We start from the raw sequence: 57671 nt of genomic DNA on the forward strand, positions 1-57671 counted from the left end.
ACCGACAGCGCCGTCGGGTCCAGCTGGGCCTGACACAACCCGTTCGAAACGGGGCCGCACACCGATCGGTGTGCGGCCCCGTTGTTTTGCCCGGCCGCGCTAGCCGGCCACCGGCGAACGCGGAAACATCGTGGGGCGGAACCCAATTCGTTGGACCGCACCCTCGGACTCGCGCCCGACCATACCGCCCAGCGGCAGTTTGGAAACGCCCGCGGTGGGTGCCGACGCGGGCGCCGCGCCCCAGCCGCCCGGCATCGCGTTGGCGTCCAGGGCGGGCAGCGGCGTGACCGACGAGACCGCGTCGGCCCACGCCGGGGGCACCGACAGGGTGCCGAGCGAGGGCGCCTGACCCACGCTCGCAGCGGCACCTTCGCCTAGCCCACCGGCAGGGAAGAGGCCTCCGAGACCGCCCAACTCCCCCAGGCCCGCGCCGTTCTCGGCCCCGATGATCGAACCCGCGCCCTGGAAGTCCAGCGACAGGCCGTACCCGTCGAAGCCAAGGCCCGCGCCGTCGGTGCCCAACCCAGCACCGTCGCCCCCAAGTCCGGCCAGATCGGAGCCCAGGCCAAGCACATCGGTCAGGGCAGCGCCGTTCCCGCCGAGCGCGGACGTCAGGCTCGAGGTCAATCCGGAGAGCGCGCTCGCGCCGGTGCTGGCGCCCTTGGTGGCGGTTTTGCTCGCGCCGGTCAGACTCGACAGCGCGCTGAGCGGTGCGGAGGCCCCCGACGATCCCAGCGACACCGCGGTGCCCGCCGCCGGCGACAGCCCAGTGGCGGACGCGGCGCCCGGCGTCGCCAGGGTCTGCAGAGTCTGGGGCACCGAGGACATCAACTGCGCCGTCGTCGTCTGGGCGTCGCTGCCGACCTGGGCGCCGGCCTGCCCGGCGACGCCGCCCGGGTTAGTCGTCTGGGGCGGCGCGGTGAACGTCGAAAACGCCGACGCCGCGGCCGAATTGGCGGCGTAGCTGTACATCGCCGTCGCGTCTTGCGCCCACATCTCGCTGTACTCGGCTTCCGTGGCCATGATCGCCGGCGTGTTCTGCCCGAAGATGTTGGTCGCGATCAGCGCCATGAGCTGGGCGCGGTTGGCCGCAATCAGCGGCGGCGGCACCGTCATCGCGTAGGCCGTCTCGAAGGCCGCCGCGGCGGCCGTGGCCTGGGTGGCCGACTGCTCGCATTGCGCGGCGGTGGCCGTCATCCACGATATGTAGGGCGTCACCGCCGCCGCCATCGACACCGATGTCGGTCCCAGCCAGGACTCGTCGGTGAGACTTCCGATTACCGACTGGTACCCGCCTGCGGCGTCGGTCAGCTCGGCGGCCAGCGATTCCCAGGCCGCCGAGGCGGTCAACAGGGTTCCGGGCCCGGGCCCCAGATACATCCGACCGGAGTTGATCTCCGGTGGCAGCGCGCCAAAGTCCATCGCCCGTTCCTATCCTTTGCTCGAGTTTGCTGGTCCAGTTATGCCGAACTTGCGTCCGAGGCGCCGATGCCGCGAACTGCCGTTGTGGGCGCGGGGTCGTCTCGAACGCGAGCGCTGCCCCGCCACCCGGGGCCGGCGATCGCGACGGAGCGCACCGGCGGACGCGCGGACACCGCCGTCGATGCCCGTCGGCATTACCCGCTCGCCCGAAGCGGGACCGGTTGGTACTCCAGCCCAAGTTAGGGAGCCGGCAAGGCCGAACGCCGTGCAATAAGCAACCGTCCGTGAAGCCGCTCTTGACGGAGAGCACGGTACTCGCGCCGCGAAAATCATTTGGAAATACCAGTATTCGTAACATTATGTAACGTTGCGTTAACGAGATTCAGGACGACTTTGTCCTCGACCGTCGTGCGCACCCGTCCGGCCGCGCCGGCATCTGCCGAAGTGCAGCGCCTAATGATCAATGAATTCCATTCGTATGGCTGCGATTCGGGGCCTACCGCCCGAAGCACCTCGGCTCTGTCAAACCAACGTCCATGCATACCAGTATTTTTGGGTAATCATCTCACCTCAAGCACACTGATGCGACACATATAAAACACATATTTGAGCGGGCCGTAATGTGAGCCACGGAACAGCGTTTTATTTGAGAACTCTATGAGCTAGGTGACAATGACATGTGTGCTTGGGAGAATGTAGGAACATGACCGTAATGACGGGACACGCAGGCGGCCAACGGCCACGCCAGGCCATCCTGGGGCAGCTGCCCCGTATCTACCGTGCCGACGGCTCACCGATTCGGGTTTTGCTGGTCGACGACGAGCCGGCGTTGACCAACTTGGTGAAGATGGCGCTGCACTACGAGGGCTGGGTCGTCGACATCGCCCACAACGGGCGCGAGGCCCTCGCGAAGTTCGAGGGCGTCAACCCCGACGTGCTCGTGCTCGACATCATGCTTCCCGATGTGGACGGGCTGCGGATCCTGCAGCGGATCCGCGAATCCGACGCCTACACCCCGACGCTGTTCCTCACGGCGCGCGACTCGGTCATGGACCGCGTCACGGGCCTCACCTCGGGCGCGGACGACTACATGACGAAGCCGTTCAGCCTCGAGGAACTCGTCGCGCGCCTCCGGGGGTTGTTGCGCCGCTCCACGCAGCTGACCCCACCGGCGGCCGAATCCCTGAAGATCGGCGACCTGCACGTCGACACCGCCAGCCGCGAAGTCACCCGTGACGGCACACCGATTTCGCTGTCGTCAACGGAGTTCGAGTTGCTTCGCTTCCTGATGCGCAATCCCCGCCGCGCGCTGAGCCGCACCGAAATCCTGGACCGCGTCTGGAATTACGACTTCGCCGGCCGCACCAGCATCGTGGACTTGTACATCTCGTACCTGAGAAAGAAGATCGACTCCGGCCGCGAGCCGATGATCCACACCGTCCGTGGCGTGGGATACATGCTGCGACCGCCGGAATGACCGTCGAGGGGCGCACGGCATCCAGGGACCGTCCCCGGTGGCTTCCCCACTCGCTGCGCCGCCAGTTGCTCCTGGGCGTGTTGGCCGTCGTCAGCGTGGTGCTGGTGACGGTCGGCATCGTCTCGGTGCTGAGCCTGCGCGGCTACGTCACCGCGATGAGCGACGCCGACGTCGACCAATCCCTTGACGCGCTGAGCAACTCGTACTCCAGATACCGCGATGGCGAACACCCCGCGGCGCAGCGGGGTACCCAGCCCATTGCGCAGGCGATGCTCGAGTTCACGGATCAGACGCCGGGAAACCTCATCGCCGTGCTGCACGACGGCGTGGTGATCGGCTCGGCGGTCTTTTCCGAAGCCGAAGCCCGGCCCGCGCCGCCCGACGTCGTCCGTACCCTGGAGGCGCAATCCTGGCCCGACGCGCCGCCACGAACCGAGAAGCTGGGCAGGCTCGGTTCGTATCGCGTCGACAGCCGCGTTCACGGGACCGACCTTTTGGTCGTCGGCGTATCGCTGGCCCGGGCCGACCAGATCGTCGTGCGCAAACAACTCACCACCACCGTGCTCGTCGCGGCGGCCCTGGCGGTCACCGCCGCGCTGACCGTTTGGGTGGTCGGGTACACGCTCCGCCCGCTGCGCCGGCTCGCCGCGACCGCCGCCGAGGTCGCCGCGATGCCGCTGACCGACGGCGACCAGAGGATCAGCGCCAGGGTGCGACCACAAGACACCGACCCGGACAATGAAGTCGGGATTGTCGGACACACGCTGAATCGGTTGCTGGACAACGTGGATAGCGCGTTGGCGCATCGCGCCGAATCCGATTTGCGGATGCGGCAATTCATCACCGACGCCAGCCACGAGCTGCGCACTCCGCTGGCGGCGATCCAGGGCTACGCCGAACTGACGCGCCAGGACAGCTCGGCGCTGCCGCCGACCACCGAATACGCGCTGGCGCGCATCGAATCCGAAGCGCGGCGGATGGCGGTGCTCGTCGACGAGCTGCTGCTGCTCTCGCGCCTGGGCGAGGGCCAGGATCTGCAGACCCAAGACGTCGACCTGGCGGACCTCGCCGTCAACGCGGTCAACGACGCCGCCGTCGCGGCGCCGACACACCATTGGGTCAACGACCTGCCCGACGAGCCGGTGTGGGTCCGGGGCGACCACGCCCGGCTACACCAACTGGTCAGCAACCTGCTCAGCAACGCCCGGGTGCACACGCCGCCGGGCGTCACGGTGACGACCGGAATCACCCGCCACCGCTTTGGCTCCGAAGCGCCCTGGGCGGAGCTGACCGTGGCCGACGACGGGCCCGGCATCGATGCGGACCTTCTGCCCCGGCTGTTCGAGCGGTTCGCCCGCGCGGACACGTCCCGGTCCAACGGCTCTGGCATCGGGCTGGGCCTGGCCATCGTGAGTTCGATCGTCAAGGCGCATCACGGTTCGGTGACCGCCGAATCCGCCGATGGCCGAACGGTATTCCGGGTGCGCCTCCCGCTGATCGAGGATCCAACCACGGATGCCGGCGAGCCGCCGGGGCCCTAGCGGCGGCTCGTCGCGAGTTTCGTTACACGTAGCGGTTTTCCAGAGTTCGGACGCTTTCCGTGGTTCGCGTTCTGTTCCGCCGGGCGCGCTTCTCGTCCGCGCGTTTGGACACCGCGTTGCATCCCTTCTCCTCAGCGCAGCGCCGACTCGACGAGGTGGACGCTGAGCTTCTCCAACCGGCTGCGAGCGCGCGGATTCTCCACGAGCGCAGCGGCCTTCGCGAGGCTCAGGCCGTCGTAGTAACCACCGTCGACCACTGGATACGTGGGCGACCCCAGCGTGGTGATGATCGGTGCGGCCTCCTCGGGCGGCCGGCCGACGCGGCCATACATGCGCAGCAGCCGGGTCTGGAACACGCCGGGATGAACGCTGAGCGCGATGAACGAGTCACCGCCGGCCTCGGCCAGCGACTTCGTGTACATCGTCAGGGCGAGCTTGGATTGCGCATAAGCCGCCAGCGGCCAGTACTGGTCGCCGGCCGGATTCTTCCAGTTGATGTTTCCCCCGGAGTGCCGGAGCGACGATACGTTGACGACTCGTCCACCGACACCGGCAAGCCTGGGAACCAGTTTCGTGGTGAGCAGGTAGGGCGCCAGGTAGTTCACCTGGAACGTCAGCTCATGCCCGTCCGCCGTGTACGTGCGTCCCTCGGGGGCGGCGACCGCGGCGTTGTTCACCAGGACATCCAGCGTCGGCAAGGTCGCGGCGAGGGTGTCGGCCAGGCGGGCGACCTCGTCCAGGCGGGTGAAGTCGGCGACGACCAGGTTCAGGCGCAGCGGCTCCGCTCCGTCTTTCACCAGGAGCGTCATCGCCTTCTCACCGCTGTCCGGGTCCTGAGCGTGCAGATACACCGCCGCGCCTTCATCGACGAACCGGCGGGCCGTTGCATAACCGATGCCGTCGGTAGCGCCTGTGACGAGAACTGTTGGGGAGTGGGAAATACTTTGGGCCATAACAACTTTCGATAGGTTTGGGGTACGACAGCAGAAATCACGTGATACCACGCGACGGCGACTCCAAATCGAAGTCGAATAGAATGAAACGAAGGTCTGATACCGCGCGCTAAAAAGCCCGGTTCAGAAGCTGATTCCGGTACGCGACGGGGGTTCGTCGTCCCAGCCCACACCGTAACGCTCCAGCGCCGAAGGCAATGCGACGGCGACTACCGTAGTGCGGGCCATGGCATCCATCGCATCAGGCCGCGATGCGCGCGCGCAACGCAGATTACGGCTTCTTGACGCTATCGGCGCTTCCCTTGATGCTTTCTTGACACCGTGAAGTGCACCGCGGTGTTCGAATCGATCGCGTCGGAATCGAAGCAACACACTCTGCTGTGCCAGTGTTGTTCTACGCCTTACGATTTCGTCGACCCGGCCAACATTCGGCACGGCTCCGCCCATGCCCTCGCCGCGCCGAGTAGTAGACGCTCAGCAGGGTCGCTGCCGCGGCGGCGGCCTCGGGAATCTGCGACAGTGTGTCAGACATGCGCAATCGCCTCGAGACGGTCATAAGCTTCCCACCAGATGGCCTCATGCTCGACCAGGGAGATCGCACCGTTCGCCAGCATACGGTCAGCCTCGGTCAGCATGCCGGTCAGCGTTCGCCACTCGGTGTGCCGGCGCCGCTCAGCCACGTCGGCGCCATTGGGCAAAAGGATGACTAACATCGACCTGACTCGCACGCGGACGGGTCCGGCTCGCAGGAATAGCAGCGCGCCGATACCCAGATACGCGGCCACGAAGATCGTCAACACGGTGTCGGGCGAGGCCGCCGCGTCGCCCAGCAGCGTGATCGCAAGCAATCCGAGCACGGCGCCGGTTATCGGCCACCCCCGCCACAGTCGCGCCAGCCGACGGTCGGCGGTCGTGCTTCCGGGCGGGTAGACGGTCAGCCGGCAGCGCTGTACGCCATATCTGCCAACCGTGGCATCGAACGATCCCCACTGGCGGGCGCCATCGAACAGCCGCGACCACCACGGCGGTCGCGCCGGTGCGCTCTGGGAAAGCTGGAGGATGCCCGGCTCGGGGCGTCGGTGCACGGTTCTTCGCATGAGCTCGGGTCTACGCCCAATTCGCGACGCCCACTATCAATCCAAACGACATTTATACGCTGCACGGCCCCACCTTTACGCGACCTTATCGACGCGGCAAGAGCATGAGCGGCGAGCCTGTACCGAAGCGGTCAGCAGAAACGGCTTGCGCTTATCGGGGCCGGTCAGTTAGATATCCGCCGTAGTGGTGAACGTAAGGATCTTCAATCGACAGGAGCTGCACTGATGTGATGCCACGCCTCCGTATGGTGTGGCCAGAGTGGCAGCGAGAAGAGCTGCGCACCAATCTGTGGTTGGTTCCTACGTTCCTGGTAGTCGGCGCACTCGGGCTTTTCGTGCTGACCCAGCGGCTTGACAGAGCCGCTTACGGGGGGCGATTCCGGCCCCCATCCTGGGTGATCAGCGGCTCCGCCGACGCGGCGCGTCAACTCCTGACTTCGATCGCGGCATCGGTGATCACCGTCGTCGGCATCGTCTTTTCCATCACGATCGTCACGCTGACGCTGGCGTCGACGCAGTTCGGTCCGCGGATGCTGCGCAACTTCATCCGCGACCGCGGCACCCAGCTCACGCTGGGAACGTTCGTCGCGACGTTCGTGTATTGCGTCGTGGTGCTGGTGTCGATCGGACCCGGCGATCGGGGAGAGTTCGTCCCTCATATATCCATCACAACCGCTTTCGGCCTGGTGCTCATCGATCTGGCGGTGCTGATCTATTTCATTCACCACATCGCCACCCAGATCCAGCTACCACAGGTGATCGCCGGCATCGCGAAAGATCTGACCCATGCCGTCGCGCTGCAGAGCAGCGACCAGCCCGGGTCGGCACGAAAGCCTGCGGAGGGCCCGTCGCTCGACGAGCTGCTCGCCACGATCGAAACCTCCGGCAGCGTCATTCGCACTCCCAAAAGCGGTTACCTGCAATTCATTCGACATCAGACGCTGGTCCGCGTCGCCACCGAGGCGGACGCGGTGATCCGACTGCCCTACCGCCCGGGCCACTTCCTCGTTGCAGGGCGTGAACTGGCCAGCGTGTGGCCTGCCACCGCCGCCGAGCAGGTGGCCGACTACCTGGCCCGCGCCCAGGCAACGGGACCGCACCGCACCCTGACACAGGACGTCGCCTTCGGCGTGGATCAGCTCGTCGAGATCGCCATCCGAGCGCTATCACCGGCCGTCAACGACACCTTCACAGCACTAACGTGCATCGACTGGCTCGGCGACTGCCTGTGCAAAATCGCGCCGGTATGGACGCCCACCCAAGTCCATCGCGACCATCGCGGCATCATCCGCGTCATCTCCGATCAAGTCAGCTATGAGCGGCTGGTGCAGCGAGCCTTTGAAAAGATCCGCCAAGCCAGCCGGGGGATGCCCGCGGTGATGATCCGCCAGCTCGACGCGTTAACGACGATCATGGAACAAGCGACCGACCGGCAACGCGCACGAGTCCTGATGGACCAGGCGGCCATGATCCAGCGCGCGAACGCCGAATCGGTTCCCGAGGAATCCGATCGCACCGACGTCGATCGTCGATATGTCGCATTGCGCGCCCTCTATGAACGGCTCAACGGGTAGGGCCCGGACATGTTCGAGTGCGCGTAAAGAAACCGTAAAGGCGCACTGCGGCGCCGTTAGGAAAGTGTCAACCAAAGGCCCTATCCGACAAACGCTGTCTAGTTTCAATCTGGTCTTGCCTCCGAGTCCTGCGCTGCGGCTGACTCGATGAGGCCGTTAAGTGTGCGCAGGATTATCTCGGAATGGAGACAAGATGGGCGTGTCGATCTACGTCTTGGTGACGATCGCGGTGTTCGCCGTGCTCGGGCTGGCGCAGAAGTTGGTCGAGCGGCTGTGAGTTACGAAAACATCGTCGGCTTGGCACTTTCGATCGTCCTTGCAATGTATCTCGCAGGCGCCCTGCTGTTTCCGGAGAGGTTCTAGTGAGCACAACAACAGCGGGGATCATCTTCCTCGTCGTCCTCGTCGTGGCGCTGGTGGTGGTGCATGTGCCGTTCGGCGACTACATGTACCGGGTGTACACGTCGGAGAAGGACTCCTCCGTCGAGCGGGCGATCTACCGGCTGATCGGCGTCGACTCGCGCTCGGAACAGACCTGGGGGGCCTACGCCCGCAGCGTCTTGGCGTTCTCGTCGGTCAGCATCCTGTTCCTGTTCGCATTTCAGCTCGTGCAGGGCAAATTGCCGTTGCACCTGCACGATCCGGCCACCCAAATGACGCCGGGGCTGGCGTGGAACACCGCCGTCAGCTTCACTACCAACACCAACTGGCAGGCCTACTCCGGCGAGTCGACGCAGGGGCACCTGGTCCAGATGGCCGGGCTGGCGGTGCAGAACTTCGTCTCGGCAGCCGTCGGCATGGCGGTGGCGATCGCACTGGTGCGCGGGTTTGCCCGCAAGCGCACCGGCGACCTGGGCAACTTCTGGGTCGACCTCGTCCGCACAGTGCTGCGCATCCTGCTGCCGATCTCCGTCGTCGGCGCGATCGTGCTCATTGCGGGCGGAGCGATCCAGAACTTCCACCTCAACGACCAGGTCGTCAACACCCTTGGCGGCGCCCAGCAGACGATCACCGGCGGCCCGGTGGCCAGCCAGGAGGTCATCAAGGAGCTCGGCACCAACGGTGGCGGCTTCTACAACGCGAACTCCTCGCATCCGTTCGAGAACCCGACGAACTGGACCAACTGGCTGGAGATCTTCCTGCTGCTGGTGATCAGCTTCTCCCTGCCGCGCACCTTCGGGCGCATGGTGGGCAGCACGAAGCAGGGCTACGCGATCGCCTCGGTCATGGCGACCCTGTACGCGATCAGCGTGTCCCTCATGATGTTCTTCCAGCTGCGGCACCACGGCACGGTGCCGACCGCGGTCGGCGCCGCCATGGAAGGCGTCGAGCAGCGGTTCGGCATCGCCAACTCCGCGGTGTTCGCGGACTCCACGACGCTCACCTCCACCGGCGCCGTCGACTCGTTCCACGACTCCTACACCAGCCTCGGCGGGATGATGGCCTTGTTCAACATGCAGCTCGGCGAGGTAGCGCCCGGCGGCACCGGGTCGGGCCTGTACGGCATGTTGGTATTGGCGGTGATCACGGTGTTCGTCGCCGGGCTGATGGTCGGTCGCACCCCGGAATACCTCGGCAAGAAGATCAACCCGCGCGAAATCAAGCTCGCGGGAAGTTATTTCCTGGTCACCCCGCTGATCGTGCTGACCGGCACCGCGATTGCGATGGCGCTGCCCGGCGAACGCGCCGGGATGCTCAACACCGGCCCGCACGGGCTGTCGGAGGTCCTTTACGCGTTCACCTCCGCCGCGAACAACAACGGCTCCGCCTTTGCCGGGATCAGCGTCAACACCAACTGGTACAACACCGCCCTCGGGTTGGCCATGGTCTTCGGCCGATTCCTCCCGATTGTGCTCGTGTTGGCGCTGGCCGGATCGCTCGCCAAGCAGGGCCACACGCCGGAATCCGCGGGTACCCTGCCCACACACCGGCCGCAGTTCGTCGGAATGGTCGCCGGCGTCACGGTGATCCTCGTTGCCCTTACTTTCCTGCCCATGCTCGCGCTCGGGCCTCTCGCTGAAGGAATCCACTGATGACCGCGACCGCCGTCGACTCGTCCGAAGCTCACCCGGCGACCGCCACGAGCACGAAACGGGTGCATGGCGGGTTGCTCGACCCGAAGATGCTGTGGCGCTCGATGCCGGACGCGCTGCGCAAGCTCGACCCGCGCACCCTGTGGCGCAACCCGGTGATGTTCATCGTCGAAATCGGGGCAGCGTGGAGCACCGTGCTGGCGGTCATCAACGAAACCTGGTTCGCCTGGCTGATCGTGGTCTGGCTGTGGCTGACCGTGCTCTTCGCCAATGTCGCGGAGGCGGTGGCCGAAGGCCGCGGCAAAGCCCAGGCCGAAACGCTGCGCAAAGCCAAGACCCAGACCTTGGCCCGGCGGCTCAGGAATTGGCAGCCGGGTGCCCCCTCAATCGAGGAAGAGGTCGCGGCGCCGTTGCTGCAGCAGGGCGACATCGTCGTGGTCGAGGCCGGACAGGTGATACCGGGCGACGGTGACGTGGTGGAAGGCATTGCGTCGGTGGACGAATCGGCGATCACCGGCGAATCGGCGCCGGTGATCCGCGAATCCGGCGGCGACCGTTCGGCGGTCACCGGCGGCACCACCGTGCTGAGCGACCGGATCGTCGTGCAAATCACCCAAAAGCCGGGCGAGAGCTTCATCGACCGGATGATCGCGCTTGTCGAGGGCGCCAACCGGCAGAAGACCCCCAACGAGATCGCGCTGAACATCCTCTTGGCCGCGTTGACGATCATTTTCGTCTTCGCCGTCGCGACCCTGCAGCCGCTCGCGATCTACTCCAAGGCGAACAGCCCGGGCGTCCCGGACACCCAGGCGCTCAACGCAAGTGGCGTCACCGGGATCGTGATGGTGTCGCTGCTGGTGTGCCTGATCCCGACCACGATCGGCGCGCTGCTGTCGGCGATCGGCATCGCGGGGATGGACCGGCTGGTGCAGCGCAACGTGCTCGCGATGTCCGGGCGCGCGGTGGAAGCCGCCGGCGACGTGAACACGCTGCTGCTCGACAAGACCGGCACCATCACCCTGGGCAACCGGCAGGCCGGCGCGTTCCTACCGCTCGACGGCGTCACCCCGGAGCAGCTGGCGGACGCCGCGCAATTGTCGAGCCTGGCCGACGAGACGCCGGAGGGACGCTCGATCGTCGTGTTCGCCAAGCAGCATTTCGGGCTGCGCGCCCGCACGCCCGGCGAACTCGCGCACGCCCATTGGGTGGAGTTCTCCGCCTCCACCCGGATGTCGGGCGTCGACCTCGACGGGCATCTGCTGCGCAAGGGGGCGGCCAGCTCGGTCGCGGAATGGGTTCGCGAACAAGGCGGCAAGGTTCCATTGCAGCTCGGCGAGATCGTCGACGGCATTTCGGCGAGCGGTGGCACCCCGCTGGTCGTCGGCGAATGCCTCAATGGCGAGGCGGCGGTGCTGGGGGTCATTCACCTCAAGGACGTCGTCAAGCAAGGCATGCGGGAACGCTTCGACGAGATGCGGAAAATGGGCATCAGAACGGTGATGATCACCGGCGATAACCCGTTGACCGCCAAGGCGATTGCCGACGAGGCCGGCGTCGACGACTTCCTCGCCGAGGCGACGCCCGAGGACAAGCTGGCGCTGATCAAGCGCGAGCAGGAGGGCGGCAAGCTGGTCGCGATGACCGGCGACGGCACCAACGATGCGCCGGCGCTGGCCCAGGCCGACGTCGGCGTCGCGATGAACACCGGAACCTCGGCGGCCAAAGAGGCCGGAAACATGGTCGATCTCGACTCCGACCCCACCAAGCTCATCGAGATCGTCGAGATCGGCAAGCAGCTGCTGATCACCCGCGGGGCGCTGACCACCTTCTCCATCGCCAACGACATCGCCAAGTACTTCGCGATCATCCCGGCGATGTTCGTCGCGCTGTTCCCCGGGCTGGACATGATCAACATCATGCGGTTGCACAGCCCGCAGTCGGCGATCCTGTCGGCGGTGATCTTCAACGCCATCATCATCGTCATGCTGATCCCGTTGTCGCTGCGTGGTGTGCGCTACACGCCGAGCAGCGCGTCAAAGCTGTTGAGCCGCAACCTCTACGTCTACGGGCTCGGCGGCATCGTCGCCCCGTTCATCGGAATCAAGGCAATCGACCTCATCATCCAATTCGTCCCCGGGATGTCCTGACATGAAGTTCTCCAATTTCATCCGCATGCACTGGGCGGCCTTTCGCGCGCTGCTGGTACTGACGGTGCTCACCGGTCTCGCCTACCCCCTGTTCATCTGGCTCGTCGCGCAGATCCCGGGATTGCACGACAAGGCCGAAGGGTCGATCCTCACCGCCAACGGCAAGCCGGTCGGCAGCCGGCTGATCGGCCAGCTCTTCACCGACAAGGACGGCAACGCGCTGCCGCAATACTTCCAGAGCCGCCCCTCGGCGGCCGGCACCGGATACGACCCGCTCAACTCGAGCGCGAGCAACCTCGGCCCGGAAAGTATCGTCGACACCCCCGCGGATCCGGCGCAGATGGCGGCCGGCAAGTCCGCTTCCGATGCGGGCTTCAAGCCGAGCCTGCTGACGCAGGTGTGCACGCGCAGTTCCGCCGTCGGGCAGCTGGAGGGCGTGGACGGGTCGCGGCCGTTCTGCACGGGCGGCGGCGTGGGCGCGGTGCTCTCGGTGATCGGCCCGCGCGACGCCCGCGGAAACGTCGTTCACCCCACCCGGGTGGTCAGCGTCAACGAGCCGTGCCAGTCGACGCAGGCGCCGTTCCTGACGATCTACGAGGGCGTGCGGGTCGACTGCGCCAAGTACGGCGAGGACTACACGATCGGCCAGATCGTGCCCGTCCGCGGCGCCGCACCCGCCAACCCGGCCGTGCCGGCCGATGCGGTCACCGCCAGCGGCAGCGGCCTGGACCCGAACATCTCCCCGGCCTACGCCGACATCCAGGTCACCCGGGTGTCCAAGGCCCGCCACGTCAGCCCCGATCAGATCCGGGCTGTCCTCGCGCACTACCGCAGCGGGCGCGGCCTCGGGGTCTTGGGTGAGCCGACCGTGAACGTGCTGCAGCTCAACCTGCAACTCGATCGCCAGTATCCGGTCTCGGGCTAGCCCAGCCTGGCGACGGCGAGCGCCGGAACGGCGCGAGTTGGGAGCCGGGCCATCGAACTTAGGGGATGATGGTTGACGTGAGCGTGACCGACCACCGTCCCAAGCGCGGGGAACTACGCATCTACCTCGGTGCCGCTCCCGGTGTCGGCAAGACCTACGCGATGCTCGGCGAGGCGCACCGACGGCTGGAGCGCGGCACCGACGTGGTGGCGGCGGTGGTCGAGACCCACGGTCGCGCGAAAACCGCTGAGCTGATTGAGGGCATCGAGGTCATCCCGCCGCGCCGCGTCGAATACCGGGGCGGCACCTTCCCGGAACTCGATGTGCCGGCCGTGCTGGCGCGGCATCCGCAGGTGGTCCTGGTGGACGAACTCGCCCACACCAACACACCCGGTAGCAAGAACGAAAAGCGCTGGCAGGACGTCGAAGAGCTGCTCGACGCGGGGATCACGGTGATCTCCACCGTCAACATCCAGCACCTGGAAAGCCTCAACGACGTCGTCGCCCAGATCACCGGCATCGAACAGCAGGAAACCATACCGGATTCGATCGTGCGCCAGGCCTCGCAGGTCGAGCTCATCGACATCACTCCGGAGGCCTTGCGCCGCAGGCTATCCCACGGCAACGTCTATGCGCCGGAGCGGATCGACGCGGCGCTGTCGAATTACTTCCGCCGCGGAAACCTCACCGCGCTTCGGGAATTGGCGCTGCTGTGGCTGGCCGACCAGGTGGACACCGCGCTGGCCAAGTACCGTGCCGAGAACAAGATCACCGACATGTGGGAGGCGCGGGAACGCGTCGTGGTGGCCGTCACCGGTGGCCCGGAATCGGAGACGTTGGTACGGCGGGCATCCCGCATCGCGTCAAAGTCCAGCGCCGAGCTGATGGTGGTGCACGTCATCCGCGGTGACGGGCTGGCCGGCGTCTCGGAACGCAGAATGACCAAGATTCGTGAGCTGGCCAACAGCCTGGACGCGTCCCTGCACACCGTGGTCGGCGACGACGTTCCCACGGCCCTGCTCGATTTCGCCCGCGAAAACAATGCGACCCAGCTGGTGATCGGCACCTCCCGGCGGCCCCGCTGGGCCCGCATCTTCGAGGAGGGGATCGGCCCCACGATCGTGGAGCGGTCCGGGAAGATCGACGTGCACATCGTCACGCACGAGGAATCCAAACGCGTCCTTCATCTCGGGTCGCTCGTGCCCCGCGAGCGCCGGGTCGCCTCGTGGCTGGCCGCCGTCATTGTGCCGTCGGCCATCTGCGCCGTTACGGTGGCGCTGTTGGACCCGTATCTGGGGACCAGCGGTGACAGCGCGCTGTTCTTTGTCGGGGTCTTGGTGGTAGCCCTGCTCGGAGGCGTTGCCCCGGCGGTCCTTTCGGCGGTGTTGTCCAGCCTGTTGTTGAACTACTATCTGACGGCTCCGCGGCACACCTTTACGATCGCGGAACCGGCCGCCGCCGTCACAGAGCTCGTCCTGCTGTTGGTGGCGGTCGCCGTCGCGATCCTCGTCGACGGTGCGACCAAACGCACCCGCGAAGCCCGTCGCGCATCCCAAGAGGCCGAGCTGCTCACGCTGTTCGCCGGGTCGGTGCTGCGCGGCGCCGACCTCGAGACCCTGCTGGAGCGCGTGCGCGAGACCTACTCCCAGCGCGCCGTCAGCATGCTGCGCGAACCCAGCGAGGAAGAGCGCGCCACCGGAAGGAAGGGCTACATCGTCGCCTGCGTGGGCAAAGACCCTTGTGTGAGCGTCGATTCGGCCGACACCGCGATCGAGGTCGGCGACGAAGAGTTCTGGATGCTGATGGCCGGCAGGAAGCTCTCCACGCGCGACCGCCGGGTGCTCAGCGCGGTGGCCAAGCAGGCGGCGGGCCTGATCAGGCAGCGCGAATTGGCCGAGGAGGCGAGCCGGGCCGAGGCGATCGTGCGGGCCGACGAGCTGCGGCGCTCCCTGCTTTCGGCGGTCAGCCACGACCTGCGCACGCCGCTGGCGGCGGCCAAGGTGGCCGTGTCCAGCCTGCGCGCCGAGGATGTCGCCTTTTCCGCCCAGGACACCGCCGAACTGCTCGCCACCATCGAGGAGTCGATCGACCAGCTGACCGCGCTGGTCGGGAACCTGCTCGATTCCTCGCGCCTGGCCGCCGGGGTGATCCACCCGGACCTGCGCCGCGTGTATCTGGAGGAAACGGTGCAGCGCGCCCTGGTCAGTATCGGCAAGGGCGCCACCGGGTTCTACCGATCGGCCATCGATCGCGTCAAGGTCGACGTGGGCGACGCGGTGGTGATGGCCGACGCCGGGCTGCTGGAACGGGTCTTTGCCAACCTGATCGACAACGCGCTGCGCTACGCGCCCAACTGCGTGGTTCGCGTCAACGCCGGGCGCGTGGGCGATCGCGTCCTGGTCAACGTCATCGACGAGGGCCCGGGAATACCGAAGGGCACCGAGGACCAGATCTTCGAGGCCTTCCAGCGGCTGGGCGATCACGACAACACCACCGGCGTGGGCCTGGGCATGTCGGTGGCGCGCGGCTTCGTCGAGGCGATGGGCGGCACCATCGCGGCCGGCGACACCCCGGGCGGCGGGCTGACCGTCGTGGTGGATCTGGCCGCGCCGCAGGCGTTTGGTGCGCTATGACCCGGGTGTTGGTGATCGACGACGAGCCGCACATCCTGCGCGCGCTGCGGATCAACCTGTCGGTCCGTGGCTACGAGGTCATCACCGCCTCGACCGGTGCGGGAGCGCTGCGCGCGGCCGCCGAGCACAAGCCCGACGTGGTGATCCTGGACCTCGGCCTGCCCGACATATCCGGCATCGAGGTGCTGGCCGGTCTGCGCGGCTGGCTCTCGGCGCCGGTGATCGTGCTGTCCGCGCGCACGGATTCGTCGGACAAGGTCGAGGCCCTCGACGCCGGCGCCGATGACTACGTGACGAAACCCTTTGGGATGGACGAGTTCTTGGCCCGGCTGCGCGCCGCGGCGCGCCGCAACGCGGCGGCGTCCGAAGTGGATGAGCCGGTGATCGAAACAGACGCGTTCACCGTCGATCTGGCCGCCAAGAAGGTCACCAAGGACGGCGTGGAGGTGCACCTGACGCCGACCGAGTGGGGCATGCTCGAGGTGCTGGTGCGCAACCGCGGCAAGCTGGTGGGCCGCGAGGAGTTGCTGAAAGAGGTGTGGGGGCCGGCGTACGCCACCGAAACCCATTACCTGCGTGTGTATCTGGCGCAGTTGCGGCGCAAACTCGAAGATGACCCGTCGCATCCCAAGCATCTGCTGACCGAATCGGGCATGGGCTACCGGTTCGAGGCCTGACACTCCCTGCGCCCAACGTCGACTTGTTGTGCCCATTTTGGCAACCAACGCAACAAGTCGACGTTCGCGATCAGTCGGCGATCGACAGCACGATGCCGTCCAAAATGTCGTGTTCACTGACGATCAGCTCGTCGATGCCGGCGCGGGCCCGCAGCTCGCGCGCCAATTCCTCCACCACGATCGCGCCGCCGCCGATCACGTCGGCCCGGCCCGCGTGCATCGGCGGCAGCGCCGCCCGCTCGGATCGCGTCATGCCGATCAGCCGCTCGCACACCGCTAGCAGGTCGCCGCCCGCGACGCGCGAAAGATGAATGGCCGCAGAGTCATACGTTGTCATGTTGTGCGCCAGCGCGGACAGCGTCGTCATCGTCCCGGCGAGCCCGACCCAGGTCCGTGCCCCTTCGACGGGCACCACGCCCAGCGCGACGTCGAGCCGCTCGCGCACCACCCCGCGGGCCGCCTCCACTTCCCGCGGCGTCGGCGGATCCGAGTGCAGGCACCGCTCGGTGAGCCGGACACAGCCGATGTCGGCCGAGTAGCTGGCCACCACCGCATCCCCACCGACCACGATCTCGGTGGAGCCGCCGCCGAGGTCGACGACAACGAAAGGAGCCTCAGCGCTGTCTAATTCGCCGACGGCGCCGAGGAAGGACAGCTCGGCCTCCTCGGAGCCGGTGATCACCTCGGCAACCGCGCCCGGCAACACGGCGCCCAGCACCTCGGCCGTCATCGCAAAGAAGACATCGCGATTCGCGACGTCGCGAGCCGCCGAGGTGGCCACCATTCGCACTCGCTCGACGCCATGCTCCTTCAGCTGCGCAGCGTAATCGGCCAGCGCGGCCCGGGTTCGGGCGATCGCGTCCGGCGCGAACTCACCCGTCGCGTCGACGCCCTGGCCCAACCGCACGATCCGCGTCTCGCGGTGCACGTCGCTCAACCGGCCGTCGCCGGCGTCGGCGATCAGCAACCGGATCGAGTTGGTACCGCAATCGATTGCGGCGAGCCGACTCACCACTGCCCCGCCACCAGCACCGTGCCCATCTCGGGGTCGTCGGCCAACAGCGATAACGCCTCGTCACCAAGAGGATTCACGCCCGGACCCTTGGCCAGCGAGTGCGCGATCAGTACGTGCAGGCACTTGACCCGGTCCGGCATCCCCCCGGCGGAGAATGTCGTCCCCAGCGGCTCGATGGCATCGCGTTCGGCCAAATACGACTCGTGGGCTCGGCGGTACGCGGCCGCCAGTTCGGGGTCCTGCCGCAACCGCTCGGTCATCTCGCGCATCAATCCGGTCGTCTCGAGCCTGCTGGCGGCCGCGGTCAGCGCCGGATGCGTCAGGTAGTACAACGTCGGAAAGGGCGTGCCGTCAGGAAGTTTCGGCGCCGTCTTCACCACGCCCGGCTCGCCGTTGGGACAGCGGTAGGCGATCTCCAGCACCCCGCGCGGCTCACGCCCGAGCTGACGCGCCACCGCATCCAAGTCGGCACGATCAACCACCGGGGGCGGTCGGGTTGGGTGCCTCCGGCGGTGCCGGCGGCAGGTGCGGGGCATCGGCGATGGTATGCCACAGCGAGGTGTACCACGGGTCGTGGCTGGCCGGCTTCGTCGTGTCCGCTCCGGGCTGCGTGGCTACCGCCGCCGTCGGCGGAAGTTGAACCTGGAATGGGATGTCCCCGGGCATCACGAAACCCAGGCGCTCGCGGGCCTGCGCCGCGATGTAGGCCGGGTCACCCAGTTTCACCTTCTTCTGTTCGAGGTCGGCGATCTGAGCGCGCAGCGCGGCCTCGCTGGCGGCCAACTGGTTCATCTCGGTGCGCTGCGCGAAGTAGGTGCGCACCGGGCCGGCGATGGTCAGGGTGAGCACGCAGATCACCGCGGCCAGCACCGCCGCCCGCCGCGCGGTGAACCCCAGCCGCTGGTCGGACCGCTGTTCGACGGATTCGGCGACCTGCCGCTTGATGGGTTCGACGACACGCTCCTGCAGCGACCGCGTCGTATGGTTGGCCGTTTGCGACGGCTTGACGGTCCGACGGCGCCGAACCGAATCGCCGGCCTTCCCCGGGCGCGATGCCGGGGAGCGCCGCTTCGGATCGGGCTTGGGCGTCAAAGGTGTTTCAACCTATTTCTGATCCAGCGCGTACCGGGGGAACGCCAGATCGCCTGCGTAGCGTGCCGCGTCACCGAGGGCTTCCTCGATCCGCAACAGCTGATTGTATTTGGCCACGCGCTCGCTGCGGGCGGGCGCGCCGGTCTTGATCTGGCCGCACCCGACGGCCACCGCCAGGTCGGCGATCGTGGTGTCTTCCGTCTCGCCGCTGCGGTGGCTCATCATCGTGCGATAGCCGCTGTGATGGGCCAGCGCGACGGCGTCGAGCGTCTCGGTCAGCGTGCCGATCTGGTTCACCTTGACCAGCAAGGCGTTTGCGACGCCCTTTTCGATACCGTCTTCGAGCCGTTCGGGATTGGTGACGAAGATGTCGTCGCCCACGATTTGCACCCGTTCGCCTATCGCGGCGGTCAGGGCCACCCAACCGTCCCAATCGTCTTCGGACAGCGGGTCTTCCAGGGACACCAGCGGATAGGAGCCGAGCAGGCCGGCGTAGAACTCCGCCATCTGCTCGGCGGTGCGCGTGGAGCCCTCGAAGTTGTAGCCGGTGCCGTCGGCGTAGAACTCGGTGGCGGCCGCGTCGATGGCCAGCGCCACGTCGGTGCCGAGTTTGAAGCCCGCCGATTCGATGGCCCGGCCGATCAGGTCCAGCGCCGCGGTGGTGCCGGCCACGTCGGGGGCGAACCCGCCCTCGTCGCCCAGGCCGGTGGAGAGGCCCTCCTTCTTCAACACGGATTTGAGCGCGTGGTACACCTCGGCGCCCCACCGCAACGCCTCGGCGAAGCTGGGCGCGCCGATGGGCGCCACCATGAACTCCTGAATGTCGACGGCGGTGTCGGCGTGGGCACCGCCGTTGAGGATGTTCATCATCGGCACCGGCAGGATGTGGGCGTTGGGGCCGCCGAGGTAGCGGAACAGCGGCAACTCGGCGGAATCGGCGGCCGCTTTGGCGACGGCCAGCGAGACGCCCAGGATGGCGTTGCCGCCCAGCCGGGACTTGTCGGGGGTTCCGTCGAGGTCGACCAGCGCCTGGTCCACCAGCCGCTGGTCGTCGGCGGCCAGGCCGATGACCGCGGGACCGATCTCGTCGAGGACGGCCTGCACTGCCTTCTGCACGCCTTTGCCGCCGTATCGTTCTCCGCCGTCGCGCAGCTCGACGGCCTCGTGCTCCCCCGTCGACGCGCCGGAGGGCACCGCGGCGCGGGCAAACGTCCCGTCCATCAGAGCGATCTCGACCTCGACGGTCGGGTTACCGCGGGAGTCGAGGATCTCGCGGGCCCCGACCTGCTCGATAAGCGGCACTGGGTTCTCCTTGCGTCGTAAAGCTGGGTCAGCGATACATCCTGCTACAGCGGGTGACCCGCCGCGTAGGCGGTTGCCCAGTCCCGCACCGCCCGCGCGTAGACGCCGGAGTTGTTGTAGGCCCGCAGCGCGGTGATCCACCCCCGGGGAGTCCCGAGGTCCTTTCCGCGCCAGCACAGGTAACCGGCCGCCGCCAGCGCCGCATCGTCGATGTTGTCCGGGCTGACGCGGCCGTCGTTGTGGGCGTCCACCCCGTACAACCGCCACGTCTCGGGAATGAACTGCATCGGGCCCATCGCGCGCACCACGCTGGGCTCGCCGTCGGCCCCTTCCTCGGCGTCGACGATGCGCAAGGTCCCCCCACTGCCGTCCAGACGAACGCCACGAATGGGCGGACTCACGTCCCCATTCGGTGACAGGGTCGCGCCCCGGTAGGTGCCGTGGTGGCTCTCGACCTGCCCGATGCCCGCCAGCGTGGTCCAGGCGATATGGCACTTCGGGTTCTCGACCTCGGCGACGCGGGCGGCGTATGCGTAGGCCTCCAGCGCGACGACGGGAATCTCCAATGCCGCCGACCGTTGCTGGGCCCACTGGCGCAACTGATCCGCGGGCCGACCGCTGACGTGGGTGTCCACCGGCGGCACCGGATCCCCGGCCGGCGGCGGGACGCCCGCGGGGATGAACAGGCTGAGCTGCCAGGTGCAGCTGGACGCGAGAAGCATGGCGGTCGCGCCGATCACGGCGGCCGCACGCAACCAACGCCTCGGCGAAACCATGCCCGTTTAAGCTCCCCTACTACTCCCCTGCACCAACTCCTGCCAGACCATCGTCCCACGGGTTTCGCGGCTAACCCGTCGATTGCTGCCCGAAGCGCACCGCGGCAGCGCCAAAGTGCACTATTTCCGCCCTTTGCGCCGCTTGGAGCCCCCGCCGGACGCCTTGGAGCCGGCGTCGTCGGCGGCCGGCTCGCCGACGACCGTCTCTTCGAGGGCCGATTCGGCGAGCGGCCAGTGCGCGCGCCACTCCTCCTCGGTGACCTCGCCCAGCGGCGCGACGTCGAGTTCGACCGGAACGTTGTCGCCGCGGCGCGCGGCCGCGATCGCTGTCTCCACGCTGCGGACCGTGTCAACGAACTCCAAAACCGCGGCGCGAAGCGCGCTTTCCGCATCGAAGTCGGCGGCCACCGAAACGGAGGTCATCTCGGCGGGGATCAGGTCGGCGGGTAACCCCGCCTTCTCGGCGCGCTGAATCACCTTCTGCGCCAAAGCCAGTGCCGGTTGACCGGTGTGCACGTCGTCCATCACCGAGTTTCGCGCCTTTGCCGCCCTTTCTGAGGCCTTGGCCTCCTCCCATTGAGCCAACTGCTCCTCGAGTGAAATCGATTGCCCCGCAAGCACTCCTGGTACCCGATTGCCCAGTTTACGCATCAACGCGGCCGCGACGTCGTCGATGGTGAACGCCGACTGCGGCGCGTCCTCGGCGATGCGGGCGTGGAAGAGGACCTGTAGCAACACATCTCCGAGTTCCTCGCGCAGCTGATCGGCGTTGCCGCTGCGCACCGCGTCCAGCAGCTCGTAGGTCTCCTCGAGCAGAAACCTGCGCAACGAATCGTGGGTCTGTTCGCTCTCCCACGGTCCCGCGGTGCGCAACTTGTCCATCAACGCCACGGCGTCGACCAGTCGCTCGCCGCGCGGCCTGTCCGGCGCCGAGATCAGCCGCGCCCCGGCCGCCAATCGGGCGGCCACGGCCGGGTGGTCCGGATCGGAGGACAGCAGCACCGGCGCTGGAGCGTTGGGGTCCCCGGAGTGCACCGGTCGCGCGGCGGGCAGCGACCAGGGCACCGCGACGGGCATCTCCTCGGTGTATTGCACTTCGCCGGCGAGGTGCTCGATGGCCTCGACCGGCACCAGCGACGGGCGGCGGGGGTCGAACAAGACGACGATCATGCGCGCCGCTCCTCCCCGCTCGTGGGTGCTGGTGACCCCGTTATACCAATCTCTATCTGTGGTTTTCCCTGCAGTGCCGTGACGAGGTTGGCCACCATCTGCAGCAATTCGACGTCGCGCAGGCGCGGCGCCCCGACCCCGCCGGCCCGCGGAATGGGCACCTGAACCGTGGACGTCGTGGCGCGGTAGTGCGCCGCCGGGTACATCCGCTTGAGCCGCACCTGGGCCGAATCCAGCAGCGTCACCGGCGACAGCCGCACGGTCGCCGCCGACGGGGCCGAGACCTCGGTGATGCCCGCGTCGCGGCACAACAGCCGCAGCCGCGCGACGGCCACCAGCCGCTCGGCGGGCTCGGGCAGCGCGCCGTAGCGGTCGATCAGCTCCTCAACAACGGCGCCGACGGCGGCATCGTCGGAGGCCGCGGCCAGCCGCCGGTAGCCCTCCAACCGGAGCCGGTCGCTGGCGATGTAGTCCGGCGGCAGGTGCGCGTCCACCGGCAGGTCGATCCGCACATCCTTGGGCTCCTCGGGCGTGGTGACCGTTTGGCCGTCGGCGGCCGCCCGGTACGCCTCCACGGCCTCGCCCACCAGCCGCACGTACAGGTCGAAGCCGACCCCGGCGACGTGCCCGGACTGCTCGACGCCCAGCACGTTGCCGGCGCCGCGGATCTCCAGGTCCTTGAGCGCGACGGCCATGCCGGCGCCCAACTCGTTGTTCTGCGCGATGGTCGCCAGCCGGTCGTAGGCCGTCTCGGTCAGCGGCGCGTGTTGCGGATACAGGAAGTAGGCGTAGCCGCGCTCGCGGCTGCGGCCGACCCGGCCGCGCAGCTGGTGCAGCTGCGACAACCCGAAGGTGTCGGCGCGCTCGACGATCAGCGTGTTGGCGTTGGAGATGTCCAGGCCGGTCTCCACGATCGTGGTGCAGACCAGGATGTCGTACTCGCGGTTCCAGAAGCCCTGCACGGTGCGTTCGAGCCGCTCCTCGGGCATCTGCCCGTGCGCGACGACGACACGCGCCTCGGGCACCAGCTCGCGGACCCGGGCGGCGGCCCGGTCGATGGAGCTCACCCGGTTGTGCACGTAGAACGCCTGGCCGTCGCGCAGCAGCTCGCGCCGCAACGCGGCCGCGACCTGCTTCTCGTCGTGCGGGCCGACGTACGTCAGCACGGGATACCGCTCCTCGGGCGGGGTGAGGATCGTCGACATCTCGCGGATGCCGGCCAGGCTCATCTCCAGCGTGCGGGGGATCGGGGTGGCGCTCATGGTGAGCACGTCGACGTGGGTGCGCAGCGACTTGATGTGCTCCTTGTGCTCGACGCCGAACCGCTGCTCCTCGTCGACGACGACCAGCCCCAGATCCTTCCAGCGCACCCCGGTCTGCAGCAGCCGATGGGTGCCGATCACGATGTCGACCGTGCCGTCGGCCAGGCCGTCGATCACGGCGCGGGACTCGGCGGTGTCGGTGAACCGGGACAGCCCCTTGACGGTCACCGGGAAGTCGGCCATCCGCTCGCTGAACGTCTGCAGGTGCTGGTCGGCCAGCAGCGTGGTGGGCACCAGCACGGCGACCTGTTTGCCGTCCTGGACGGCCTTGAACGCCGCCCGCACGGCGATCTCGGTCTTGCCATAGCCGACGTCGCCGCAGATCACCCGGTCCATCGGGACCGGCTTTTCCATGTCGGCCTTGACCTCGGTGATCGCGGTGAGCTGGTCGACGGTCTCGGTGAACCCGAACGCGTCCTCCATCTCGGCCTGCCACGGGGTGTCCGGCCCGAACGCGTGCCCGGGGCTGGCCTGCCGCTTGGCGTACAGCGACACCAGCTCGCCGGCGATCTCGCGCACGGCCCGGCGCGCTTTGGTCTTGGTGTTGGCCCAGTCGCTGCCGCCGAGCCTGCTCAGCGCCGGCGCCTGCCCGCCGACGTAGCGCGACAGCTGGTCCAGCGAATCCATCGGCACGTACAGCTTGTCGGAACCCCCGCCCCGCTTGCTCGAGGCGTATTCGAGAACCAGGTACTCCCGGCGCGCGCCGCCGACGGTCCGCTCGACCATCTCCACGAACCGCCCGATGCCGTGCTGGTCGTGCACCACCAGGTCGCCGGCCGTGAGCGCGAGCGGGTCGACGGTGTTGCGCCGCCTGGCGGCCAGCCGCTTTCCCTCGACGGCCGTCGCCCGGTTGCCGGTCAGATCCGTCTCGGTGATGACCACCAGGTTGGCGGGCTCGCCCGGGATGATCAGGCCGTCGTGCAGCGGGCCCTTGAGCACGCCGACCACCCCGGGTTTCGGAGCGGCGCCCGGTTCCAGCATGGCGGCGGGGGTTTCGGACTCGGCGAGCCGCTCGACCACCCGGTGCGCGGTCCCGGTGCCGGGCGCGACAACCACGGCGTGCCCGCCCGTGGCCACGTGGGCGCGCAGCATCGCGAAGATGCCGTCGATGTCGTGCTGGTGCCCGCGGGCCGACGGCGCCGCCCGAACTTCCAGCTCCACCGCCGACTCGTCGGAGAGCTGGCTCAGCGTCCACCACCGGTGACCGGCGCGGGCCGCCGCGGCCCGCACATCGTCCAGTTCGGCAAAGCCGGATCCGCCGAACTGGGCCACGTCGACGGGCGCGTCGGTGCCCAGCGCCGCGACCGACCACGACGCCTCGAGGAATTCGCTGCCGGTCTTGATCAGGTCGGCCGCGCGGCTGCGCACCTTCTCCGGGTCACACACCAAGATCGGGGTGCCGCCGGCCAGTTGGTCTGTCAGCAGCACGTGCTCGCCGGGCCGCAGTACCGGCAGCAACGCCTCCATGCCGTCGACGGCGATGCCCTCGCCCAGCTTGGCCAGCATGTCGGTGACGCTGCCGGTGATGGCGGGTTCGCCCGTGGAGTGCCGGGCGGCCAGCGCGGCGGCCCGCTCCCGCACGTCGTCGGTGAGCAGCAGTTCGCGGCAGGCCACCGCGGTGACCGCGTCGACCTCGATCTCGGGGATGGAGCGCTGATCGGCGACGGAGAACATCCGCATCTCGCTGACCTCGTCGCCCCAGAACTCGACGCGCACCGGGTGTTCGGCGGTCGGCGGGAAGACGTCGAGGATCCCGCCGCGCACGGCGAACTCACCGCGCCGGCCGACCATGTCCACCCGGGTGTAGGCCAGCTCGACCAGTCGGGCGACGACGTCGGAGAAGGCGGTCTCCCGGCCGACGCTCAGGGTGACCGGCTCCACGTCGCCCAGCCGCGGCGTCATCGGCTGCAACAGCGACCGCACCGCCGTCACCACCACTTGCAAGGGCGGGCCCAGCCGCGCTTCGTCGGGGTGAGCCAGCCGGCGCAGCACCAGCATGCGGGTGCCGACGGTGTCGATGCCGGGGGAAAGACGTTCGTGCGGCAGGGTTTCCCAGGACGGGAAGACCGTCACGGCGTCGCCGAACGCCCCGCGCAGTTCGGCGGTCAGTTCGTCGGCCTCGCGCCCGGTCGCGGTGACCACGAGCAAGGGACCCAGCCGCGCCAGCGCGCCGGCGACGAACAACCGCGCGCTGGCCGGTCCGGCCAGGTTCAATTCGGCGGGTCGGGTTGCCGCGCTGTCGATCAGCTGCCGGAAGGTCGGCGCGGTCAGCGCCAGATCCACGAGCCCCGCGATCGGGGTTTCTGGGCGAACAGGCCCCGGTGCGGTCATGATGAATCCATTCTAGGGGCGCCAAAGATCGTCAATATTGAGCCCGGCGCCGTCAAGGGATCGTAAGAAAAGCGGCGCCCGAGCTGCGGCGGGCGCACGTTTGATTCATGACACTGCTGGACATCGTGCCGTCGCTTGGTCGGGCGGCATCTCGCCGGTTCGATTCCACGATCTGGCCGGTCACGACCCGCCCCGATGAGGACGGGCAGCTCTGCGTCGGAGGCGTGCCGCTGGCCGACATCGCCGACGAATTCGACACCCCGGCCTACGTCATCGACGAGGCCGACTTCCGCCATCGCGCCCGCCGCTACCGCAAGGCGCTGCACGGTGTCGGGATCGTGTACGCCGGGAAGTCGCTGCTGACCACCGCGGTCGCGCGGTGGGCGCGCGAGGAGGGCCTCGGTGTCGCTGTCTGCTCGGGCGGTGAACTGGCCGTTGCCCTGGCCGGGGGAGTGGACCCGGCACGGATCGTCATGCACGGCAACGCGAAGTCGCCCGACGAGCTGCGCGAGGCCGCCCGGGTGGGCGTCGGGCGCGTCGTGGTCGATTCGTGCATCGAGATCGCCTACCTCGCGGGCCTCGCCTGCCGGCGCCAGCCGGTGCTCATCCGGGTGACCCCCGATATCGACATTCACGGACACCGCGCCGTCACGACCGGCATCAGCGATCAGAAGTTCGGCTTCACCCTCGCCGGTGACCGTGCCGCGGACGCGGTGAAGCGCGTGCTGTCGCACCCCATCCTCGACCTGGTGGGGCTGCACTGCCACCTCGGCTCGCAGGTCACCGACGCGGCCCTGTACGGCGAAGCGATCCGCCGGATGATCGCGGCCATGGCCGACATCCGCGCCCACCACGGCGTCATCCTCACCGAGCTCAACATCGGCGGTGGGCACGCCATCCCCTACCTTCCCGGCGATCGCGAGCTCGACCTCGGCGAGCTGGCCCGCGTCATCGAGGACGCCCTGGACGAGGCCTGCGCGGCCGAGCACTTCCCCCGGCCGGCCGTCGTGGTCGAACCCGGACGCGCCATCTGTGGCCGGGCCGGTCTGACGCTGTATCGGGTGTGTTCGGTGAAGACGCAGCCGGGCGGCCGCACCTTCGTCGCCGTCGACGGCGGAATGAGCGACAACCCGCGGGTGTCGTTGTCCGGCGCGCACTACACCGTCACGCTGGCGAACCGGCACCCGCGGGGAGCCAGACAGCGCGTCACCGTGGCCGGCCGGCACTGCGAGGCCGGCGACGAGATCGTCCGCGACATCGAGCTGCCGGCGGACCTTCGCCCCGGCGACCTGCTGGCCGTGGCCTGCACCGGCGCCTACCACCACAGCATGGCGTCGAACTACAACATGGTCGGCCGTCCGCCGCTGGTGGCGGTCAAGGGCGGCCGGGCCCGCGCCCTGATGCGCCGCGAGACGATCGCGGATCTGCTCTCCCGTGACTGCGGCTAGTGGTGAGTGCAAGCGCCGCGTAGCGGGGCGCAGCAGCTCACCACCATCGAGCTAGTGGTGAGTGCAAACGCCGCTAGTGGTCACGGCACGTCGCGCTCGGCGAAATGGCGCTGCCGCGCCGACAACGCCGCCGCCCGCTGGTAGGCGGTGACGCGCCGCAAGGGGTCGAAGTACTCGTCGACGTCGTCGATGTCGATCACCGTGGCGGTCGGCGTCGCGGGCTGCTCGGCCGCGGTGGCCCGCCAGGTCACGACCCCACTTCGATACCCGCGGGCGTCGAGCCAGTTTTCGACGCCGACGTCCTGGGCCGCCACCAGCACCCGCACGCGATTGCCGTCGGTGTGCGACTGGGCCCGGTTCAGGCTCGTCTGGCGGGTCGCGATGTCGATCATCTCGCTCCACCGGTTGGTCAGGCAGATGCCGACATATGGGCTGCCGGCGGGGATTTCGTAGTCGATCACCAAGGCCTGGCCATCCTCCAGTTCCCAGGAGATGGGCACGAACCACGCTCCGGCCATGGCCGACGGTGGTTGCATCGGCGGGATGGCGACGTTCTTCGGCAAGGCTCCGAAGACGCGCGCGGGAATGTCGTTGACCCACATGGTGAAAAGGTCGCGCGACGCGGCCAACTGCGCATCGAACGCGGCGACGGCGTGCGCCAGCGACGGCGGCTCCGCCGGTGGTCGCGGATTGAGGCATTCGATGCGGATGCTGCCTTTCGACTGCCGTTGCCAGTCGCCGTAGGTTTGATAGCAGCAGAACGACTCGGCCCCGGGGGGAAGCTCAAACCAGTTGGCATCTCCTATCTTCTCGCGGCTGAAGTAGATCTCGAAGGAGCCGTCCGGCGCGACGTCGAGGTCCTCGGACTGCGTCTTGACCGCCCGGGCCTGGTCATCCTTGCCGGCGTAGACGCCGAAGGTGGTCTGTGCAACCGAGCCCAATTGGCCGTACACCCGGTAGTCGTGCGCATCGTCGATGCGCGCCGACAGGTACAGGGTGTCGGGGTTGGAATGCCCCCAGTTCCAGGGCGCGTACTGGGCATTGATCAGCGTTGGTCGCACCGGGTCGCTGCGCAGCTGCAGCCCCAGGTACTGAATGTGGCCGACCAGGCGCCCGAGAAGCGCAGTGGCAGAACCCTCGTCGAGGTCGCCCTGCGCCAGCGCGACGGCGAGCAGGTCGTCGTGCAGATCGCCGAACCGCCGCCATGCCGCCCGCACGGCGTCGTTCAATTCTTCGGTCATCGCTTGTCCTCGATTCCGTAGAAGTCGCGGTAGTACTGGAGTTCGGGCCACATCGTGGCGATGTCGAGTCCGTAATCCTCGGCACGGTAGATGTTGGGCTTGCGGGTGGCCATGCCACGCTCGGCCATGAACCTGCTCATCTTCCGATGCACCTCGGCGGTGAGTTCCATGCCGAAGTGGTCGTAGACCTCCTTGACGCACGCCATTGGGTCGCGAACCATCCGATCCATCGGAAAGTCGATGAATTGCGCTGAGCGGTCCGCGAATTGGCGCCGCAGTTCGACGTTGCGGGCGAGCATGCTCCCGGTGCGCCAGCTCATGTAGCGGCCGTGGTCATGCCAGTCGACGCCGTCGGTCACCATCGCGAAGACGGTGCCGGACAGCTTGCAGCTGGACGCGATGACTTCGGTGGGTTCTCGGTAGGTGGTGACGAAGCGGGCGTCGGGGAAGACGTCGAGGATCTTGTCGATGTTGGCCATGTGCGGTGGCGTCTTGAGTAGCCAGCTCTCCCGGGGACGCAGTCCCCCGCTCTGCATGTACTGCAGGAGCAGCTTCTCCTCCTGGTAGACCCAGGTGCGGTCCTGGTCGGCCAGCCACCGGTCGTAGCCCTGGCAGTTGAACATGACGAGGAACGTCTCGCTGTGAAAGGCGTAGGCGTGCAACAGCGCGCATTCCTGGGCCTCCCACGCGCCGAGCGGGTGGGCCGCGTCCAGATCGGGGGCCAGCGCCAGGGTGCGCCGGATCTGCTTCTCACTGCGGTCGATGCGCGGGTCGGTGCGCATCGTGGCGGGATCCAGCGGTGGGTGCAGCTCGTCGCACTCCCAGGTGAGGGGGAAGCGAAACCGATCGTCCTGGCTCAGCAGGTGATGGGTGATCGTGGTGCCGGTGCGGGGCGCGCCAACCAGGAAGACCGGCTTGGCGATGACCTCCTCCCGGATCGAGGGATTCCTGCGGACGTGGTCCATGACCAGCAACCGCTGGCGCAACAGGTTCGTGATGTGCGTCGTGGCCAGGATCCGGCCGAAGCCGTTGAGCTTGTCCTCGCTGTTGATCGACTCGATGAGCCGGTCCAGGCCCGCTTCGAAGCGGGGGTCGCCGAAGTCGGTCAGCCCGCCGGCGCGCCGGCTGGCCCGGTCCATGAGCGCGTACTTGCGCAGCGGCAGGGGATGAGCGCCCAGCAGCCGCGCGGCGCGGTAGCCGCCGTTGAGGATCCGAAACGGTAGCGGTCTGGGTGGGGTTTCGATGGCCATGACGGGCGTTCCTCATCGTTGAGTGGACACGCGTTATCCGGTCGCTTCGGTCTAAACCGATTGATGCGCAGCATTATTCGCGACCCGTTCCGATTGATCGGTGTTCAGGCGGACCGTTGTGCCCGGCTCCGCAAAACATTACGATCTGAACGTAATGAAATCAACACCTTTCGAGCGCCGGCGTCGCGACACGAAGTCCCAGGGGCGGCCCCGCGATGCGCGCATCGACGACGCGGTGCTGCAAGCCACCAACGAACTGCTCGAAGAGATCGGCTATGCGCGGCTGAGCATTCCGTTGGTGGCGGCCCGTGCCGGCGCCACGCCGCCGGCGGTGTACCGGCGTTTCCCCACCAAGATCGAACTCGTCTTCGCGGCGGTGTTTCCCCCGACGCCACAAGAGGAGTTGCCGTTGACCGGTGACCTGCGGACGGTCGTGCGCAGCCTGCTCGAGGGATCGATCCAGCTGTTCAGCCGGCCGGCGGTGCACAGCGCGGTGTCGGGCCTGACGGCCGAACTGCCGTCTGAGCCCGGGCTGTCGGCGCGGCTGCTGGATCGGCTGCAGGGCGGCACCTACGAGCGCCTGCAGCACTACCTCGACGACGCGGCCGCCGACGGGTCGGCGGCCGGCGGCATCGACGCGCGCCTGCTGATGGACATGATCGGCGGCACGGTCATGATGTCGATGGCCACCGAGCGCACGCTCGACGACGCCTGGCTCGAACACAACACCACGCTGATCGTCCGGGGGCTCACCCGGTGACCGCTGGCGAGGCCGAGCGGCCGATGGAAGTCGTCGCCTCCGCGCCGGCCCAGCTCGGCCTGGCCGAGATCGGGCCGTGGGCGGCGCGCATGGAGCGCATCGGCTTCGAGGTCATCCACGTGTCCGAAACCATCCACGACGCGTTCACGGTCGCGGCGATGGCGCTGACCCACACGACGCGGCTGACCGTGCGGACCAGCATGGCCCTGGCGTTTCCGCGCAGTCCCATGATCACCGCGTACGCGGCCTGGGATCTCGCCAAGTACTCCGACGGGCGCTTCCAGCTCGGCCTGGCCTCCCAGGTCCGCGGCAACATCGTCGGACGATTCTCGGTGCCGTGGTCGCAGCCGACCCCGCGCATGAGGGATTACATCGAAGCACTGCTGGCCATCTTCCGCGCCTTCCAGACCGGCGAGCCCCTCGACTACAGCGGGCGGTTCTACCGATTCGACCGCCTCCAGCCGTATTTCAACCCCGGCCCGATCGCGTGTCCGGCTCCACAGATCTGGACCGGCGGGGTGAACGCGAAGATGTGCGCTCTGGCCGGCGAAATCTCCGACGGCTTCGTCTGCCATCCCACCAATTCACACCCGTCGATCCTCAAGTCGCAGACTCTGCCGGCCCTGGCCGAGGGCGCGAGAAACGGTCGCCGCACGACGACCCCGCTCGCCGTGGTGGCCAACCCGCAACCGTTGATGGCCGCCACCGCCGACGAGCTGGCGCGGATGCGGGAACACCGGCAAAAAGAACTTGCCTTCCTCTACAGCACCCCGGCCTATCGCCGGCAACTCGAACACTTCGGCTTCGAGGGCGTCGGCGAGGCGCTGACCGGCATGGCGCGCAGGAACGAATGGTCCGAACTGCACAAGCACCTCACCGACGAGGTGCTGGACATCGTCGTGCCGCAGGGCACCTACGACGACATCCCGGCAGTGCTCGAGTACTGGTATTCCGGGGTGTGCACCGGTCTGAGCCTGCCGGTCATCGACGTGCCGGACGACGTGCTGGGAACCCTCATCGATCGCCTCAAGGCCATTCCCACCCTCAGGGAACAAACACCAGGAAGGTAGCAATGAACGCAGCACAATCGGCTCTGGCGTTGAAGTCAATCGTCGCCAAGCAGTGGCAAGCGCACAGCCCGCTCGTCCGGCGCCCCCCGAAGGACTTCGCCGGCCAGTACGGACCCTGGGCGCTCGTGGCCGGCGCGAGCGAGGGCATCGGCGGCGCCTGGGCGGATTATGCGGCGTCCCAAGGTTTGTCGGTTGCGATCGTCGCGCGCAACCCCGAAAAGCTGGAGAAGAAACGCCAAGAGTTGGTGACACGGTTCGGCGTGGAGGTGCTTGCCATCTCCCAGGAACTGGGGGCGACGGATGCCGTGGAAAACATCGTCGCGGCCGTCGGCGACCGCGAAATCGGACTGCTGGTATCCAACGCCGCGCTGGCCACGGTCGGGGGATTCTGGGCCGATAACCTCGAATTCGAGCGGCAGCGGATAAACATCAACTGCTGCAGTCCATTTGGGCTGACCTACCACTACGGGGCCCTGATGAAGGCGCGCCGTCGTGGCGGCATCGTCCTGATGAGTAGCGGCACGGGGCTGATCGGCAGCCCGTACTACACGCACTACGGCGCGACGAGGGCATACAACATCATTCTCGCCGAGGGGCTCTGGTACGAACTGAAGCCCCACAACGTACACGTGTTGGCGTGCATGGCCGGGCTCACGAGTTCACCGGGGGCCGCCGATGCGCTCGAGGTCGCGCGGGCCCGGGGCAGCCTCATCAATACGCCCGAAGAAAACGTCGAAGAGGCGGTCCTCTATCTCGGCAAACGGCCCAGCATGCAAGTGGGGGCGCCGAACCGGCGCATGATGTTCGTCGTGACCCGCCTGCTGCCGCGACCCCTGGGCATACGAGAAATCGGCAAACACGCCCTGAACAATTTCCTGGGCGGGGTGCGGCCCTAGCCGCGCCCTACTCGTCCTGCAGCCGGGGATCGGCCTCCAGGTGCGTCAGGCCGTTCCACATCAGGTTGACCAGGTGCGCGGCCACCACTTCCTTCTTGGGCTCGCGGGTGTCGAGCCACCATTGCGCCGTCATCGACACCGAGCCCACCAGCGCCTGCGCGTAGAGGGGGGCCAGGTCGGGATCCAGCCCCCGGCGGGCGAAGTCGCCGGCCAGGATCGAGCTGACCTGGCTGACGGCGTCGTTGAGCAGGCTGGAGTAGGTGCCCGAGCTGATCGCGGCCGGCGAGTCGCGGATCATGATGCGGAATCCGTCGGTGCGTTCTTCGACGTAGGTGAGCAGCGCCAGCGCGACGCGCTCGACCCGCACCCGGGACCGGTTGTTGGTCAGCGACGAGGTGATCATGTCCAACAGCGCCGACATCTCGCGGTCGACGACGACGGCGTACAAGCCCTCCTTGCCGCCGAAATGCTCGTAGACGACGGGCTTGGAGACGTTGGCCCGCAGCGCGATCTCCTCGATCGAGGTGCCCTCGTAACCGCGTTCGGCGAACAGCGAGCGTGCGATGCCGATGAGCTGCTGGCGGCGCTCGCTACCGGTCATGCGGGCGCGTGGCGCCCGCGCTTCCTTGTCCGGCTCCTTTTGCGTTTGAGGGTCCAGAACGGCCACGTCAATCAGCGTATCGGTTCGGCGCGGCGCTGCCGTCCCGTCTAGAGTCTTGGTGGCGTGGGCCTGTGGGCCGGCAGTCCGTCGTGGTGTAATCGGCAGCACATCAGATTTTGGTTCTGAGAGTTCAGGTTCGAGTCCTGGCGACGGAGCTAGCGTGGCCCTTTGCGGCGAGCGTGCATGAAATGACACGCTTGACGGCGTGTCGGCGTACAAACACGCACGCTCGCGCGAAGAAGGGAGATCCGTGTCGTTTCGTGGTGACACCGCGGTCCTGGTTCTCGCGGCCGGACCCGGCACCCGGATGCGCTCCGACACCCCGAAGGTGGTGCACACGATCGCCGGCCGCAGCATGCTGGCGCATTCCCTGCACGCCGTCGCCAAGGTGGCGCCCCAGCATCTGGTGGTGGTCCTCGGCCACGATCACGAGCGCGTCGAGCCGCTGGTCGCCGAGCTGGGCGACACCCTCGGCCGCACGATCGACGTGGCGCTGCAGGACCGGCCGCTGGGCACCGGCCACGCGGTCCTGTGCGGCCTGTCGGCCCTGCCCGACGACTACGCCGGCATCGTCGTCGTCACCTCGGGCGACACGCCGCTGCTGGACTCCGACACCCTGGCCGGCCTGGTCGCCACCCACAGCGCCCAGGCGGCCGCGGTCACGGTGCTCACCACGACGCTGACCGATCCGGTCGGCTACGGCCGCATCCTGCGCACCCAGGACAACGAGGTGATGGGGATCGTCGAGCACACCGACGCGACGCCCTCGCAACGCGAGATTCACGAGGTCAACGCCGGCGTCTACGCCTTCGACATCGCGGCGCTGCGATCGGCGCTGAGCCGGCTGAGCGCCAACAACGCCCAGCAGGAGCTCTACCTGACCGACGCCATCGCCATCCTGCGCGGGGACGGCCGGACCGTGCATGCTCAGCACGTCGCCGACAGCGCGCTGGTGGCCGGCGTCAACAACCGCGTCCAGCTGGCCGAACTGGGCGCCGAATTCAACCGCCGGATCGTCGCCGCCCACCAGCTGTCCGGCGTGACCATCATCGACCCGGCCAGCACCTGGATCGATGTCGACGTGACGATCGGCCGCGACACCGTGATCCACCCCGGCACTCAGCTGCACGGCCGCACCAGGGTCGGGGGTCGCTGCGTCGTCGGGCCCGACACCACCCTGACCGACGTCGTCGTCGGTGACGGCGCGTCGGTGGTGCGCACCCACGGCACGTCCTCGTCGATCGGGAACGGCGCCACGGTCGGCCCCTATACGTATCTGAGGCCGGGAACCGCGCTGGGATCCGACGGGAAGCTCGGCGCGTTCGTCGAGACCAAGAACTCCAACATCGGGACCGGCACCAAGGTCCCGCATCTGACGTACGTCGGCGACGCCGACATCGGCGAGCACAGCAACATCGGCGCGTCCAGCGTGTTCGTCAACTACGACGGCGAGTCCAAGCGACGCACCACGGTCGGCTCGCACGTCCGCACCGGCTCGGACACCATGTTCGTCGCGCCGGTGACCGTCGGCGACGGGGCCTACACGGGCGCCGGCACGGTGGTGCGCGACGACGTCCCGCCGGGCGCGCTGGCGGTGTCGGCGGGGCCGCAGCGCAACATCGAGGGCTGGGTGCAGCGCAAGCGGCCGGGCAGCGCGGCGGCGAAAGCGGCCGAGAAAGCCACCGAGCAGGACCCGCCGGCCGCCCCTTCGGCAGCACCCGAATCGACACCGTGAATTCGGCTGCTGGCAACCCGGCCACATTTCCGTACGATTCGCTTCGTACGATTGGGCCTTCCTCTCTAGATTCCAATCCCGATACGGCGAGGGCAGTGCGGTGAGCCACGACTGGACCGATAACCGAAAAAACCTGATGCTGTTCTCGGGCCGCGCGCATCCGGAGCTGGCCGAACAGGTGGCCAAGGAACTCGACGTCCACGTCACCGCGCAGACCGCGCGGGAATTCGCCAACGGCGAGATCTTCGTTCGTTTCCACGAGTCGGTGCGCGGTTGCGACGCGTTCGTCCTGCAATCGAACCCGGCGCCGGTGAACAACTGGCTGATGGAACAGCTGATCATGATCGACGCGCTCAAGCGCGGCAGCGCGAAGCGGATCACCGCGGTCATGCCGTTCTACCCCTACGCCCGGCAGGACAAGAAGCACCGCGGGCGCGAGCCCATCTCCGCGCGGCTGGTCGCCGACCTGCTCAAGACCGCGGGCGCCGACCGGATCGTGACCGTCGACCTGCACACCGACCAGATCCAGGGCTTCTTCGACGGGCCCGTGGACCACATGCGGGCGCAGAACCTGCTGACCGGCTACATCAAGGACAACTACCCCGACGGCAACATGGTCGTGGTCTCCCCCGACTCGGGCCGGGTGCGCATCGCCGAGAAATGGGCCGACGCGTTGGGCGGCGTCCCGCTGGCCTTCATTCACAAGACCCGTGATCCGCGGGTGCCCAACCAGGTGGTGTCCAACCGCGTCGTTGGCGAGGTCGAAGGCCGGACTTGCGTCCTGATCGACGACATGATCGACACCGGCGGCACCATCGCCGGCGCGGTCAACCTGTTGCGTGACGACGGCGCCAGCGACGTGGTGATCGCGGCGACCCACGGCGTGCTGTCCGACCCGGCCGCCGAGCGCCTGGCCTCCTGCGGCGCCCGCGAGGTGATCGTCACGAACACGCTGCCCATCGACGAGCAGAAGCGCTTCCCGCAGCTCACGGTCTTGTCCATCGCGCCGCTGCTGGCCAGCACCATTCGCGCCGTTTTCGAAAACGGCTCCGTGACAGGGCTTTTCGACGGAGACGCCTAGATGGCCGATACCGTCATCTACCATAACCCGAAGTGCAGCACCTCCCGCAAGACGCTGGATTTGTTGCGGGACAACGGCGTTGAGCCGAGGGTCGTCCAGTATCTGAAGACCCCGCCGTCGCGGGCCGAACTCGTTGACATGATCCGTGACGCCGGCATCGACGTCCGCACAGCCGTGCGCAAGCGCGAACCGCTCTACGCCGAGCTCGATCTCGCCGACGCGACCGATGAGCAATTGCTCGACGCGATGGCCGAGCATCCCATCCTGATCGAACGCCCCTTCGTCGTCACACCGAAGGGCACCCGGCTGGCGCGGCCGATCGACGCGGTGCGCGAGATTCTGTGAGGTTGCGTTGCGGCGCCGCCGTCGTGGCGGTCGCGCTCTCCGTGGCGGCCTGTTCACCACCGAAACCCCCTGACTACCAGTCGGTCCTGACGAGGAGCTCGACGACCGGCGCCGCCCCGACGACGACGCAGAAGCCCGTCCCCTTGTCGCAGTATCTGCAGAACATCGGCGTCAACGGGCAACAGGTGGCGCCGGGCTCGCTGCCGGATCTGAGGGTGTCGATACCGACACCGGCGGGCTGGTCGCCGTTCACCAGTCCGAAGATCACCAAGGAGACGGTGATCATCTCCAAGGGCGGCAAGTATCCGACCGCCCGGCTCGTGGTCTTCAAATTGGTGGGGGATTTCGACCCGGCCCAGGTGATCCAGCACGGCAACGACGACGCCCAGCTGTTCGAGGATTTCAAGCAGCTGGACGCCTCGACGGCGAATTACAACGGCTTTCCGTCGTCGATGATCCAGGGCAGCTACGACCTCGACGGCACGCGGCTGCACAGCTGGAACCGGATCGTGCTGCCCACCGGGTCGCCGCCCGCGAACCAGCGCTACCTGGTTCAGTTGACCATCACCAGCCTGGCCGACCAGGCCGCCGCGCAGGCACCCGACATCGAGGCGATCATCCACGGATTCGTGGTGGCCGCAAAGTAATTGCCGTCGCCGAAAGTGCAACTGGCCACGCATTTCTCGAGTGGCGCCGTCGGTAGTTGCACTCTCGCGGCACGTTTTCATTAAGCTGTTCAGCCATGACGAACTGGACCGCCGCTGACCTGCCGTCGTTCGCGGGGCGCACCGTGATCATCACCGGAGCCAACAGCGGGCTGGGCGCGGTGACCGCCCGCGAGCTGGCCGCCCGGGGCGCGCAAATCGTCATGGCCGTCCGCAACGCGGGCAAGGGCGACGCCGCCGCGAAGCAGATCACCGGCGACGTCGAGGTGCGCCGGCTCGACCTGCAGGACCTGGCGTCGGTGCGCCAGTTCGCCGACGGGGTGGACACCGCCGACGTGCTGATCAACAACGCCGGCATCATGGCCGCGCCCCACGCGCTGACCGCCGACGGCTTCGAGAGCCAGATCGGCACCAACCATTTGGGTCATTTCGCGCTCACCAACCTGTTGTTGCCCAAGCTCGTCGACCGCGTCGTCACGGTGTCGTCGATGGCGCACTGGCCGGGCCGCATCGACTTCGACGACCTGAACTGGACGAACCGGCGCTACTCCCCCTGGCTGGCCTACAGCCAGTCGAAGCTCGCCAACCTACTGTTCACCAGCGAGTTGCAGCGCCGGCTCGATGCGGCCGGATCCAAGCTGCGCGCGCTGGCCGCCCACCCCGGCTACTCGCACACCAACCTGCAGGGCGCCTCCGGCCGCAAGCTGGGCGACGCGCTGATGTCGGCCGTCACGCGGGTGGTAGCCACCGACGCCGATTTCGGCGCCCGGCAGACCCTCTACGCGGCCTCGCAGGACCTGCCGGGCGACACGTTCGTCGGCCCCCGGTTCGGCTACCTCGGTCGCACCCAACCGGTCAGACGCAGCCGCCGGGCGCAGGACGCGGCCACCGCGGCCGCGCTGTGGGAGCTGTCCGAGCAGCTCACGGGCACCAAATTTCCGCTCTGAGGCGCACATGCGCTAACCTGACCGGGCGTTCACGGCGAGGGTGCTAGCACACCGTTATCGACGGAGACCGACGTAATTGTCGCGACCTGGCCGTGCCCCGAACGAGTGAGCAACAGGAGCGACACGATGGCCAAGTCAGCAGTCAACCAACTCCCGGTGACGGTGCGTACCGAAACCGGCAAGGGCGCGTCCCGCCGGGCCCGCCGCAACGGCAAGATTCCGGCCGTGCTCTACGGTCACGGCGCCGAGCCCCAGCACCTGGAACTGCCCGGCCACGACTACGCGGCGGTGCTGCGGCACTCGGGCACCAACGCGGTGCTGACACTCGACATCGCCGGCAAGGAGCAGCTGGCGCTGACCAAGGCGCTCGACATTCACCCGATCCGCCGCACCATTCAGCACGCCGACCTGGTGGTCGTGCGCCGCGGCGAGAAGGTTCACGTGGAGGTCAACGTCGTCATCGAGGGCGACGCCGCGCCCGACACCCTGGTCACCCAGGAGACCAACACGATCGAGATCGAGGCCGAGGCCATGTCGATTCCCGAGCAGCTGACCGTGTCCGTCGAGGACGCCCCTCCCGGCACCCAGTTCACCGCCGGGCAGATCACGCTGCCGACGGGCGTCAGCCTGGTTTCCGACCCCGACCTGCTGGTGGTCAACGTGGTGAACGCGCCGACCGCTGCAGACCTCGCCGAAGAGGGCGCCGGCGAGGCCGAGGGCGAAGCGGCAGCGGCCGAGGCCGAAGAGGGCGGCGAAGCCGAGGCCTCCGGACAAGAGTCCGAGTAGGCAGACCGCGACGTGGCCGAACCGCTTCTGGTGGTCGGCCTGGGCAATCCCGGGGACAACTACGCCCGCACCCGGCACAACCTCGGGTTCATGGTCGCCGACCTGCTCGCGGCGCGGCTGGGTGCAAAGTTCAAGGCGCACAAGCGCTCCGGCGCCGAAGTCGTCAGCGGCCGGCTGGCCGGACGCTCGGTGCTATTGGCCAAGCCGCGCTGCTTCATGAACGAGTCCGGCCGCCAGGTCGGGCCGCTGGCGAAGTTCTACTCCGTTGCCCCGGCCGACGTCATCGTCATCCACGACGACCTCGATCTGGAGTTCGGCAGCATCCGGCTCAAGATCGGCGGCGGCGAGGGCGGCCACAACGGGCTGCGCTCGGTGGCGGCGGCGCTGGGCACCAAGGAGTTTCAGCGGGTGCGCATCGGCATCGGCCGTCCGCCCGGACGCAAAGACCCGGCGGCGTTCGTGCTGGAGAACTTCACCGCCGCTGAGCGTGGCGAGGTCCCGACGATCTGCGAGCAGGCCGCCGACGCCACCGAGCTGCTCATCGAGCTCGGGCTGGAGCCGGCGCAGAACCGCGTCCACGCCTGGTAGGCGGGATCGCTGCGGGCGCCCTACCTCGGCAGCATGTCCTGCCACGACTTGGGCGCCGCGGCGGCAACCAGGTTGGATTGCTGGAACAATTGGCCGCCGGCCGCCATGTACTTGCCGGTCCGGGGGTCGTATCTGGCAACGGCGACGGAGGGATTGGCCGCCGGCCCGTCGGTCGTCAACGAACTCGGTGCGGCATCCGGCGGCGTTCCCGACGGCGCAGCGCCCGGCGGCAACGGGGTCCCGCCCACCGGGCCGTACGTGTGCTCGCCGAACGTGGCCCGGTCATCGGGCGGGATGCCCTGCGAGATCAGGTTCGGATCCAGCGGATAGGGACCGAGCGCATGCTGGCGCATCGCCAGCGGTTCGTAGGGCTTGTCGCTGTCGCAGATCTGTACGGTCGGTGCACGTTTCCCGGGTTTGCCCATGCAGGGATAGTTGCGGGCACCGCGGACCGCGATCGGGGAGTCCTGCGGCAGTTTGCAGTACAACCCGTCCGGTGTGTCGACCGTGGTGGTGTCGGCGGGGGAACGCCATGACGAGGGCGGCAGGAAGCCGACCGTGCACGGCGGCGGGTCGCCGATGCTGATCGCGAACTCGCCCAGCGCCATCCCGGTCGGGTTGTTCCTCGACAACCCCGACGCCTGCAGCGAGGCGATCACCGGTGGCAGCAGCACCAACAGCTGCTGGACCGACGGGTTGTACGTCACCAGGACCTGACCCACCGTGGTGAGGTTCGCCAATAGGACTGGCAGCGTGGGCTTTATCTGGTCGAGCAGGCGAGAGACCTCGTCGAGGGCGCCCGGTCCGGCTTTCAGCAGCGTGCGCAGCCGGCCATCGTCGGTGGCCAGCGTGTGCGTCACGCCCGCCAGGCTGTGCGCCCAGGTTCGGATGGCGCCCGTCGTCGCGGCTTGTGAATCCAGCAGCGGCACAGCGTCATCGATCAGCGTCCGGGTTTGATCGGAGACGGGCGCTACGTCCCGGGTGAATTGAGCCGAGGAGTCAAGCAGCGAGCCGAGATCGAAGCCAGCGCCGTTGAGGCCCTTGAACGACTCGTCGAGCAATGCGCTCATCTTCTCTTTGGGGATGCTGTTGATCAGGGCACTGACCCTGTCCAGCATCGGCCCGACCGCTTGTGGAATCGTGGTGCGACCGACGGGGATAACCGAGCCGTCGTGCAGGTAGGGGCCGGCATTGTTCCGCGGCCGCAGGTCCACATACTGCTCGCCCACCGCCGACACGCTGCGCACCTCGGCTTGCAGGTCGGCGGGAATCCGCACCGACGTGTCGAGTGACAGCGTCGCCTGCACCCCGTCGGGTTTCAAGTCGACCGCGGTCACCTTGCCCACCTGCACGCCACGGTAAGTCACGTTGGCGAACCGGTATATCCCTCCGCCGGAGGGCAATTCGAGCCGCACGGTGATGTGGTCGATGCCCAGCAAGGTCGGCGCCTGTATGTAGACCACGGCCATCGAAAGGACGCCGACGACCGACACGATCGTGAAGATCACCAGTTGGATCTTGACCAGACGCGTCAGCATCAGCCGCCGCCCTGATCTTGCGGCGGGAAATCGGTGGGCAGCGGGACGACCGGAGTCGGCGGCGTTGGACCGGCCTCGGTCCCGCCCGCGGTGGGCGCCGCGGGCGCCGGAACGCCCTCCGGCGGGGGTGGCTTACCCGCATCGAGCGGATCGTAGGTGAAATTCAGGTATTCCGGTTCTCCGGGCGCCGGAACCAGTTTCGCGCCGACCTGACCCCACCGGGTGCCGAGCAGCAGCGTCCGCTTCACCCGCGGAAGCGTCAGGTCGGCGACCAGGAACATGTTCATGTAGTCACCCCGGACGCCCCGGTCGATCAGATTCTGGCCGTACGGGAAGGTGGTCGCCCAGGCCAGCGCGGTATCCAGGTCGGGACCGATGTCGGCGAGCGCCTTGATCGTCGGTTCCAGGTTCTTGAGGTTGTGCACCAGGTCGTCCCGCGTGTCGTTGACGAGCCCGGTCGCGGTGTCGCTGAAGACCCGCAACTTGTCCAGCGCCGTCGTGATGCGCGGCCGCTCCCGGATCAGCACGTCCAGCGCCGGCGGTATCTTGTGCAGCGCTTGAGTGATCACGTCGCGTTGTCCGGCGAAGGTGTCGGTGAGCCGGTTCAGCTCCTGGATGAAGCCGATAAGGTTGTCGCGCTGCGTGTCCAGCGTGCCGACGAAGTCATCGAGCCGGATCAGCAGGTCGTGGATCTGGTCCTCGTGCCCGGCCATGGCGGCACCGAAGTTGTGGATGATGTCGCCGATCTGCCCCAGTCCCCCGGCGTTGACCACCACCGACAACGACGAGAGCGTCTGCTCGGTCGACGGGTACGTCGCCGACCTGTTGAGCGGGATGGTGGAACCCGGTTGCAGCCGGCCGTTCGCTGCCTCGCCCGGCGGTGGGTTCAGCTCGAGATGCATCGATCCCAGCAAGCTGGTCTGCCCGACGCGGGCCACCGCGTTGGCGGGCACGACGACGGAGGGTTTCACCGAGATCTCGACGTCGGCGTGCCAGTCGCGAAAGGTCAGGCGATCGATGCACCCGACGACCACGTCGTTGAGCAGCACCGGCGAATTCGCCTCTAGCGTGCTCACATTCGCCAGCTCGACATGGTAAATGGCGGCGCCCGGCCCTCGTCCCACCGTGCCGGGCAGGGGCAGCGAGTTCAGCCCCTGGAAGGCGCATCCGGTGGCGGTCGACAGTACGGCGGCGCCGACGGCGAGCGCCCGGCGCACGTGGGGCGATCGGCTCATGGCTGGGCCCCTCCCACCGGCAGCAGCATGTCCTGCACGTTCGCGGGTTCGCGTGCCGGCAGGTCTTGCGTCGCGGTGCCGGCGGCCGTCGTCGGCGGCGGCTCGGGTTGCGCCGCTCCCGGTATGCGTCCCAGTGGTGGTGGCGGCGGCGCCGCCGGCGGGGTGTCGCCCGGCAGCCCCGTGTAAGCGGATACCGCGGGCGGCAGCTCGGGTGGCGCGGCACCCGGGCCCTCACCGCCCGGCGCCAGGCGCGGCTCGGAATAGACGATGTTGTCGGGGTTGGCCGACTTCATCAGGACCATGCTCATCGGAAACGGCGGGGAGTTGAAGTTGATCGCTCGCAGTGCCGGACCGAGATATTGGGCGCACAGCTTGCCGGTCTCGGTCGCGGTGGCGTTTTCCAGCGCCCCGATCTGCGCGCAGATGAACTGCACGGGATTCGAGAAGTTGTTGAGCACAATCGATCCGATGGTGTCACCGGTGTCGGGGTTGTAGGCGTTGTAGAAATTGGCGAACGCGTTCGGGGCCACATGCAGGAGGTTCTCCAGGTCGGTGCGATGGTCGACGAGGTTCTGCGTGACGTTGGCCAACCGCTGAATCTGTTCGGAAACCTGGTCGCGGCTTCCCGCCACGAATCGTTGTACGTCGCCCACCACGCTCGACAGATCGCTCAGGGCGGCGTCCAGCTCCGACCTGCTGTCGTCGAGCACGCTGGTGAGAGTGGCAAGCCGATTTTCGAACTGGACCACCTGCTGGTTGCTGTCGCGCAGCGCCGTGACGAAAACCTGCAAATTGTTGATGATGTCGACGATGTTGCCGCTGCCGTTGGCCAGGATCCGGCCCACCCCGGACAACTGCGCCAGGGTCTGGCGCAACTTTTGGCCATTGCCGCTCAACGCGTTGGCGGCGCTGTCGATGAACCGCGCGACCGACGGCGTCGACACCTGACTGTTGGGCCCCAAATCCGCGGCCAGGCGGGTTAATTGGGCTTTCACCTCATCCCATTCGACGGGCACCGCGGTGCGTTCCGCGGGGAGCACAGCCCCGTCGGGCATCGTCGGTCCACTCCCGCGGTAGGTCGGCGCCAGTTGGATATAGCGCGCGGCGACCAGGTTCTGGGCGACGATCACCGCCTTGGCGTCTGCGGGGATGCGCACGTCGCGATCGACGTGCAGGGTGACCTTGACCAGGTTGCCCTCCGGGCGGATCGCTGTGATCTCGCCGACCCTGACGCCGGAGACCCGCACCCGGTCGCCGGGGTAGATCGCTGTCGCGGTGGTGAAGTAGGCCGTGATGGTCTTTGGCCGCAAGAATGTCCGGTAGGCGACGAAGGCCACACCGGCGACGCCCAGCGCGACCAGCGCGAGGGTCGTGGCCACCACCAGCCGGTTTCGCGACATCAGTGTGGTCCCTGCGGAATCCCGTTGCGCGGGAACGGAAATTCCGCCCGCGGGCCGGCGTTGTCCGGTGGTTGACCGGGGATGTCGCCCCTGCGGAACCCGAAAGCGTAGTCCAGGAACGGCTGGATGAACTGTGGCGGCATCACGTTCGGGGTGAACGATTGGTAGTAGAACCCGCTGGACACCGCCTCACCCTGGGTGACCTCGTATTTGGCCAGGCCCGGAAGGGCTTTGGCGATGTTGTCGCGGTTTTTCTCCAGGACGGCCGTCACCGCGTTCAGCTTCTGCAACATCGGTGTCAGGGTTTTTTCGTTGTCGCGCACCAGACCGGACAGTTGCTTGGCGACGGCCGATACGTTCGCGAGCAGGTCGACGATCGCCTCGCGCCGCCGCGCCAGCACGTCGAGCAGGTCATTGGTGTTGAGGATCAACCTGTTCACCTGCTGGCTGCGTTCCGACAGGATGCCGGTGAGGGTGCTGGTGTCCTTGAGGACCTCGCCGAGCGTCTTGTTGCGGCCGTTGAGCGACTCCGACAGGCGGGTCAGGCCGTCGAACATCGGTCCCAACCGCGGTGCGACGCGGTCGATCGTGGCCGACAGCGTGTCCAGCGACTGGTTGAGCGACGCGGTGTCGGTTCCCGCGAGGTTGGTCGTGAGGTCGCTGACCGATTCCGTCAGCGTGTACGGCGACGAGGTGCGTGAGGCCGGGATGATCTCGTACGGGCGCAGCGCCCCGCTGCCCGTCGAATCGAGGGTGAGCACCCGTCGTCCCAGCAGCGAACCCGTCCTGATGTGAGCGGTGCTGTACGACCCGAGCCTGACCTTTCCCTTCACCGTGAACGTGACCAAGGCATTGCCGTCGCGCAGCTCGATGTCCGAGACCGTCCCGACCTTGATGCCCGACGTCGTGACGTCGTTGCCGACCTCCAGGCCGCCCGCTTCGGCAAACAGCGCCTGGTAACGGACGTCGGTCGCGAGCGAAATCAGCTGCTGCGGCTGCAGGCCCACGGCAATGACGAGGATCATCAGGACGATGCCGATGAAGCCGGCCCGGACCAGGTGGGCACCGCGGTACTTACGCATCGGGCTCCCCGCACCTCCCACCGACCTGTCTGAGCCAGGGGAATACGGCGGTTCGGCCCTGCAGGTCGGAGACCCTGACGGTCATGCCGCAGATGTAGAACTGGATGAAGCTGCCGTACGCGCCGAGGCGGACGAGTTTGCGATAGTTGCCCGGGGCCTTTTGCAGGGCCACGTCGATTTGGTCCTTGCCCTGATCGAGCAGCGGCGCCAGCCGGCCCAATTGCTGCACGGTCCCGGCCAGCGGCGGCCGGGCTTTCCTCAGCAGATCGGCGATGGACGCGGTCCCGTTGTCCAGCGAGTCGATCGCGGCGCCGATCGTGTCCCGGTCCTGGGCAAGCCCCGTGGTCAACCGCTCGAGCCGGTCGATGGCACCGGAGAACTTGTCGCCATCCTTGACGAGCGTGGCAAGCACCGCGTGCATGTTGTCGATGAGTTGCTGGACCGTTCGGTTGTTGTCGGCCATAGCATTCGAGAACGACGACGTCTTCGAGAATACGGAGTCCATAGTGTCGCCTTCGCCCTGGAAGACTCGCACCAGCGACGCGGTGAGCGCGTTCACGTCCTGGGGATTGAGCCCCTGCACAACGGGTTTCAGGCCGCCAAGGAGCAGATCGAGGTCGAGGGCGGGCGCGGTGCGGTCGAGCGGAATCTGCGCCCCCGCCGGCAGTAACCGGGTCGATCCGGCCCCGTCGACGAGCTCGAGATAGCGGTCGCCGACCAGGTTGAGGTAGCGAACCGCCGCCTTGGTGCCGGTGGTGAGGGCGACTCCTCGGTCGGCGTCGAACGTCACCAAAACCGTTTTGTCCGTGCGTAGTTCGACGCTGTTGACGGTGCCGACCCGGATCCCGGCCGCGCGCACGGAGTCGCCGACCTTGAGGCGCGAGACGTCGGAGAAGATCGCGGAGTAGCCGTTGGTCGCGCCGGTGCGGTACTGGCCGAAGATGAAGAAGAGAAACGCGGTCAGCGTGGCCATCACGACGGCAAAGACGCCGAACTTGACTACCGTCGCGCGCGTCCCGCCGCTCACCCGGGTTGTCCGATCTGGGCGGAGTTGCGCGGTGGCCCGTCGATCGGTCCGTAGAGCAGTTGTTTGAGCCCGTCGGAATTGAGCAATATGCCCTGGTTTCCGTACTGCCATGGGTTGGCGCCCACGTCGGTGACCAGGAACGGCGGCGCCGTTTCGTACGGCACGGCCGGCAGGTGTTGGTCCCGGCAATGCGGACCGCCCTTGGCGCCGACCTTGGGCAGGTGACCCGGGTATCGATAGCGTTCGAGTCCCAGTGTGAAGCTGACCGAAACCACGACGCCGGGGTCTGGTGGCGGCGGGTTCTTCGCCACGGGAAGCATTCCGGCGATCGCGCAATTCAGCGCTTCGTGGTACTCGTTGGTGAGATCGGTTGTCGGCAACAGCAGTTGGACAACGTCGGTCAGGGCGCGCCGGTTGCCTCCCACGACGTCGTTTCCGATGTCGGCCAGCCCGATCGTGCTGATCAACAGCGCATCGAGGTTGGCCTGTTGGTCCACGATCGTCTGACCGATCCGCGTCGTATTGTTGGCGACGTCGACCAGGTCGGGTGCCCCATCGGCGTAGGCGCCGAACGCCTTTCGGGAGGTCGCGATGTCATGGCCCAGGTTGGCCAGCCCCGGATCCAGCTTGGCCAGAAACGTATCGAGATCCGAGAGCATCTGACCGATCCGGTGGCCGCGGCCGTTGAGCGCCGAGGCGAGCGCGCCCAGCGTCTCGTTGAGCTTTTCCGGCTCGACCTTCGCCAGCACCGCGGTGAGTTCCTGAAATACCGTGTTGATTTCCACCGTAACGCTTTTGGCGTCGAGCAACTGGCCCGCATGGAGCTTTTGCGCCGAGGGATCGGCCGGTGGAATCAGTTGAACGAACTTGGCCCCGAACACCGTCGTCGAGGCGATGTCGACGAGCACATTCGCCGGAATCAGGTGCAACTTCGACGGATCGATCGCCAGCTGAAGGGCCGCTTGGCCGTTCGGCCGCTCTTCGATCGAGGAAACCGTGCCGACCTGCACCTCGCGCAATTTCACCTTTGCGTCCGGATTCATCACCAGCCCGGCGCGGGGTGACAGCACCGTCACCGGCACGGTGCCGGTGAAGTCCCCCCGGAACGAGCCCGCGGCCAGCGCGATGATCCCGGCGATCGCCGCGACGGTCATCAGGCCCGTCAGCGGACGAACGGCACGCGCTGCCCCGCTATGTGCCATCGCCACCGCGCACCCGGGCGACCGCGTGCTGGTCAGTCATCCTCGAGCTCCTTATCGACGTTGCTCCTGGGCTCCCCGCCACAGCCCCGCGAGTGACGCCAGAATATGTCAGTCCTGACTTAATTGGAAGACGTCAGTACTGACAAATTCGGCGAGATTCGGCCGGCACGCGAACGCGGATTACGCCGGCGACGGTTCGGCGAAGCCACGGCCGAACCGCTCCACCATCTGCCAATACTCGGGCACGTTGCCGTCGCCCAGAAGGTCGACCAGCAGCCGCACCTCCGGGGGCAGATGGCCGGCGACATCGGTGAAGCCGTACTCGCGTGCGAGGCGGGAGGCGAAGAACGATCGGCCGGTGCGGGCCATTCGGTCGGGATCAGTGAACAGCGCGACGACGGCGCGGCCCGAGAACCGCGGGGACTCGCAGATGTCGAGGTCGAGCCCGAACAGCTGGCGCGATCCCGACGGGCCTTCGGTCGCGAAGCCCAGGATGCGGTCGGTGAGCACCAGGCCCGGCCACAACCCGATCACGGCCACGTTGTGCTCGCGCAGTTCGAGCGCCGTGTCGTGTGTGATTTTCTCGATGGCAGCCTTGGCCGCCCCATAGGGTGTGGACAGTATGTAGTCCTCGCAGCCGTGGGAGGAGATGTTGACGATCAGCCCGCCCCCCTGCTCGATCATGATCGGGGCGGCAAGGGCGGACGTCACGAAGTTCGCGCGGGGCCCTACCGCGAGGCTGTCGGTGATCGCCTGGAACGGCAGCGTCCAAAACGGCTGTCCCACCATCGATGTGAAGTCAGGCGACGCGACGTTGACCACCATATCGAGTCGGCCGGCCACGCGGCGCAATTCGTCGAACACGGCCACCACCTGGGCGTCATCGGCGTGATCGCACGGCCGGGCCACCGCGGCGCCGCCGAGCTCGGCGATCTGATCGGCGGTCTGCTCGAGCCCGGCCGCGGTGCGGGCGGTGACCCACACGGTGGCGCCCTGCTTGCCGAGCTCGATCGCGATGCCCTGCCCGATCCCCTGGCTCGCGCCGGTGACCAGGGCCACCGCCCCGTCGAGGGGTCGCGTCATTGGCCCTGCCCTCCCATCGGCTGGAGTTCCTTGACGGCTGACGGATCATGCTCGCACACACCGACTTTGGCCGCGCCACCGGGCGAACCGAGCCGCTCGAAGAAGTCGGCGTTGAGCTGCGTGTAGCCGCTCCACTCGTCGGGCAGGTCATCCTCGTAGTAGATGGCCTCGACCGGGCAGACCGGCTCGCAGGCACCGCAGTCGACACATTCGTCGGGCTGGATGTAGAGCATCCGGGCGCCCTCGTAGATGCAGTCGACCGGGCATTCCTCGATGCATGCCTTGTCTTTCAGATCGACGCAGGGCTCGGCGATCACGTAGGTCATCGCGAGATGTCCTCCAGCGCCTGGTGGGCGGCGTTGTAGCCGGGAGTGAAGGTAATCCCGGGCCCCCCATGGCATCCCGCGCCACCCAGGTACAGCCCCTCGATGCCGATGGGCATGTCGAGGAAGCCCTTGGGCCCGGGCCGGTTGGGCCCCATCAGGTCTGGATGCAGCAGGCCGTGGCAGAAGTCGCCGGCGGGAGCGGCGAACATCGTCTGCATGTGATACGGCGCGAACGTGATATGCCGGATCTGGATGTCGCGGAAGTTGGGTGCGTAGCGGGTGATCTTGTCGATGACCTTCTCCGCCATCACGTTCTTGAGCTGACCATGGAGGTCGCGGCTCGCCTCGACCGGGAACGCATAGGCGAATGCGCTCGCCGCGTGCTTGCCCGGGGGCGCCATGCTGGGATCGTGGACGGACGGGATCTGCATTCCCATCGACGGATTGTCGGGAATGATGCCCCGCTTGCACTCCTCCCATTGCCGTTGCTGTTCTTCGGGTGAGCCGAAGATGCCGATGGAGGATTGCATGCCGGGTTCGTTGAGAAAGTCGTAGGGCGGGGCGAATTCCGGCAAGCCGTCGAGGGCGAAGTGGATCTGGACGAACGGCGCCCGGTGGTCGCGCCCGCTGAGCCGGGTGACCAGGTCTGCGGTCAGATGTTCGGCGCCGACCAGATCCATCATGGTCAGGTCGGGCGACAGGTTGGACACGACGATCGGCGCGCTGATCTCGGAGCCGTCCTTGAGGCGCACGCCGGTCACGCGATCGTTCTCGACGAGGATCTTCTCGACCTTGGCGCGATACCTGATCTCCCCCCCGTGGGAGACGAACAGCTCGTGCNTTCCGGCAATTTCCCCAAGGCCCGGATTCTCATATTCCGCCCGCTGGGCGGCGCTGGGTAGCAGGCGCGCGAGCACAGTTGGGCAGCGGTTAGGTCTCGAAGCGGTGATGAGCAGACGAGTCCGCCGGGATGCCCGGCGGACAACGGAATCGAGTGGTCGTGCTCAGCGCTGCTCGTCACCGGGAGTCATCTTAAACTCCTCTTAAGTAACTGCCAAACCGTGGCGCGCGGTGAGCGCGAATTCACACTTCAGTGGGCGTCGGCACCACGCGGGCGCCCGGCACCGGACCGCTGGCCACCCGGACGGTGCGACAGACGCCCTCGCCCGACAACCGGGTTCCGACATCGACCGCATCGCCCGCCGACGTGCACAGGAAGGCGCATGTCGGGCCCGAGCCGGACACGATGCCCGCCAGGGCGCCGGCCTCCACGCCGGCCCGCAGCGCGTTGCGCAGCGCCGGGTTGAGGCTCACCGCGGNCCGTCGAGGGGTCGCGTCATTGGCCCTGCCCTCCCATCGGCTGGAGTTCCTTGACGGCTGACGGATCATGCTCGCACACACCGACTTTGGCCGCGCCACCGGGCGAACCGAGCCGCTCGAAGAAGTCGGCGTTGAGCTGCGTGTAGCCGCTCCACTCGTCGGGCAGGTCATCCTCGTAGTAGATGGCCTCGACCGGGCAGACCGGCTCGCAGGCACCGCAGTCGACACATTCGTCGGGCTGGATGTAGAGCATCCGGGCGCCCTCGTAGATGCAGTCGACCGGGCATTCCTCGATGCATGCCTTGTCTTTCAGATCGACGCAGGGCTCGGCGATCACGTAGGTCATCGCGAGATGTCCTCCAGCGCCTGGTGGGCGGCGTTGTAGCCGGGAGTGAAGGTAATCCCGGGCCCCCCATGGCATCCCGCGCCACCCAGGTACAGCCCCTCGATGCCGATGGGCATGTCGAGGAAGCCCTTGGGCCCGGGCCGGTTGGGCCCCATCAGGTCTGGATGCAGCAGGCCGTGGCAGAAGTCGCCGGCGGGAGCGGCGAACATCGTCTGCATGTGATACGGCGCGAACGTGATATGCCGGATCTGGATGTCGCGGAAGTTGGGTGCGTAGCGGGTGATCTTGTCGATGACCTTCTCCGCCATCACGTTCTTGAGCTGACCATGGAGGTCGCGGCTCGCCTCGACCGGGAACGCATAGGCGAATGCGCTCGCCGCGTGCTTGCCCGGGGGCGCCATGCTGGGATCGTGGACGGACGGGATCTGCATTCCCATCGACGGATTGTCGGGAATGATGCCCCGCTTGCACTCCTCCCATTGCCGTTGCTGTTCTTCGGGTGAGCCGAAGATGCCGATGGAGGATTGCATGCCGGGTTCGTTGAGAAAGTCGTAGGGCGGGGCGAATTCCGGCAAGCCGTCGAGGGCGAAGTGGATCTGGACGAACGGCGCCCGGTGGTCGCGCCCGCTGAGCCGGGTGACCAGGTCTGCGGTCAGATGTTCGGCGCCGACCAGATCCATCATGGTCAGGTCGGGCGACAGGTTGGACACGACGATCGGCGCGCTGATCTCGGAGCCGTCCTTGAGGCGCACGCCGGTCACGCGATCGTTCTCGACGAGGATCTTCTCGACCTTGGCGCGATACCTGATCTCCCCCCCGTGGGAGACGAACAGCTCGTGCAGGTGCTGGCCGAGTGCCCCGATCCCGCCTTCGAGCTTCGTCATCATCGCGGTTCCCTCGTTGGGGACGGCAAGTGCGAACGCCAAACACGTTGCGCTGCCAGGCGTGTAGGGCCCGCGGTAAGTGGAGTTGATGGCGAGGAAGGCGAGCATGCCGCGCAGCACCGCGTGCTTGTCCTTGTCGGGCAGGAAGCGGTCGATGGCATCCATCGCCGTCCCGAACATTACCTCGTGAATGGCTCGGCGTTCGAATTCATTTGCGGCGCAAGCATACATCTCATCGATCGTCTTGGGCGGCGTGCACACCTCGAAGCGGCCGAGCGCTTTGGCGGGTCCCTGGCTCCAGCCGATCATCTCGGCCATGCCCGTGACGGCGTCGGTTCCGAGCTTCTCGGCGAGGTGGGTCATCAGCTGCATCGGGTCCCGGTAGAAAATCATGGGTTCTTCGCCGTTGTCGCCGAGATTGACCGACTGGACCTCGGCGTCAACGGTGGGCAGCGTGTCGAGCCCGAGCTCTTTGGTGATCGCAGGTGCGGTGGGGAATTGCACCGAACCCGCGATCTCGTAACGGAATCCGTCGATCAACTCGACCGTGGCCGCCATTCCACCGCTGTAGGTGTTGGCCTCCAGGCACAGCGTGCGCACGCCGGCGCGCTGCAGGACCGCCGCCGCGGTCAGCCCGTTGTGGCCGGCCCCGACCACGATCGCGTCATAATCCGTCATCGCTGATGCTCCTTCTCCGAATGGTCCTCGAGGCGACCTGGCCAGGCACCCGTCGCGGGGCGCCCCTAATATATGTCAGTACTGACTCAATTGAAAGATGTCGGCACTGACAAGCCACCGGATGTGATGGGATGCGAGGTATGAGCGAGCGGACGAACCTGCACAAGCTGCGCCACAGCAGAACACATGAGGCGCTGCGGCAGGTGGCCTTGAAGCGGTTCGCCAGCGAGGGCTTCGGCAACGTCACGGTGCAGCAGCTCGCCCAGGAAGCCGGCGTCACCGAGCGCACGTTTTTCCGGCACTTTCCCACCAAGGAAGCCGTGCTGTTCCAGGACTACGACACCCAGGTGGAATGGCTGGCGGACGCCCTCGCGAAACGCCCGCGCTCCGAGTCGGTGTTCGAGGCGGTGCTGGCCAGCATGGACAGCTATCCGCACGACATCGAGCTGGTTCGGCAGGCGGCGCTCGCCCGTGCCGAATTGATCACCGGGGACCAGATCGCCAGCCACCTGCGGGTGGTCCAGTCGTCGTTCGCCGCGGTCATCACCGAGTTCGTCAGGCAGCGCTACCCCGACGTGGAGAACATCGAACTCGTCGCCGGCGTCGCGGGCTCCACGCTGGCCGCGGCCATGGTCATCGGGGTGGAGACGTGGGGCCGAAACGGCTGTGTCGAGGATCTGGCTGCCATCTCCGCCACCTGTCTGGACTTGGTGCGGTCGGGGCTCTCCCCGCTGAGGTGATGCCTGCGACGGCGAGCGTGCGTGTTGGTCCAGCGACACGCCGCAAGCCGCGGCAATCCGCGGCAATTTGCGCACGCTCGCGGCGCAAGGCGCGGCGGCGGAAGGCCAACCGGCGCTAGCTGACCAGGCTGACCGACGTGGAGCGGCGCAGCTTGCCCGATGGCGTCTTCGGGATGGTGCCGGGGCCCAGCACCACGACGTTGCGCGGCCGCACGTCGACCTCGGCCACCACTTCGTGGGCGACCTGGTGCTCGATGCGGCGCACCTCGGCCGGGTCCTGCCAGGCGTTGGACTCGACCGCGACGGCAAACGTCTCGCGGGAGTGGCCGGCATCCAGGCGCACCGCGACGGCGCAGCCCGGCCGTACCCCCTCGACGCGACCGGCGGCCCGCTCGATGTCGGTCGGGTAGATGTTGCGGCCCGCCATGATGATGACGTCCTTGACGCGGCCGCAGACCACGACGTGGCCCTGCTCGGTGAGGTAGCCGAGGTCACCGGTGTCGTACCAGCCGTGTTCGTCCTGGGCCGGGATGAAGCCGCCCATGGTGAGGTAGCCGGGCGTCAGCGACTCGCCGCGCAGCTCGATGACGCCGACGCCGCGCGCGGGCATCACGTTGCCGTTCTCGTCGATGATGCGGGCCTCGAGGTCCTTCAGCAGAGGACCCAGCGTGGCCAGCCGTCGGGTGTTGCCCTTGGTGGCGGGCACGGCCCGGCGCAGGGCCGCCAGCAGGTCGGCGTCGACCTCGTCGACGACGAGGCCGGCGTTGCACTCCGAGAACGACACGGCCAGCGTCGTCTCGGCCATGCCGTAGGCCGGCAGGATCGCCGAGGGCCTCAGTCCGAACGGCTTGCCGGCGTCGAGCAGGTCCTCGACGTCGGCGGGTTCGACGGGCTCGGCGCCCGACAGCGCGAACCGCAGGGTGGACAGGTCGAAGTCACCGGGCTTGGCGTTGCGGCGCAACCGCTTGGCCAGCAGCGCGTAGGCGAAGTTGGGCGCCGCGGTCATGGTGCCCTTGTACTTGTCGATGAGCTTGGCCCACAGCAGCGTGTCGCGCAGGAAGTCCATCGGCGTGACCTTGACCAGCTCCGCGCCGAAGTACATCGGGATGGTCAGGAAGCCGACCATGCCCATGTCGTGGAAGCACGGCAGCCAGCTCACCATGACGTCCTTGTCGACGTCGTACTGGGCGCCGATGAACATGGCCTCGGCGTTGGAGTAGATGTTGCGGTGGGTGATCTGGACCGCCTTGGGCGATCCGGTCGAACCGGACGTCAGCTGCATCAGCGCCAGGTCGTCCTCGCCGACCTCGACCGGGTCGATCGGCTCCGCCGCCAGCAGGTCGGCGACGGTGAGGACCGTGATGCCCTTCTCCTCGAGCACGGGGATGGCCACCGTGAAGGGCTCGGAGACGATGACGGCCTTGGCCTCGATCATGCCGATGACGGTCATGGTGTCCTCGGCCCACACGGCCAGGTCGGTGCGCGGCGTGGGCTGGTGCAGCATGGTCAAGCTGGCGCCGCGCATCCACAGGCCCTGCGCCGTCGGGGCGATCTCCACCGGGAAGCCGGCGAGCACGCCGACGGCGTCGCCGAGGCCGATGCCCGCCGCGGCCAGGCCNAAGGCGCATGTCGGGCCCGAGCCGGACACGATGCCCGCCAGGGCGCCGGCCTCCACGCCGGCCCGCAGCGCGTTGCGCAGCGCCGGGTTGAGGCTCACCGCGGCCGCTTGCATCTCGTTGCCCAGCAGCGGCGCCAGTTGCTCGGGGTCGCCGGCGGCCAGGGCCGCCAGCACCGGCCCGGGCTCGTCGAGTCGCGGCGGATCCCCGCCGTCCCGGAGCCGGTCCAGCTCGGTGAAGACGTCGGGGGTGAGCAGCTCGCCGTGGGCGAACGCCAGCACCCAGTGGAAGCTGTTGCGGGACAGCACGGTGGCCAGCTCCTCGCCGCGGCCGGTTCCCAACGCGGTGCCACCGTGCAGGGCGAAGGGCACGTCGCTGCCCAGCCGCGCGGCGAGCGTGTGCAGGTCCCGGCGCGGCACGTTGAGCTCCCACAGGGAGTTCATGGCGACCAGCACCGCCGCCGCGTCCGCACTGCCACCGGCCATGCCGCCGGCCACCGGGATGGACTTGTCGATCATGATCGAGACGTCGGGCGCCCGGCCGACGTGGTCGGCCATCAGCTCGGCCGCCTGCCAGGCCAGGTTGCGCTCGTCGGTGGGCAGCGTGCCTGCGCCCTCGCCGACGAGCTCGAGCGACAACACGTCGGCGTTGCGGACGGTCACCTCGTCGAGCAGCGAAACGGCCTGAAACACCGTCGTCAGCTCGTGGTATCCGTCCTCGCGGCGATCGTCCACCGCCAGGTACAGGTTGACCTTTCCCGGCACGCGGACGGTGACCGACCCGGTGGGCACCCACTGCGCGGCGGTGTTGCCGTCAGACATTGTCAGCCACGGCTGCAGACTATCGCTGCGCCGGGCCAACCGCGCGTAACGGCGCCCGGTCAGCTCGCGGAAGCGTGCCCGGAGACGTGCGGCAGCGGGTCGTCACCGCTGTTCGAACGCCGCAACAGGCGCACGAAGTCGTCGATGGCCAGCGTCTCACCGCGGCGGGCCGGATCGATGCTGGCGGCCAGCAGCCGATTCGCCGATTCGTTGCCCGAACCCGCCCAGGCGGCGAACGCGTTGCGAGATGTCTTGCGCCGCTGGGCGAACGCGACGTCCACCAGCTCGAACACCTGCCGGCGGAAGGCCTCGTCGGTCGGCCACGGCGATGTCGGGTACCGGTCGATGCGGACCAGCCCGGAATAGACGCGCGGAATGGGCCAGAAGACGGTCGGCGAAACCGTGCCGCAGCGGCGAACCCGCCCGAAGAAGCGGACCTTCACGCTGGGCACGCCGTAGTCCTTGCCCCCGGGCTCGGCGGCCAGCCGCTCGGCGACCTCGGCCTGCACCATCACCGTGAGGACCCGAATGGACGGGAATTCGGCGAGCAGATGCAGCAAGGCCGGGACGGCGATGTTGTACGGCAGGTTGGCGACCACGGCGGTGGGTTCGGCAGACAACTCGTCGCGGCGCAGGGTCAGCACGTCGCGGTTGCACACCGTCAGCCGGTGGACCTCACTGTGCGAATGCTCGGCGACGGTCTGCGGCAGCCGGCCGGCCAGCACCGGGTCGATTTCCACGGCGGTGACGGTGGCGCCTCGGTCCAGCAGCGCCAAGGTGAGCGAACCGAGGCCGGGACCGACCTCCAGGACGTGGTCGGAGCGGCCGATGCCGGAGGTCGAAACCACCCGTCGCACGGTGTTGGCGTCATGGACGAAGTTCTGCCCCAGAGCCTTCCGTGGCCGAAATTCCAGTTCTTTGGCCAGCCGCCTGATCTCGGTGCGCCCGAGGAGCCGGATGGTCAGCTCGCACCAGCTCTTCCGCTGCACACCGGCCACGCACCCCAGCCCTGCCGCTCCCGGGTCACCTCGGCGACGGCGATCTGCTCTTCGCGGGTGGCGAGGTCGGCGCGCGGTGCAAACCGCAGCCCACCGTTGCGCTCCCAGGTGCCCTGGTCGAACTGCACACCCCCGTAATACCCGTTACCGGTGTTGATCGCCCAGTTTCCGCCGGCCTCACAGCCCGCGATGGCATCCCAGACGGACCCGTTGCTCACCGGGGGCACGTCGGTACCGGGCTTGGTGCCCACCCGCACCACGGCCTCACGGGCCGGCGTGATCACCGTGTTGGCGACGGGCAGCCGCCCGGTCTCGACCCCGTTGACGGTGGCCACCGCGAACGTCACGTCCTGGGTGCCCGGGCTGCCCGGGTCTTCGACGACCTGGCGGCTGACGTTCATTCCCGGGTCCTCGATCCGGTGCGCGGGCGGCTGCAGCGGAACCCGCTCGGTGACCCGCTGGATCCGGTTGCGGGTGACCTGGATCTGCATGCCGTCGACGATCGGGGACGCGGCGCCGGGCGTCACCTGGTCGCTCTCCAGCAGCGGCGCGCCGGCGGCGTTCAACAGCCCCGCGACGTTGGGCGCCGGCAGATGCACGGTGCGCACCGCGCCGCCGTCGTTGATCTGGACCGTCTTGGCGCTCACGACCGGCAGCGTCATCCCCGCCAGCGGTACGCGGCTGCCACGATTTGCCGCGGCGGGGGCGGTGTCGGTCATCGCGAGTTGGGCCAGCGCCTCGTCGACGGTCGACGCCGTCGTCCACACCTGCTTGGCGTCGCGTCCGTCCAGCGAGATCTGCAGCGGTCGGCTGCGCCGCAACACAATGTCCGCGGCGTCGTGCACCTGGACGTCGGCGGCCGGGTAGAGGTCGTCGCGCTCGTCGACGTTGTAGCCGTTCTCCCGGACGATGTCGATCACTCGCGACTTCATGGTCGTCACCCGCATCGCCATTCCGTCCACGGTCAGCGTGACCGTCTTGGAGGCCGACACCGCGAGCCCGCCGGCGCACCCCAGGGCTAACAACAGCGCTCCGACTAAGAGGCGCAACGTGGGCGAAGAATTGTGATGAAGTTTTGTCAATACAGTCAACGCGCGCTACCCCGACCTCAGCAACCAGTTACGTACCACTCAGCAGGAAAATGACAAAAGGGCCCAGGGGCCCCCAACCGTACGATCACAAGACGGTAACGAACCGGCCAATGTTGGGCAACTCCGGCACGACGTTGTTAGGGAAATCACCCGCCGACCGCGCCGGTCACGAGGCCAGCCCGTAGACCCGCCGGGCATTGCTGGTCGTGATTTGCGCCAATTCCTCCGGACGACGCTCCAGCAGTTCAGCGATCGCCCGCACGGTATAGGGAAGGCAGTACGGCTCGTTAACTGCGCCCCGGTAGGGGTGCGGCGCCAAAAACGGCGCGTCGGTTTCCACCAAAAGCTGCTCCGGCGGTATCAGCGGCACCGCCTCCCGCAGGGCGCGGGCGTTGCGGAAACTCACCGTCCCCGACAGGCTCAGCAACCACCCAGCGTCCACGCAGCGGCGGGCCATCGCGGCATCCGAGGAAAAGCAGTGAAAGATCACGACGTCGGGGGCGCCCTCGGCCGCCAGCACGTCGAGCACCGCGGCGTCAGCCTCCCTGTTGTGGATCATCAGCGGTTTGCCGCACCGCTTGGCCAGGTCGATGTGCCACGCGAAGGCCTCCCGCTGCACGCCGGGATCCGCGCATCCGTCCAGCCGGCCGGGCCAATACAGGTCCATCCCGGTTTCGCCGACGGCCACCACCCTGGGCAGTGCGACCAGCCGCTCGATCTCGGCGCGGGCGGCGTCGTCCAGCGCATTCGCGCGGGTCGGGTGCAACGCCACGGCGGCATAGACGCGGGGATCCCATTCGGCGGCCCGCGTGACCCAGCGCGCCGAGTCCAGGTCGTCGGCGATGGTGACCACCGCTTCCACCCCGACGGCCGCGGCGCGGTCCACGATGGCCCGCACTTGCCCGGCTCCCGTATCCGGCCCGCCGCCGACCGCGTCGAGATGGGTGTGCGCGTCGATCAGAGGCGCCAGCGGTTCGGGCGCCGGCGGCGCCTCGCGTTTACCGGAGCGGTTAGAGCTCACCGCCACACAATAGGGTGAGTCCCGATGAAGCCCTACTACGTCACCACCGCGATCACGTACCCCAACGCCGCGCCGCACCTGGGGCACGCATACGAGTACATCGCCACCGACGCCATCGCGCGGTTCAAGCGGCTCGACGGTTTCGACGTGCGCTTCCTGACCGGGACCGACGAGCACGGCCTGAAGGTGGCGCAGGCCGCCGCGGCCGAAGGGCTGCCCACCGCCGAACTGGCCCGCCGCAACTCCGACGTGTTCCAGCGCCTGCAGGAGCGGCTCAACATCTCCTTCGACAGGTTCATCCGC

48 protein-coding genes, 1 tRNA gene and 4 pseudogenes (1 of these 53 only partly in view) are annotated in these 57671 nt (G+C 67.7%); 23 read left to right on the forward strand and 30 right to left on the reverse strand.

The window, feature by feature from the left end:
* Nucleotides 1-99 precede the first annotated feature (99 nt).
* Entirely contained in the window at nt 100-1422 is a 1323-nt protein-coding gene (locus tag BN4348_RS49245) for a PPE family protein (RefSeq protein ID WP_066915238.1), read from the reverse strand.
* Between the two features lie 703 nt (nt 1423-2125).
* On the opposite strand from BN4348_RS49245, the gene BN4348_RS49250 reads away from it, so the two are divergent.
* Nucleotides 2126-2899, forward strand: a complete 774-nt coding sequence (locus tag BN4348_RS49250) for a response regulator transcription factor (protein ID WP_066915240.1) — start codon at nt 2126-2128, stop codon at nt 2897-2899.
* Nucleotides 2896-4440 (forward strand): sensor histidine kinase, encoded by a 1545-nt coding sequence (locus BN4348_RS49255; protein WP_066915242.1) that lies wholly within the window; start codon nt 2896-2898, stop codon nt 4438-4440. The genes BN4348_RS49250 and BN4348_RS49255 overlap by 4 nt, the downstream gene beginning before the upstream one ends.
* Nucleotides 4441-4571: 131 nt before the next feature.
* On the opposite strand, the gene BN4348_RS49260 is transcribed toward BN4348_RS49255, so the two are convergent.
* Both BN4348_RS49260 and BN4348_RS49265 read right to left on the reverse strand, forming a co-directional pair.
* Nucleotides 4572-5393 carry an SDR family NAD(P)-dependent oxidoreductase gene (locus tag BN4348_RS49260; RefSeq protein WP_084454358.1) on the reverse strand — a complete coding sequence of 274 codons (822 nt, stop codon included), beginning with the start codon at nt 5391-5393 and terminating at the stop codon, nt 4572-4574.
* Between the two features lie 524 nt (nt 5394-5917).
* Nucleotides 5918-6490: a DUF6611 family protein gene (locus BN4348_RS49265; protein ID WP_142308737.1), complete on the reverse strand. Its 573-nt coding sequence runs from the start codon at nt 6488-6490 to the stop codon at nt 5918-5920.
* A gap of 245 nt (nt 6491-6735) precedes the next feature.
* Here BN4348_RS49265 and BN4348_RS49270 point away from each other — a divergent pair, with 245 nt between their 5' ends.
* From BN4348_RS49270 to BN4348_RS49305, 7 genes are all read left to right on the forward strand, one after another.
* A complete protein-coding gene (locus tag BN4348_RS49270) occupies nt 6736-8064 on the forward strand; it encodes a DUF2254 domain-containing protein (protein ID WP_066915247.1) in 1329 nt (442 codons plus the stop codon).
* Between the two features lie 160 nt (nt 8065-8224).
* The gene (locus BN4348_RS49275) at nt 8225-8341 is read left to right on the forward strand and encodes a potassium ABC transporter ATPase (RefSeq protein ID WP_211145746.1); all 117 of its coding nucleotides are present in this window, start codon (nt 8225-8227) and stop codon (nt 8339-8341) included.
* Between the two features lie 85 nt (nt 8342-8426).
* Nucleotides 8427-10097 carry a potassium-transporting ATPase subunit KdpA gene (kdpA, locus tag BN4348_RS49285; RefSeq protein ID WP_066915253.1) on the forward strand — a complete coding sequence of 557 codons (1671 nt, stop codon included), beginning with the start codon at nt 8427-8429 and terminating at the stop codon, nt 10095-10097.
* Nucleotides 10097-12244: a potassium-transporting ATPase subunit KdpB gene (kdpB, locus tag BN4348_RS49290; RefSeq protein WP_066915255.1), complete on the forward strand. Its 2148-nt coding sequence runs from the start codon at nt 10097-10099 to the stop codon at nt 12242-12244. Before kdpA ends, kdpB begins: the two co-directional genes overlap by 1 nt.
* 1 nt (nt 12245) lies before the next feature.
* Nucleotides 12246-13169 carry a potassium-transporting ATPase subunit C gene (locus tag BN4348_RS49295; protein ID WP_066915257.1) on the forward strand — a complete coding sequence of 308 codons (924 nt, stop codon included), beginning with the start codon at nt 12246-12248 and terminating at the stop codon, nt 13167-13169.
* A gap of 65 nt (nt 13170-13234) precedes the next feature.
* Nucleotides 13235-15802 carry a sensor histidine kinase gene (locus BN4348_RS49300; protein WP_066915259.1) on the forward strand — a complete coding sequence of 856 codons (2568 nt, stop codon included), beginning with the start codon at nt 13235-13237 and terminating at the stop codon, nt 15800-15802.
* Complete coding sequence (locus tag BN4348_RS49305) at nt 15799-16479, forward strand: response regulator (protein WP_066915261.1); 681 nt, start codon at nt 15799-15801, stop codon at nt 16477-16479. Before BN4348_RS49300 ends, BN4348_RS49305 begins: the two co-directional genes overlap by 4 nt.
* 70 nt (nt 16480-16549) lie before the next feature.
* Here BN4348_RS49305 and BN4348_RS49310 read toward each other — a convergent pair whose 3' ends face one another.
* The 7 genes from BN4348_RS49310 to mfd form a co-directional block, all read right to left on the reverse strand.
* Nucleotides 16550-17494, reverse strand: coding sequence for a Ppx/GppA phosphatase family protein (locus tag BN4348_RS49310; RefSeq protein ID WP_211145747.1), 945 nt, complete (start codon nt 17492-17494; stop codon nt 16550-16552).
* Complete coding sequence (locus tag BN4348_RS49315; protein ID WP_066915263.1) at nt 17488-17976, reverse strand: DUF501 domain-containing protein; 489 nt, start codon at nt 17974-17976, stop codon at nt 17488-17490. Before BN4348_RS49315 ends, BN4348_RS49310 begins: the two co-directional genes overlap by 7 nt.
* Entirely contained in the window at nt 17969-18586 is a 618-nt protein-coding gene (locus BN4348_RS49320) for an FtsB family cell division protein (RefSeq protein WP_066915265.1), read from the reverse strand. The genes BN4348_RS49315 and BN4348_RS49320 overlap by 8 nt, the downstream gene beginning before the upstream one ends.
* 12 nt (nt 18587-18598) lie before the next feature.
* Nucleotides 18599-19888, reverse strand: coding sequence for a phosphopyruvate hydratase (eno, locus tag BN4348_RS49325; RefSeq protein ID WP_066915267.1), 1290 nt, complete (start codon nt 19886-19888; stop codon nt 18599-18601).
* 44 nt (nt 19889-19932) lie between these two features.
* The gene (locus BN4348_RS49330; RefSeq protein WP_066915269.1) at nt 19933-20664 is read right to left on the reverse strand and encodes a lytic transglycosylase domain-containing protein; all 732 of its coding nucleotides are present in this window, start codon (nt 20662-20664) and stop codon (nt 19933-19935) included.
* A gap of 120 nt (nt 20665-20784) precedes the next feature.
* The gene (locus tag BN4348_RS49335) at nt 20785-21834 is read right to left on the reverse strand and encodes a nucleoside triphosphate pyrophosphohydrolase (protein WP_066915271.1); all 1050 of its coding nucleotides are present in this window, start codon (nt 21832-21834) and stop codon (nt 20785-20787) included.
* Nucleotides 21831-25487 carry a transcription-repair coupling factor gene (gene mfd / locus BN4348_RS49340; protein ID WP_066915273.1) on the reverse strand — a complete coding sequence of 1219 codons (3657 nt, stop codon included), beginning with the start codon at nt 25485-25487 and terminating at the stop codon, nt 21831-21833. Before mfd ends, BN4348_RS49335 begins: the two co-directional genes overlap by 4 nt.
* A gap of 107 nt (nt 25488-25594) precedes the next feature.
* Here mfd and lysA point away from each other — a divergent pair, with 107 nt between their 5' ends.
* Nucleotides 25595-26935: a diaminopimelate decarboxylase gene (gene lysA / locus BN4348_RS49345; protein WP_066915275.1), complete on the forward strand. Its 1341-nt coding sequence runs from the start codon at nt 25595-25597 to the stop codon at nt 26933-26935.
* 80 nt (nt 26936-27015) lie between these two features.
* Here the strand turns inward: lysA and BN4348_RS49350 are convergent, their stop codons facing one another.
* Complete coding sequence (locus BN4348_RS49350) at nt 27016-28176, reverse strand: DUF1214 domain-containing protein (RefSeq protein ID WP_066915277.1); 1161 nt, start codon at nt 28174-28176, stop codon at nt 27016-27018.
* Nucleotides 28173-29426, reverse strand: coding sequence for a sulfotransferase family protein (locus tag BN4348_RS49355; protein ID WP_066915279.1), 1254 nt, complete (start codon nt 29424-29426; stop codon nt 28173-28175). Before BN4348_RS49355 ends, BN4348_RS49350 begins: the two co-directional genes overlap by 4 nt.
* A gap of 154 nt (nt 29427-29580) precedes the next feature.
* On the opposite strand from BN4348_RS49355, the gene BN4348_RS49360 reads away from it, so the two are divergent.
* Genes BN4348_RS49360 through BN4348_RS49370 form a run of 3 tightly spaced genes read left to right on the forward strand, consistent with a single transcriptional unit; the run spans nt 29581 to nt 32152 of the window.
* Entirely contained in the window at nt 29581-30186 is a 606-nt protein-coding gene (locus BN4348_RS49360; RefSeq protein WP_211145748.1) for a TetR/AcrR family transcriptional regulator, read from the forward strand.
* 23 nt (nt 30187-30209) lie between these two features.
* Nucleotides 30210-31256, forward strand: a complete 1047-nt coding sequence (locus BN4348_RS49365) for a TIGR03617 family F420-dependent LLM class oxidoreductase (protein ID WP_066915347.1) — start codon at nt 30210-30212, stop codon at nt 31254-31256.
* Nucleotides 31257-31258: 2 nt separating this feature from the next.
* Entirely contained in the window at nt 31259-32152 is an 894-nt protein-coding gene (locus tag BN4348_RS49370; protein WP_084454362.1) for an SDR family NAD(P)-dependent oxidoreductase, read from the forward strand.
* A 7-nt stretch (nt 32153-32159) separates the two neighbouring features.
* On the opposite strand, the gene BN4348_RS49375 is transcribed toward BN4348_RS49370, so the two are convergent.
* On the reverse strand, nt 32160-32753 hold the full coding sequence (locus BN4348_RS49375) for a TetR/AcrR family transcriptional regulator (RefSeq protein WP_142308819.1): 594 nt from the start codon (nt 32751-32753) through the stop codon (nt 32160-32162).
* Between the two features lie 143 nt (nt 32754-32896).
* On the opposite strand from BN4348_RS49375, the gene BN4348_RS49380 reads away from it, so the two are divergent.
* From BN4348_RS49380 to pth, 8 genes are all read left to right on the forward strand, one after another.
* Nucleotides 32897-32968, forward strand: a tRNA-Gln gene (locus tag BN4348_RS49380).
* 95 nt (nt 32969-33063) lie between these two features.
* The gene (glmU, locus tag BN4348_RS49385; RefSeq protein WP_066915349.1) at nt 33064-34548 is read left to right on the forward strand and encodes a bifunctional UDP-N-acetylglucosamine diphosphorylase/glucosamine-1-phosphate N-acetyltransferase GlmU; all 1485 of its coding nucleotides are present in this window, start codon (nt 33064-33066) and stop codon (nt 34546-34548) included.
* Nucleotides 34549-34648: 100 nt separating this feature from the next.
* The gene (locus BN4348_RS49390) at nt 34649-35629 is read left to right on the forward strand and encodes a ribose-phosphate diphosphokinase (RefSeq protein ID WP_066915287.1); all 981 of its coding nucleotides are present in this window, start codon (nt 34649-34651) and stop codon (nt 35627-35629) included.
* On the forward strand, nt 35630-35974 hold the full coding sequence (gene arsC, locus BN4348_RS49395) for an arsenate reductase (glutaredoxin) (protein WP_066915289.1): 345 nt from the start codon (nt 35630-35632) through the stop codon (nt 35972-35974).
* Complete coding sequence (locus tag BN4348_RS49400) at nt 35971-36621, forward strand: LpqN/LpqT family lipoprotein (RefSeq protein WP_066915291.1); 651 nt, start codon at nt 35971-35973, stop codon at nt 36619-36621. The genes arsC and BN4348_RS49400 overlap by 4 nt, the downstream gene beginning before the upstream one ends.
* 95 nt (nt 36622-36716) lie before the next feature.
* Nucleotides 36717-37586, forward strand: a complete 870-nt coding sequence (locus tag BN4348_RS49405) for an oxidoreductase (protein ID WP_066915294.1) — start codon at nt 36717-36719, stop codon at nt 37584-37586.
* Nucleotides 37587-37712: 126 nt separating this feature from the next.
* Nucleotides 37713-38372 carry a 50S ribosomal protein L25/general stress protein Ctc gene (locus tag BN4348_RS49410; protein ID WP_066915351.1) on the forward strand — a complete coding sequence of 220 codons (660 nt, stop codon included), beginning with the start codon at nt 37713-37715 and terminating at the stop codon, nt 38370-38372.
* Between the two features lie 12 nt (nt 38373-38384).
* Nucleotides 38385-38960 carry an aminoacyl-tRNA hydrolase gene (pth, locus tag BN4348_RS49415; RefSeq protein ID WP_066915296.1) on the forward strand — a complete coding sequence of 192 codons (576 nt, stop codon included), beginning with the start codon at nt 38385-38387 and terminating at the stop codon, nt 38958-38960.
* A gap of 20 nt (nt 38961-38980) precedes the next feature.
* Here the strand turns inward: pth and BN4348_RS49420 are convergent, their stop codons facing one another.
* The 12 genes and pseudogenes from BN4348_RS49420 to BN4348_RS49475 form a co-directional block, all read right to left on the reverse strand.
* On the reverse strand, nt 38981-40498 hold the full coding sequence (locus BN4348_RS49420) for an MlaD family protein (RefSeq protein ID WP_066915298.1): 1518 nt from the start codon (nt 40496-40498) through the stop codon (nt 38981-38983).
* Complete coding sequence (locus tag BN4348_RS49425) at nt 40498-41733, reverse strand: MCE family protein (RefSeq protein WP_084454365.1); 1236 nt, start codon at nt 41731-41733, stop codon at nt 40498-40500. Before BN4348_RS49425 ends, BN4348_RS49420 begins: the two co-directional genes overlap by 1 nt.
* Entirely contained in the window at nt 41730-43133 is a 1404-nt protein-coding gene (locus BN4348_RS49430; RefSeq protein ID WP_084454366.1) for an MCE family protein, read from the reverse strand. The genes BN4348_RS49425 and BN4348_RS49430 overlap by 4 nt, the downstream gene beginning before the upstream one ends.
* Nucleotides 43133-44215 (reverse strand): MCE family protein, encoded by a 1083-nt coding sequence (locus BN4348_RS49435; RefSeq protein WP_066915301.1) that lies wholly within the window; start codon nt 44213-44215, stop codon nt 43133-43135. The genes BN4348_RS49430 and BN4348_RS49435 overlap by 1 nt, the downstream gene beginning before the upstream one ends.
* Entirely contained in the window at nt 44208-45242 is a 1035-nt protein-coding gene (locus BN4348_RS49440) for an MCE family protein (protein ID WP_264033796.1), read from the reverse strand. The genes BN4348_RS49435 and BN4348_RS49440 overlap by 8 nt, the downstream gene beginning before the upstream one ends.
* Entirely contained in the window at nt 45239-46444 is a 1206-nt protein-coding gene (locus BN4348_RS49445; protein ID WP_066915357.1) for an MCE family protein, read from the reverse strand. The genes BN4348_RS49440 and BN4348_RS49445 overlap by 4 nt, the downstream gene beginning before the upstream one ends.
* A 180-nt stretch (nt 46445-46624) precedes the next feature.
* Nucleotides 46625-47527 (reverse strand): SDR family NAD(P)-dependent oxidoreductase, encoded by a 903-nt coding sequence (locus BN4348_RS49450; RefSeq protein ID WP_066915303.1) that lies wholly within the window; start codon nt 47525-47527, stop codon nt 46625-46627.
* Nucleotides 47524-47853 carry a ferredoxin gene (fdxA, locus tag BN4348_RS49455; protein ID WP_066915305.1) on the reverse strand — a complete coding sequence of 110 codons (330 nt, stop codon included), beginning with the start codon at nt 47851-47853 and terminating at the stop codon, nt 47524-47526. The genes BN4348_RS49450 and fdxA (BN4348_RS49455) overlap by 4 nt, the downstream gene beginning before the upstream one ends.
* Nucleotides 47850-48689, reverse strand: a pseudogene (locus BN4348_RS49460) (phytoene desaturase family protein); the annotation flags it as partial. The gene fdxA (BN4348_RS49455) and the pseudogene BN4348_RS49460, both read right to left, overlap by 4 nt.
* A 247-nt stretch (nt 48690-48936) precedes the next feature.
* Nucleotides 48937-49172 (reverse strand): annotated as a pseudogene (locus BN4348_RS49465) (4-(cytidine 5'-diphospho)-2-C-methyl-D-erythritol kinase); the annotation flags it as partial.
* A gap of 17 nt (nt 49173-49189) precedes the next feature.
* A complete protein-coding gene (gene fdxA, locus BN4348_RS49470; protein WP_066915305.1) occupies nt 49190-49519 on the reverse strand; it encodes a ferredoxin in 330 nt (109 codons plus the stop codon).
* Nucleotides 49516-51081: a phytoene desaturase family protein gene (locus tag BN4348_RS49475; RefSeq protein ID WP_066915309.1), complete on the reverse strand. Its 1566-nt coding sequence runs from the start codon at nt 51079-51081 to the stop codon at nt 49516-49518. Before BN4348_RS49475 ends, fdxA (BN4348_RS49470) begins: the two co-directional genes overlap by 4 nt.
* Nucleotides 51082-51221: 140 nt before the next feature.
* Here BN4348_RS49475 and BN4348_RS49480 point away from each other — a divergent pair, with 140 nt between their 5' ends.
* Nucleotides 51222-51821, forward strand: a complete 600-nt coding sequence (locus tag BN4348_RS49480) for a TetR/AcrR family transcriptional regulator (protein ID WP_066915311.1) — start codon at nt 51222-51224, stop codon at nt 51819-51821.
* Between the two features lie 115 nt (nt 51822-51936).
* On the opposite strand, the pseudogene BN4348_RS61760 reads toward BN4348_RS49480, so the two are convergent.
* The 5 genes and pseudogenes from BN4348_RS61760 to BN4348_RS49500 form a co-directional block, all read right to left on the reverse strand.
* Nucleotides 51937-53445 (reverse strand): annotated as a pseudogene (locus BN4348_RS61760) (fatty acyl-AMP ligase); the annotation flags it as partial.
* Nucleotides 53446-53451: 6 nt separating this feature from the next.
* Nucleotides 53452-54258, reverse strand: a pseudogene (locus tag BN4348_RS61765) (4-(cytidine 5'-diphospho)-2-C-methyl-D-erythritol kinase); the annotation flags it as partial.
* Nucleotides 54259-54317: 59 nt separating this feature from the next.
* On the reverse strand, nt 54318-55256 hold the full coding sequence (rsmA, locus tag BN4348_RS49490; protein ID WP_066915313.1) for a 16S rRNA (adenine(1518)-N(6)/adenine(1519)-N(6))-dimethyltransferase RsmA: 939 nt from the start codon (nt 55254-55256) through the stop codon (nt 54318-54320).
* A complete protein-coding gene (locus tag BN4348_RS49495; RefSeq protein WP_066915314.1) occupies nt 55220-56347 on the reverse strand; it encodes a resuscitation-promoting factor in 1128 nt (375 codons plus the stop codon). Before BN4348_RS49495 ends, rsmA begins: the two co-directional genes overlap by 37 nt.
* Before the next feature lie 166 nt (nt 56348-56513).
* Complete coding sequence (locus BN4348_RS49500; RefSeq protein ID WP_066915316.1) at nt 56514-57374, reverse strand: TatD family hydrolase; 861 nt, start codon at nt 57372-57374, stop codon at nt 56514-56516.
* 18 nt (nt 57375-57392) lie between these two features.
* On the opposite strand from BN4348_RS49500, the gene metG reads away from it, so the two are divergent.
* Nucleotides 57393-57671, forward strand: partial view of a methionine--tRNA ligase gene (metG, locus tag BN4348_RS49505; RefSeq protein ID WP_066915318.1) — the 5' end (the start) only. 1278 nt of this gene lie beyond the right edge of the window; only the first 279 of its 1557 coding nucleotides appear in the window; it begins with the start codon at nt 57393-57395; the stop codon falls past the right edge of the window.

The sequence above is a fragment of the Mycobacterium interjectum genome, assembly GCF_900078675.2.
Classification (GTDB): Bacteria; Actinomycetota; Actinomycetes; order Mycobacteriales; family Mycobacteriaceae; genus Mycobacterium; species Mycobacterium interjectum.

What these genes read in the sequence shown, in the direction of transcription:
- BN4348_RS49245 (WP_066915238.1), bottom strand. Translation starts at nt 1,422, where the DNA reads ATGGACTTTGGCGCGCTGCCACCGGAGATCAACTCCGGTCGGATGTAT.
- BN4348_RS49250 (WP_066915240.1), top strand. Translation starts at nt 2,126, where the DNA reads ATGACCGTAATGACGGGACACGCAGGCGGCCAACGGCCACGCCAGGCC.
- BN4348_RS49255 (WP_066915242.1), top strand. Translation starts at nt 2,896, where the DNA reads ATGACCGTCGAGGGGCGCACGGCATCCAGGGACCGTCCCCGGTGGCTT.
- BN4348_RS49260 (WP_084454358.1), bottom strand. Translation starts at nt 5,393, where the DNA reads ATGGCCCAAAGTATTTCCCACTCCCCAACAGTTCTCGTCACAGGCGCT.
- BN4348_RS49265 (WP_142308737.1), bottom strand. Translation starts at nt 6,490, where the DNA reads ATGCGAAGAACCGTGCACCGACGCCCCGAGCCGGGCATCCTCCAGCTT.
- BN4348_RS49270 (WP_066915247.1), top strand. Translation starts at nt 6,736, where the DNA reads ATGGTGTGGCCAGAGTGGCAGCGAGAAGAGCTGCGCACCAATCTGTGG.
- kdpB (WP_066915255.1), top strand. Translation starts at nt 10,097, where the DNA reads ATGACCGCGACCGCCGTCGACTCGTCCGAAGCTCACCCGGCGACCGCC.
- BN4348_RS49295 (WP_066915257.1), top strand. Translation starts at nt 12,246, where the DNA reads ATGAAGTTCTCCAATTTCATCCGCATGCACTGGGCGGCCTTTCGCGCG.
- BN4348_RS49300 (WP_066915259.1), top strand. Translation starts at nt 13,235, where the DNA reads ATGATGGTTGACGTGAGCGTGACCGACCACCGTCCCAAGCGCGGGGAA.
- BN4348_RS49305 (WP_066915261.1), top strand. Translation starts at nt 15,799, where the DNA reads ATGACCCGGGTGTTGGTGATCGACGACGAGCCGCACATCCTGCGCGCG.
- BN4348_RS49330 (WP_066915269.1), bottom strand. Translation starts at nt 20,664, where the DNA reads ATGGTTTCGCCGAGGCGTTGGTTGCGTGCGGCCGCCGTGATCGGCGCG.
- BN4348_RS49335 (WP_066915271.1), bottom strand. Translation starts at nt 21,834, where the DNA reads ATGATCGTCGTCTTGTTCGACCCCCGCCGCCCGTCGCTGGTGCCGGTC.
- mfd (WP_066915273.1), bottom strand. Translation starts at nt 25,487, where the DNA reads ATGACCGCACCGGGGCCTGTTCGCCCAGAAACCCCGATCGCGGGGCTC.
- lysA (WP_066915275.1), top strand. Translation starts at nt 25,595, where the DNA reads ATGACACTGCTGGACATCGTGCCGTCGCTTGGTCGGGCGGCATCTCGC.
- BN4348_RS49350 (WP_066915277.1), bottom strand. Translation starts at nt 28,176, where the DNA reads ATGACCGAAGAATTGAACGACGCCGTGCGGGCGGCATGGCGGCGGTTC.
- BN4348_RS49355 (WP_066915279.1), bottom strand. Translation starts at nt 29,426, where the DNA reads ATGGCCATCGAAACCCCACCCAGACCGCTACCGTTTCGGATCCTCAAC.
- BN4348_RS49360 (WP_211145748.1), top strand. Translation starts at nt 29,581, where the DNA reads ATGAAATCAACACCTTTCGAGCGCCGGCGTCGCGACACGAAGTCCCAG.
- BN4348_RS49365 (WP_066915347.1), top strand. Translation starts at nt 30,210, where the DNA reads ATGGAAGTCGTCGCCTCCGCGCCGGCCCAGCTCGGCCTGGCCGAGATC.
- BN4348_RS49370 (WP_084454362.1), top strand. Translation starts at nt 31,259, where the DNA reads ATGAACGCAGCACAATCGGCTCTGGCGTTGAAGTCAATCGTCGCCAAG.
- BN4348_RS49375 (WP_142308819.1), bottom strand. Translation starts at nt 32,753, where the DNA reads ATGACCGGTAGCGAGCGCCGCCAGCAGCTCATCGGCATCGCACGCTCG.
- arsC (WP_066915289.1), top strand. Translation starts at nt 35,630, where the DNA reads ATGGCCGATACCGTCATCTACCATAACCCGAAGTGCAGCACCTCCCGC.
- BN4348_RS49405 (WP_066915294.1), top strand. Translation starts at nt 36,717, where the DNA reads ATGACGAACTGGACCGCCGCTGACCTGCCGTCGTTCGCGGGGCGCACC.
- BN4348_RS49410 (WP_066915351.1), top strand. Translation starts at nt 37,713, where the DNA reads ATGGCCAAGTCAGCAGTCAACCAACTCCCGGTGACGGTGCGTACCGAA.
- BN4348_RS49420 (WP_066915298.1), bottom strand. Translation starts at nt 40,498, where the DNA reads ATGCTGACGCGTCTGGTCAAGATCCAACTGGTGATCTTCACGATCGTG.
- BN4348_RS49425 (WP_084454365.1), bottom strand. Translation starts at nt 41,733, where the DNA reads ATGAGCCGATCGCCCCACGTGCGCCGGGCGCTCGCCGTCGGCGCCGCC.
- BN4348_RS49430 (WP_084454366.1), bottom strand. Translation starts at nt 43,133, where the DNA reads ATGTCGCGAAACCGGCTGGTGGTGGCCACGACCCTCGCGCTGGTCGCG.
- BN4348_RS49435 (WP_066915301.1), bottom strand. Translation starts at nt 44,215, where the DNA reads ATGCGTAAGTACCGCGGTGCCCACCTGGTCCGGGCCGGCTTCATCGGC.
- BN4348_RS49445 (WP_066915357.1), bottom strand. Translation starts at nt 46,444, where the DNA reads ATGGCACATAGCGGGGCAGCGCGTGCCGTTCGTCCGCTGACGGGCCTG.
- BN4348_RS49450 (WP_066915303.1), bottom strand. Translation starts at nt 47,527, where the DNA reads ATGACGCGACCCCTCGACGGGGCGGTGGCCCTGGTCACCGGCGCGAGC.
- fdxA (WP_066915305.1), bottom strand. Translation starts at nt 47,853, where the DNA reads ATGACCTACGTGATCGCCGAGCCCTGCGTCGATCTGAAAGACAAGGCA.
- fdxA (WP_066915305.1), bottom strand. Translation starts at nt 49,519, where the DNA reads ATGACCTACGTGATCGCCGAGCCCTGCGTCGATCTGAAAGACAAGGCA.
- BN4348_RS49475 (WP_066915309.1), bottom strand. Translation starts at nt 51,081, where the DNA reads ATGACGGATTATGACGCGATCGTGGTCGGGGCCGGCCACAACGGGCTG.
- BN4348_RS49480 (WP_066915311.1), top strand. Translation starts at nt 51,222, where the DNA reads ATGAGCGAGCGGACGAACCTGCACAAGCTGCGCCACAGCAGAACACAT.